A 43,106-nucleotide genomic window follows, 5' to 3' on the forward strand; every position below is an offset into this window, starting at 1 on the left:
TCCGGTCAGGACCGTCCGTCCCCGCCGTTCCCGGAACACAGGCGTCCGGCTGCGCACCGAAAGCGTCCGGATTCATCCGCACCGCGACACATTGCAGGCGATTGTCATTGTTGTAGCGGTATTGCGTCATCGCATGGGTCGCGCCGCCATAGGGCCTACTGTCTTGGCGCACCTTCCGACCGGCGGCGTCGTAACCGAAGGTCTGTTCTTCCACGGGCGTCATCGTATCGAGCGCCGCCTTGGTTAGGCCGGAGGCCGTGCCACGTTGGATCAGCGTCGGTCGGCCGTCATCATTGTAGAAAGTCCGGGTCGCCCTGTTCGCCGGAGAGGCTGCGGTGATTGTTCCCACCAGCTGTCGGCCGGCATCGTAGAAGTAGTAGGTTGTGTCGTCGGCGCCCGGCAGCGGACCATCGACCGATGCGAGATTGCCGACCGGATCATAGGTTTTGGTGACGATCGACACCAGCAGGCCGTCGCCAGAGGATTTGGTTTCCTTTACGGGCAACAGGTTGGCGTCGTACTCGTAAGTCGTCTTCAGCTCGTCGGCCTCTCCCGCGCAGGAGGTCTTGGTCCTGCAAGTTGAGGTTTCGACCAGCTTCCAGACAGAGGTGGTCGAGGCGACGGCTTGACCGGACGCATCCTTGAACACCGCCTGACGCTGCTCGTAGCGATAGCGGGTCTGCGGCCGGACGTTGTTCGCACCGGCCGGGCCTGTCGCGGTCTTCAGCAGGCCGGAGTCCTCGTAGTAGGTGTAGTCAGTGCGGTTGTTGCGGGCATCCAGGGTGTAGGTTGGTTCGGTGCACTTGAGCCAGCTGGCGCACTCGGGAAATTCCGTCGTGTCGAAGAACTTGGCTGAGGTCGAAATGACTTCGGTTCCATAGCCGGGCTTCTGCGATTGAACAGCGGAGGTCGGTCGCTCTCGTTCATCGAGATACGACATGGTCGTTTCCGATTGCTCAGGCGTCGTCACCTTGTAGATCTTGCTGTTAGCGAGCCACAGCGCCGATCCCGAGGTCCGGACTTGAGAAAACTGGTAGATCGTCTTGTGCTGGTTCTCGTCCGTCAGGATCGATTTATACGGCTTGTTCGTCGTCCAGGTATTGTTGCTGGCCGCCGCCAGAGCCGCGTCGTCCATGCTGAAGCGCGTAACGGCCCCAGACGATCTTGTGGCCGACGACTTAAGAACTTTCCAATCCCCGACCGAATTGAATTGATTAGATCCAATGCTGAATGCGTAATCGGTCCAACCTGTCGGATCTTCGAACCGGCGCACAAGCACCTTAGGCCCGTTCGCCGTCAGCGAGACCCGCCAGATCTTCCTGGCCACGCCCATCGGCGTGGTCAGCGTCACCAGTTGCTCGGTCGAACTGGTCTCAGCGGTCGAGAAGCTGGACACGCGGCTTAGCGCGTCTGTTATCTGATAGTTGTTGTAGGTTCCCGACAGCTGCGCCTTCGGCCAGTTCGCCACTTGGTTGGGACAGGTCGACGCGAACTTGTCGCAGTATTCGTATGCCAAGTTCGTCAGTTGGAACGACGCGACCGCCTGGCCCAGGTCTTGGTAGTTGATCTGATATCCAAGATTAGAGGTGATCGAGCGTACAGTCGTACCCTGATAGTTGTAGGTTAGTCTCTCGCCGTTCTTCGACCGGATCTCACGCAGCCAGCCCAAGGTGCGTGGCTGAGGGGCGGCGCCACCATCGACCACCGGGTTGTTGTCGAAAATCCACTGCTTGCCGGCATTGTCGGTCAAGACCCAATTGTTGGAGACCAGATCTAGTCGGACGTCGCAGTCGCCGCGGCAGTCGCCGCTAAATCCGACCACCAGCTCGCGAGCGCCGATTCGGACACTGACTTCTGGCTTGAAGCCGTAGCAATTCCCCGGCCCGATCGGACAGGCCTCCTGGCGAAGATAGCCGTAACGCGGCACTTCGCTGCTGTCATAATAGGTGGCCAGGATTTTCTGGGACAAGGCGGGCGCGTCCGCCAGCCCGATCGTCATCGTCCCACCATCGGTGATGATTGTCCCATTGCTGAGATCGACGCCGTTTCGGTCGCTCATCGTGACCTTGGGCACGACCACGCCGCTGATCGACTGCGCGGTGGCCGGAGAACCTAAGCAGATCGCCGCGAATACGGCCAGCACCGCTTGCCTTGTGGAGTAGCGAACCATGGGGCTCTTCGTTGTAAACTGTTTGAAGAAACGGCGTCGCGATCTGGTAGCGGCCCCTGCGGCATCAACCATCATCGCACGCCAACCTTGTCGACGCGGACATAGGCGCGCGCCCAACAGCAATCGCATCGGAATCCCCGCCCAGCCCTAGAGCCAAGCTTGTACCGAAGATCGGCAGGGTTGCACCAGGAAAATCCTCGTGCGAGCCGCGGCGGTCTTTAGTTCAGCGTCCCCCGGACGCGGTCACCATAAAGACGATCAGCGGCCCAGATGGTTGATCAAGGGACGCGCCAGAGACCGGATGGCGCCGTCCTGATCGCGCACGCGGCCAGCCAACGCCAGCGCACCTAGGCAGCGAAGGCTCTAGACGTTCTCGCTGCCCGGCAGCGCGTAGCCAAGATCGCCTTCGGAAAAACATGTCCCATCTCATTTCAGGTCCGCCCAAATAGGCGCCGGAAACCGATCGTGAACACGCCCGCCCGCTCCGAGAGCGTGCTCGCCCTCCACTGCCGGCGATGTCTGGTGCGACGACCAGAAACTTTGCCATGAGGCCACGTTCTTGTATGAAGCCGCGTGTCTCTCCCAAGATGCACATGGATGAAAAGGCGCTCATCAATGAGCAACAGCAGCCCAGTTTCCGCGACGGTTCGGCTGAAGCGAGCCTTAGCTGCCGCCTGTTTGGCGATCTGCGCGATTGCTTCGCCCGCCCTGGCGACGGACGCCGCGGAAGGTTACGTGGTTGGCGTGATGCCAATGCGCAACGGCGTGGTGATCTTCTCTCACACCGGCGTGCGTACGGGAACGCCCCCAGCCTGCCACGGCCCGGGTTATGGCTGGTCGCTAAACGCGGGCACAGTAGCCGGCCAAGCGCAACTCTCGGCCCTATTGAGTGCTCAAGCCCAGCACAAGAAGATCGTGATAGTCGGCATGGGAAGTTGCGCGGACTGGCCCGACACCGAAGCCATCAACTACTTCCGTATTGTGGACTAGGACGAATTCACATTCAGCGCAGCCATAGCAGGATGGCGGAGACGAGAGGGTCGCATGGTCGGCGCATGGGCGGAGTCTATGGCGGCGTCATAGCAACGACCGCCAACCGACATGAGAATGATCTGGCCCAGGCCAAGACGGTGCGCCTGAGGGCAAGATCGCGTTGCTGCTGGCGAACTAAATCCTGAGACCGTACCTTAACGCTGCCCCTTAGAACATATAGAACGAATTGATTTCACAAGTGGTCGTTTCATAATAGACGCCCATCTTCCGGCCCGTGGCGCGGGCGGTAAGCACCATCGAAAAGAAGCGATCTTTGTCTTGAATGGTCGCGCTCGTCGAGAACGACAGGCGTCCGTCCAGGCACGAGCTTCCCGTAAAAAAGGCCATGACCGTGTTTGGGACATAGTTCTGAAGACGCCACGTCGCCGGATCACTTTGCACCAATCCTTCGGCGGCGGCTGCGGGCGTCGCAACCAGCACTGTGGACGCGAGCGCGGCGAGGACGATTTTCATTAGAGTTCTCCAACAAAACGGTCAGGGAGCCATAATGAGCCCCACTTGCAAATCCTGGGTAATATTTACGAAATAACGCAAGAGCCGCATCGGGCGGAACGCACGGCTGGACCTTCGCGGAAGAAAGCCCGTCAGTCGGCGATATAGATATAGCTGACGCTTTCTGTGTCGCCCGCCACATCGCAGGCGCCTTTACCCGCAACGACCACGGACTTGCCGCTGGCGTTGGCCGACATCAGCAGGGCCAACATCGACTGCCCCGCCGGCGTGGTCGCATTGAACGCCCAGCGGCCGGGGAACGAGGCGCCGCACGCTGGCTGAGCGTTCCGAGTCCCGCGTTGCCAGAAGTACACCACCCCGGTGTCCGTGGTCGTGATCTGATACACGGTTCCCGCCTGGGCGAGCGACGCGTGCGCCGTCGACACGCTCGCCAGAGCGGACGCAATCGTAATGAGGAACAGCAGCTTCTTGGCCAACTGTATTTCCTTTCGTCCACCTCGGAGATGACCGCCCAGACGCTCTGCTGGGACGCAAGCGCAAGGCGTGGCGAGCCATAAAATCTCGGCGCCCTTAATCCTGTAAACGTCGCCTAAATACTGCTCATGCAGAGCTTGACCTTATGATCATGCTGCACGTCAAGAGGCGTGACGGAGATATTCGGCCGTTCAACACGACTGTGGGTCCGGGCGCGTCACTCCCAGGCCCAACGATCCAGATTTCAGTTCAGCGCCGCTTGCCCCAACTCAGTCACGCCCGACAGGAGTCCGGCCATCATCAGGCCGATCAGGCCGCCTAGCAGGACGATCAACGCCGGCCCAAGCAACCGGGCCGCCGCCTCGATATCGCGCACCGCGGCGTCCTCCTCCAGCTTGCCCGAGCGCCGTAGCATGCGGCCCAGAGCGCCCGTAGATTCCCCCACCGACACCAGCCGCACGATGGTCGGTGGAAAGTTCTTCACGCCCAGCAGGGCCTGCGAAAGCGATACACCTTGGCGCACCTGCTGCAATACGACCTGCAGGCGGCTCCTGGCCAGGTCCGAGCGCACGCCGCGGTTGGCCAATCTCAGGGCTTCGCTCATGGGCGCCCCGGCGCTCAGCATCACGCCCAGTGAGATCGCGAAGCCGCCGAACGCCAGGGCGCAGCTGGTGCGCCGCCAGGGTCCAGTGAGCCACAACCGGTCGAGGGGCCCGCGCAACAGGCCGGCTCGTCCGAGACCCGCCACCAGGACGGCCGCAACGCCCAGACCCCCGGCCAGCACCACGCCCTGCTCGCGCAGCAGGCGGCTGGCCGCCAGCAGGCCCGACAGGATCGGCGCGCTCGCCTCGCCGCCCTCGCTGACCAGCGGCTCCAGCGACGGCACGACCGCCAGCAAGATCACGCCCGCCGCCGCCAGGGTGCTGATCAGGACGAACAACGGATAGGCCAGGGCGGCGATCAGTTGCTGGCGCAGCTTGATGGCGGCCTCGAGCATCTCGCCGGCCCTGCGCAGCGCTTGGGGCAGGTCGCCGGCCGCCTCGCCCGCCGCCACCAGGGCGGCCACGAAGGCGTGGCGTGGCGCCAGCGTGCGGGCGAAGGCCGTATCCAGCGCCTCACCGGCGCTGATGTCCTGCAGCAATCGGCGACAGGCGTTGGCGACGCGCGAGCCTTGAGCGCGTGACAATAGCACGTTCAGCGCCGTACGCATGTCCGCGCCAGCGCTCAGGAGATCCGCCAGGCTGAGCAGGATCTCGGCGCTTTCGCGATCCTGAAGACCCTGGCCGCTGCCGCCGGCCCGGCTTCGCGCTGGCCGCAGCTTCAGCGGCGACAGGCCCTGCCGACGCAAGCGTTCGAAAGCGGCCTGTTCGCTGGGCGCCGGAACCTGGCCTCGGACACGCTTGCCGTCGGCCCCGCGCGCGACATAGGCGAAGTTTTGACCATCAGTCATGGACCGCGCCCATCACTTCCTCCAGCGTGGTATCGCCGCGCAGGGCCTTGTCCAGACCGTCGGCCGCCATGCTGGCCAAGCCCTGCGCATGGGCCAGGCGCGCGATCTCGGCGCCTGGCTGGCGATCGGCGACAGCCCTGAGCAGGACATCATTGGTCAGGAAGGCTTCGGCGATCGGCACGCGACCGCGAAAGCCGACGCCTTTGCACGCCGGGCAGCCCTGGGCGCGGAAGGTGCGCATGGGCGCCGGCAGGCCCCGGTCGACGACAAAGGCCAACTCCGCCTCGGTCGGCGCCCCGGCCTGCCGACAGTGGGGGCACAGCCGCCGGACCAGTCGCTGGGCCACCGCACCTCGAAACGCCGCCGCCAACTGGTAGGGCTCCACGCCCATGTCCAGCAGGCGCGGCACCACCGCCAGGGCGTCGTTGGCGTGGATCGAGGCCAGCACCAGGTGGCCGGTCATGGCAGCCTGGATGGCCACGGCCGCAGTTTCTGGATCGCGGATTTCACCGACCAGGATGACATCGGGGTCCTGGCGCAGGAACGAACGCAGAGCCGCGGCGAAGGTCAGGCCCAACTGGGGCGCGACCTGGGTCTGGGAGACGTGATCGAAGTGATATTCGACCGGGTCCTCGACGCTGAGCACCTTCTTGGGTGAGCCGGTGAACGTTTCTAGCAGAGCATAGAGCGTCGTGGTCTTGCCGCTGCCGGTGGGGCCGGTGATCAGGAAAATCCCGTGCGGCGCGCGTCCCGCCTTGCGAAGCACCTGGGTGACGGCCCCGGCCAATCCCAGGCCGTCCAGGTCGAGCGGCACCGCGCTGCGGTCGAGAATTCGCAGCACCGCGCCCTCACCGAACACCGTCGGGGCGGTGGCGACGCGAACATCGACCGACTTGCCGCCGATCACGAAGGAAGTGCGGCCATCCTGCGGCAGGCGACGCTCGCCGAGATTGAGGTTGGCGATCACCTTGATCCGAGACACCGCCGGCGCGGCCAGATCGGCGTCTACCACCCGATGGTCCAGCATCCGGCCATCGACCCTCAGGCGCACGCGAAGATCGTGGCGTCGCGGCTCAAAATGGATGTCGGAGGCTCCCAGAGCAATCGCCGCCTCGAAGGCCTCGGCCACCAGACGCGCACCGCCGCCTTCGACCGCGCCGTCGGATACCTGGTCGATCTCGCGGGCCAGGCGGCGCTCGTCGATTGCTTCAGCCGGCGCAGCCGTTTCGGCGCCGTAGCGGTCATCGAAGGCGCGGCGCCACTCACCCGGCCGCGCGGCCAGGACGCTGACTGGCCGGTTGGTGGCGAAGACCAGGCCGGCTAGCGCCTCGTCATCAAGCGGATCGCAGGCGGCGCAGGCCAGGACCGATCCGGTCTCGTCGAGCGGCAGCAGGCGAGCGCGGCGAAGGAAATCGGCGGTGACGCCCAGGTCAGCGATCTCGACGACGGCCGGACGTAGGCGCGGCTCCCAGATCTCGCAGCCCGTCGCCTGGGCGTACGCCTCGGCCAAATCCTCGTCCGACAGCACGCCCAATTGGTTGAGCACCTGCTCGACCGGCTGACCGGTGCGCAAGGCGACAAGCTCGGCGCGGGCGATGGCGGCCCCTTCGACCAGGCCGCGCTCGATCAAGGCCTCCACCAGGCGCGCGCGCGCAGCCGGCCGCGATGGTCTGCCCACGGCCGTCATGGCGCCATATCTCCCAAGAGGCCGGCCTGCAACGCCAGTCCGACCGACCAGCCGCTGGCCGCCAGGATCGGGCCAAAAGCGATCCTGCCATCGGCCGGCCTAAACAGACGCACTTGCGCCAGGCCGATCAATCCGGCCAGCGCCAGGGCCCAGGGGGTCGTCGCCCCTAGCCACAGGGCCAAGGCGGCGGCCAGTTTGACGTCCCCCAGGCCAAGGCCTGGATCGCCCCGCCGGGCCGCGAAGCTCCGGCGCAGCAGGAGGAGGATCGCGCCGGTCAGGGCGGCCGCCGCAAGTCCGGCCAGCAAGGCCGTCGGAGCTCGCACCAGCGCCAGGCCAAAGCCCAAAACGGCGGTCAGAACGCTCGCCAGGTCCGGCAGCCGGCGACTGGCGACATCGGCGGCGCCGGCGGCGATCAACACCAGGCCCAGAGCGGCGACGCCCAAGGCCGGCCCGATGGGCAACAGCGCCACGCTGGCCACGGCCAGGGTCGCACCGAGCGTTTCGCCGACGAAATGTCCCGGATGGATGGGAGCCCGGCAATGGGCGCAGGCCCCACCCAATCGGACATACGACAGGATCGGAATCGTGGCGCCAAACCCGAGCGGCGCCGCGCAGGCGTCACAGCGCGAGCGCCCGCTCAGCGCCTGCTCGCCGCGAACCCACCGCAGACCGGCCGTGGCGGCGAAACTGCCGATGACCGCCCCCAGCGGCAGCGCGGCGATGAACGCGCCAAAGTTCATTTGGGCGCGACCAGATCGCGCTTTGTGCCCGTGCCGCCGGCCTTGCGGTCGGAGCCGAAGCTGACGACCTCGAAGCCCTGGTCGTCGACAACCCGATAATGGATTGCGCCGGCCCAAGGATCCTTCAGGGCGCTGGCTGATTTGAGATAGGGGCCGGTCCATCCCTCGACGTCGGCGGGCTCGTCAACCAGCGCGCCGAGGCCTTCTTCGGCGGTCGGATAGCGCCCGACGTCTGAGCGAAACATCTCCACTGCGGCGGCGACCGACTCCAATTGAAGTTGGGCCGATTTGACGCGCGCCCGACCCAGCTGGCCCATGAGGCTGGGGGTCAGCACCGCGGCGATCAGGCCGATGATGGCGATGACCACGAGCATCTCGGTCAAGGTGTAGCCCGCATCCCGTCCGGACCGCCCACGCCGGCCGAAGCCTCGATGATCTTGTCGCATGTCACGCCCTTCCCTGCGGATCGCCCGAAGCGCCGCCATATCATCGCGCTGGGGCTTTGCGCCCGCCCGATCAATCTCACAATCCGCTCGTCCGTCCAGCCGTCCTGCGTGTTGGCCCGCACCCGCCAGATCTGCCCTACCCGGGCGCCGCCGGGGTCTTGGTCAGGTTCGTGCGTCGCGGCCAATCTGAGAACCTCAGATGCGCCCCACGGCGAAATAGCGCTGGTCGCACAGACCCGCCAGGCGTCCCCACCGTCGGCGGTTTCAATCTCGTTCGGGCTCGCGCTGGCCGCCGCCAACCCCGCCAGTCGTAGCCGCGCCGCGCTAGGGTCGCTCGCGCCCAAGGCCGTCAACGCCTTGTCATCGAGCCCTCCCGCCGCGGCCAGAGCCAGCTTGGGCGCCTCGGGCTCGGCTAACAGGCTGACACCTTGCGGATCCAGCCCGTCGACGCTCCAGGCCAATCGCCCTGAACGAGAGCTGCCGAGCAGCCGGGCCACCGCGAGAACATGCGCCCCAGAAAGCGCGTACTCGGCCTGGCTGCGCCGATAGTCGGCTCGCGCCAGCTTTAGGATCGCAATACCGCGCGCCACCAGGGCCGCCGCCAGGATGGCGATCGCCAGGCTGACGGTCAGGGCCGCGGCCGTGGCGTAGCCGGCGTCCCCGTGCTCCTTAGTGCGGCAGCAGGCCACGGCTCTCGATCTCGCGCATGTCGGCCAGCAGGTCGCGCGTCATCAGGCCGGAGGCGGCCGGATCGCGCATGATCCTGACGGTCAACAAAACCACCAACTCGGTGCGCGCGCCCTCCTTGGACTTGGACTTGAAGAGATTGCCCAGCAGCTTGACGTCCTTGAGGCCTGGAACGCCGCTATCGGAATCGCTGCGGCGATGACTGATCAAACCGCCCAGGGCGACGACCGCGCCGTCCTGCAGGACCAGGGTGCTGGAAAGCTTGCGCTGCTGGATGGTCGGGGAGTCGATGCCGGAGGTGACGGTCTTGGCCACCCCGCTGACCTCCTGGGCGATGTCGACCACCACCTTGTCGTCGCCACTGATGCGCGGCGTCACCTCGAGGATCACCCCGGTGTCGCGGTATTCCACCGTGTTGACGATGGCCGGCGAGGAGGTGGTGGTGTCCGTGGCCGTCTGTGTGACGATCGGCACCTGGTCGCCGATCTGCAAACGCGCCTTGTGGTTATCCAGGGTGATCAGCTTGGGCGCGGAGACCACGTCGATCGCCGTGCGCGAGCCCAGGGCGTTGATGGCCGCGTCGATGTCGCCGCCCAGATAGGTGATCGAAAAGCCTGGAAATTTGGGGCCGATCACGCCGTTGTCGGTGTAGACCGAATTGCCCCCGAGCTTGCCGTTGCCGCTCACCGCCGACCAGTCCACGCCGAACCGAAAATCATTGGTCAGGCTGACCTCGATGATCGAAGCTTCGATCATCACCTGGCTGGGCGGACGATCAATCTCCGCCAGGGTTTGTTGCAGGCTCATCCAGCGCGCGGCCGGCGCGCGGATGATCAGGGTGTTGCTGTCGCGGTCCACGCCGATGCGCACACCGTCTTCGAGTTTCTGCTCGCTCTGACCTTCGGAGCCGCCCTCGCCGCCGCTGGACGTCGCGCCATCGTCCTTGGTCACCGGGACGGCGTCGGTCCGGGATGTCTCGCGGCCGGACTGACGGTCGTTATATCCTCCCCCGCCTTGGCCGGTCGACAGGACCTGGGAGAGAGTGGCGGCCAGAGATCCGGCGGAGGCGCTACGCGGGCGGTAGACGTAGAGTTGGGTAGAAAGATCGCGCGAAGGGGTATCGAGCCGGACGATCCAACCGGCGACCTCGTTCATCGCCGTTTCGGTTCGCGCGGAGACGATCAAGCCGTTCAGCCGGCTGAGAGGCGAAACGGATACGCCCTGGACCCCGGCCGTCGACAGGATTTTGGCCAGGTCCGCCGACACCGTGCTGGCCGCAGCCTGGTGCAGGTCGAACCAGCGGATGCGCGCGCCTTCAAAGACGTTGCGATCCAGGATCTTGATGGTTTCGAGCAACGACTGCAGCTCCGAGCCCGATCCGCCCAGCACGATCAAGCCGAGCTTGTCGTTGGAATAGAGCACCGCCTTGGAACCGGTCATAGCCTCCAGCGCCTTGGCCACTTCGGTAGGCGTCGAGAATGACAGCGGAACGGCCACGACGTCGTAGCCGCCTCGCCGCCCTCCACTGATCGCGCCGGGATCGCGTAGCGCGGCTGATGAGCGCGCCTTGTCGCGCGGCGCCAGCACCAGGCTGTCGCCCTGGCGCAGCAGGGCCACATCATTGACCGCCAAGGCCGCCTCGAAGGCTTCAAGCAGTTGAGCCCGGGTCAACCGCCGATCGATCCGGAACGACACCTTGCCAGTCACGCCAGGATCGACGGTGTAGGGCACGCCCAAGGCGTTACCGAGAATCTCCTCGGCCACCTGGGCGATATCGGCGTCGCGAAAAGCGAAGGTGAAGGACTCAGGACGCTCGGCCTGCGGCGGCGGAGCCGGAGCAGCGGCAAGGACCGGTCCTGGCGACGCAAGAGACAAGCAGGCCCCGCTGAGGGCCAGGCAAAGTACGCGTTTGGGCGTCATGGAAAACTTTATGGAAGACACGGGTTCAGCCACCCAAGCCAGGCGCGCTGGCGGGCGGCGGGGGCGATCTGAAGCCGGGCGGGGGTATGTCGCTGGGCGGGGACGCCGACGTCGGATTCGCCGGACCAGGCCCCGTCGCCTCGCCGATCCGCAAGGTGCGCCCCCCCAGTGGCAGGTCGAGCGTTGCGCGACCGGAACCGACATCGCTCAACACCACCCCGTCGCGGCTTTCGCCCCGCGCCAGCCAGACGGGCGGCTTGCCATCGATGGCCACCAGGGCGGCGGCCCGCCCGGGCATGCGCGATATTCCCAGCACGCTCACGGCTGGATCGCGCACGGCGTTGAGGCCGCTCGACAGCGGGAACAACGGCTGGCCCAGCAGCAACGGCGCGCCGCCGTTCGGCGTGGGTCTCCCGTCGGACGACCGCAAGCTCGCCAGGCGCGCCTCGACGGGCGCCAGCACGTCCTGGCGCCCTGCCGCCAGCCATGCGGTCGCGCCTAGAACAAGACCGGTCGCGGCGCAGATCGGGATCAGAGGCGTGCGGAGGTCGAGCAATAGAAATGTCCAGAAAACGAAAGGGAAACGGCGGAGGTCTTGGAGACCAGGTCGACGGAATCGGCGAACAGGGTCGGGCGCGCGGTCTCCAGCTCGCGCAGCACGGCCATGGCGTCCTCGTAGGGGCCGACGGTCTCGAAGCGGAAGTTGACGGCCAGCAGGCTGTCGCCGATCGGCGTCGAGGGTTCGAATGCGATCGACGCCAGCTTGGCCTGGCCCAGCGCCGCGCGAAGCCTCTGCTCGACCGCGCCGGCGCCGAGACCGACGCCTTCACGACAGATCGCGCCGCGCGGGTAGTTCTGGCCGCCATCGCCGGCGCCGCGTTGCAGGATTTCGATGCGGTCGACCTTGCGCTCCACCTCGGCCAGTCGCGCGGCGCGATCGTCCGGCCGCGCCAAGGCGGACAGGCCGGTGGCGGCGACAATGGCCGCGGCCCCACCGATCGTCGCGGCCGCGACCGCCAGGCCGGGGCCGTTGGCCCGCCTCCCGCTCATCGTCCCGCCTCCTCGGCTTCGATCCGCCACACGGCCGCTCCTTCGCGGGTCACCGTCCGGTGGGCATCGGCGAACGGCGAGACTTCGCCGCGAGCCTCCACGCGGCTGACGCCATGATCCCAGCGCCAAGCCTGGATACGCGCGTCGGGCGCACGCGCCGCCATGGCCCAGGCCAGATCCGCCAGCGGCCCGGCGACCGTCTCGCCCGGCGAGGCCGCCACCAAGGCGGCAGATTGTCGCCGAACCGACTGGGCCGCCTCCGCCCGCTGCAGCTTCACCGCCGCGTCGTGCTCCAAGGCCGCCAGCTGTTCCTCGCCCTGAGTGCGGGCCAATAGGGCGCCGGCGACCGAGACGAACAGCAGGGCGGCGACGACCGCCGCCCCCGCCCCTACCAGCAGCGATCGCCTCGCCCGCCGGGCCAAGACTTCGGGCGGTTCGAACGCCACCAGTACGGACTGCCCCTCGACTTCGACCCGGGTCTCGAAACGCTCTCTGATCTCGGAGATACGCACATAGCAGGCGGCGAACCGCGCAGCCTGGGCCGGACGCCACGGCGCCAGACGCTTGAGCCGTAGATGCACCTGGTCGATCGGCAACGGGGCCTCGTGACGCGCGGCCAGTTGGGCCGCTCGCGCCTGCTCCCAGGGCCAACCGGCAGGCGCGTGCACCGCTCGGGCAAAAACGCGAGGCTGGATGACGTCGGCGCCCCCGTCACGGACGACCTCGTCATAGGAGAGCTCGCCGATCACAAGATCGTCGGGCTCAACCAATCGCAGGTCCAAGGGAGTTCTCATCGGCTTACAGCCCGGCAGGCGCCGACGATGGCGTCGAACTGACAGTCACGGGGTTCGCGCGGCCAGACCCGCGCCACGGCCAAGGGCGCCTTGTTCGCCGTGGCCAGCACGATCGCCTGCGGCGTGAGGGACTTGGCTTCGCCTTCATCACGAGTGGGGCGAGGCCAGACGGCGACTTGGCCAAGGCTGTCGCTATAGCCGAACCTCAGGCGCGGCTGGCGCAGGCGAAGCCGCCGCTCCGCCCCCGAACGCCCCTGCAGGATCAGCACCGTACGCGCCTTGTCGGCCTCCAACCGCGCAAAGCAGGTCGTCGAGCCACAGGCAGCTGAAACCTGCCGGTCATTGCCGTTTAGGGTCGCGAGATCCTGTTCGGCCAGCCAGAGACCCAGGGCGCGGTCTGCGGCGCGCTCCTCAACCAAGCGGATCGAAACGCGATGGGCCGCCAGTTGCTGGCGAGCAATCAGGCTGGTGACCAGACCAAGACCGCCCACCGCCATGCCCAGGATGGCCAGCGCCGCCAGCATCTCGGCCAAGGTATAGCCGTCGTCGGTCATCCGGCGGTCTCGGGCGAGCAGATGTCCACCGTGGCGATGCGATAGGTTCGGCCGCCGGCCTTGACCGAGGCGACACGCGTGCAAGGCGTCGCGAGGCGCGCCGGCGCGGCGCCCGAGACATGGGCCTCCACCCGCCAGTCCAGACCCCTTTCGCGACCACTCCAGACGCCAGTCTGGCCCGCCGTGCTTTCCAGGCGCTCGCGCAGCAGCATTTCGGCGTCGCGGGTTTGGCCGGCCGCGCGGCTGGCCCGTGCGCCGACCTGCGCGGCCATCAGAGACAGGGCCAAGCTCGAAGACAGGATCGTCACGGCGACAAGCGCATCGACGGCCGCAAAGCCGCCCTGGTCCCCGCATGGACCTGGTTCCTGACGCATACCGCCCCACTCCGCGCCTCAGCGCGCCTACCCCGGAAGCAAGGCTTCCATGTCCTTGATATCACGCCACGCAGGCAGATGAACAGTCGGTGTCTCCTTAGTTGTAGGGACAGATGGACCCAGGGCCCGCGGATCGCTACCGTTGGACGCACGCCCCTCCGAGAGCCGAACAAGTCGCCCGCGCCGCACCATGTCAGGATTGAGTTCCCGCACGCCTGACGAAGACAAGGTCAGCGCCACCGCCGCGCTCGCCGCCCTGGGCGGCCACGCTCTGATCATCTTAGCCGTATTGTTGTTGGGCGGACGGACCCACACTGTCGCCGTCGGCTCCGGGGTCGTCGGCGTCACCCTGGTGAGCGAGGCGCCCGGCGGAACCGCGACCTCGCCAACAGCCTCGCCGGCCGCGACATCCGCCGCCCCCGATCTCTCGGGGCGGCCATCTGCTTCCGATGCTTTGGCGGGCGAAGGTCTCGATCATCTGCTCGCCCTCCAAGCCGCCACGCCGCCGTCGGCATCGGCCGCCGCCCCCTCGTCGCCGTCGACAGCCGGTCACCCGGCTTCCGGCGGCCCGTCCGGCGCGACCCGTGTCGCCGCCGGTCGTGGGGGCGCCTCCGGCTCAAGCCAAGCGGACCAGGGACTGGCCCCAGGCGAAGGCGCTGAGGGTATCGACCTGTACGCCGCTGCCTCGCTGCCCATTGTAGGCCAGCGCCCCGCCTCGCCCCCCGCAGGCGACCTCTGGAACCGAGTGGCGCCCTGCTGGCGCGCGGCCGCCCCGCGCAAGGCGGTCCTGATGGTCGAGATTGGCAGCGACGGCGGCCTGGCCACGCCGCCCCAGGCGGTTCGCAAGATCTCCGCCCCTGCCGATCCCCAGACCTTGCTGGCCGAACGCGCCGCCGTCCGCGCCCTTCAGGCCTGCGCCCCCTATGCCGGTCTTGCCGCCCGAAGGTGGAGAGTGGCGTTTCCCTAGAACATCGTATGGAAACGAGGGAACCGGCTTGCCACAAGACCGTGCGAGACGAGAATTGGGGCAAGTTGGGCGGGCCCCATGTCGTTGGAGGTTAGAGATGACCCTGTTTGAAGTTTGCATTGTCAACTTTGCGAGACGGTCGCAGGAGGTGAGATTTCTCCGTTTCAGGCAAGCTCTCTTGTGACCAAGAGCGTTCGTCGTTGGCTTAACCTTAAGCCGAGGAAACCTGATGACAGACTCGAAGCCCGTGACGCCTCTGGAGCCGTTCCTGATGCGCTATCCGACGGATCGACTGGGCGAACCGACCATCCACGGCCGCTATTGCGAGGTTCATCAGGTCTGGCTGGTCGTGGTTGACGGCGTCGAACAGCCCATCATTAAGACGGATCGTGCCAACTCCGAGATTCAGACCAAAACCAAGGTTCAGGTCGAGGACGATGACGACGATTGGGGTCTGTCTTTAGAGCTCGCCACCAAGACTCGGGTTCGCGTCGAGGAGGATGACGAGGAGATCCACGGCCTTGGTCTTTTGGAGATCGCCACCAAAACTTTCGCCCAGATAGAGAGGGACGACGAGGAGGACATCCAGGGCTTGGAGGGCCGTTCGGCGCTCGACTTTGCCGCGTGATCCTAGTCGTCACCAACAGGCGCGACCTAACGAGTGACTTTGTCGTCCTGGAGCTTCAGCGACGCGGGCTTGCGCATTTCCGCTTGAACACCGAAGATCTTCCGAGCGCACGTATCCGTTTTTGGCGGCGGGACGCTGGAGTGGTCGCTGGAGGCCGGCCACCGGGCACTCGACGGCCGCGACGTGCGCGCCGTCTATTTCCGCCGGCCGGGATCGCCAATACCGGATCCAGACGTGCATGGCGGCCGGCGCGACTATTGCGCGGCCGAGTGGAGCGCCCTGCTCAAGAGCCTCTATACTCGGCTGGACGGGCGATGGCTGAATGCGCCATGGGCGATCTTGCGTGCCGAGGATAAACCTCATCAACTTCACCGCGCCGCTGTGCTCGGCTTTGACATTCCACCGACCGTTATCACCAACGACTTGCCAACGGCGCTCAAGCTGGCGCGCCAAGCTGCCTCGATTGTCAAACCGCTCCGCAAAGCATTGATCGAAGGGGCGAGGGAGCAAGTGGTCTTTACGAGTCGCTGGGATACGACCGCACCCGTGGATCCCCGCGCCATGGCGGCCGCGCCGATCATTGTACAGCACAAGATTCCCAAGTTGGCGGATGTTCGCGTGACGGTCGTCGGCGATCAAGTGTTCCCCGTCGCGATCGACTCCCAAGTTGCGGTAGACACCCAGGTCGATTGGCGACGTGGCGCGGATCCGACCCGACGCTTCACGCTCATCACACACTCCTCTCCAGCTCCGAAAAGCTAGCATGGGTGTCCACTGAAACGAGGGAGGATCACGATCAGCTTCGAGGAGCTACATGAGATAGATGATCGCCGCTCAGGTGGTGAGGAAACGTTGGGCGGAGGCCCGGGACTTGAAGCCTGCACCTTGCGCTCTCGTCGCCGGATCGGCAGACGCGAGTTTTCGGCTCGGTTGTGTTCGCGCAATCGACCGGGACGATCGAGATCAATCAACTCCAGTTCCTTCAGCGCGGCGGTGTAGGAACCGAGGCCGTCGGTCGTGATCGAAACCGGATCAGCGGGCTGGTGGCGCAGCAGGCGTCTCAAGAGTTTCAGCGCAGCGTTCGTATCGCGCCGGCGCTTCGGCACGAGGTCAAGCACCTCGCCCTCGTCATCAACGGCGCGCCAGAGATACGTCCGACGCCCGCCAACCGAACAGACCATCTCGTCCACGTGGAAGACGAACTTACTGGGCCCCGTTTCCATACTTTTCGGCATTCTCTCGAGGAATGCAACGCAAGTTCTGACGATTTATCGCCTCTGGGTTGATTGTCGCGGGCCGCCTCCGTAGGGTCGAGCTTAGTTGACTTGTGCTGGGGGTGAATCGCCATGATGTCTGGCTTGCTTCGAATGTTGTCATTCATGGCGGTCTTGGCCATGGCGGCGGTCTCCGCCGCGACAACGCCAGCCTTCGCGCAGCAGGCGGACACGGTCCAGGTCCCCGTGATCGACGTCCAGCCCGATAGGAACGGCGTCGATGTCGCCTCGGGCGCCTTTATCGCCAAGTCGCCCTTCTCGATGCGCGCCCCGGGGGCGAGCCGGCTGGACGTCGAGCATCTGTTCAATGGCCGGAACGGGTCCTTCAGCCTCAACATCTATGTCTGGGACAGCACCTACGCTCCGATCGGGGTCAATCCCGATGATCGCGAGATCTCGGTCAGCGTTGGCGGAATATCGCTTCTGTTCCGCTGCCAGGGCTTTGGCGATTGCACCCAGGTGGCGAAGGCCGATGGATCGAGGCTGACCCGGTCGGTGGACGAAAACTATACCTTCCGCGGCCGGGACGGCGTCGAGATCGTCTTCTACCAGATGATCAAGCAGATCATCTCACCCTGTAGCGACGACGATTGCAACAATGCGGGGTTCAGCGGCGTCGCGCCGGCGCAGGTCGTCAGATATCCCAATGGCGAGACGCTGACCTTCTCATCGACGGCAACTGGAGAGTCCGTTGACGGAACCTACAGCGCTACGTCGACCGTATCGAGCAATCTGGGCTACAGTCTCGCGATCTCCGAACCTTGGACCGCTGGCTGGCCGATACCCACGACGCCCGGCATCATGTGGACACGGTTCGCGCCGGGCTACGCCAGCGCGACGTTCAGGCTGTTCAAGCAGAGCACGTTCATCCGCAGCCTGAAGACGACCCAGACCGGATTGTTCAATGCTCCTGGGGCGTTGGTGACCGTGACCCAGAAGGACGATCTCAACCGCACGTTCCTGATGGAGTTCAAGTCGAAGCCGCCGCCGACCACCATCCACTGCAACGTAACGGACTACACGATTTCCACTGTGTCTCGGGTGGTGTCTCCAGGCGGCGTGCAGAGCACGATCACTGCCGATCCGACGTTCGACGCAGCGACTGGCAGTTGGCATGTGGGGGCGGTCACGCGGGGCGGCGTGACCTGGAACTACAGCTATAACTACGCCGCGAGCACGCCGCGCGAGATCACGGCGTCGACGCCGACCGGAGGGACGAGATTCAGCCGTAGCCTGCCAACGCAGAACCCCTTCCTGCAGCCGTACAGTGGTTGCGGCGGTTCGTTGTCGTCGGGCGACATCACGCTTCAGCGCGACGAGCTGTCGAAGGAGACGACCTTTCAGTACAACGCGATGCATTCGCCGACCCAGGGTCTGTATCCGGAGGACAACGGCTACATCTATACGCGGGACGGGCGTGACAACGTCACGGCGGTGACGGAGGTGGTCAAGCCGGGGCAAGGCTCCAACCGGATGGTTTACCAGGCGGACTATGACGTCAACTGCGCCAATCCCGTCACCTGCAACAAGCCCAATTGGGTGCGTGACGCGAACAATAATCAGACGGACTTCACCTACGATTCGGTGCACGGCGGGGTCTTGACGGAAACGCTCCCGGCGGACGCGAACAATGTGCGGCCGCAAAAACGCTACACTTACGCTTCGTACAACACCGGCGGCGGTACGATTTATCGCCTGAGCCAGATCTCGCAATGCATGACGGCGGCCAGCTGCACCGGTACGGCCGACGAGGTCGTGGTGTCGAAGGCGTACTGGAACGCGACCTTCCTGCCCGAAAGCGAAACCATCCAGTCGAATGGAACGTCCGCCACGACAAGCTACGTCTATAATGACGCGGGGCTGCTGATTCAGGTGACCAGCCCAACCGGGGGAACCACGCACTACGTCCATGACGCCGCCGGGCGTTTGACCGGCGAAATCAGCCCAGACCCAGGCACGGGCGCGCGGTTGGCTATGCGGGTCGCCTATGACGATGACGACCGTGTGCTGCTTGAAGAGAAGGGCACGGTGATTGGCACGACGGCCAGCGCCCTGGCCAGCCTGACAGTGCAGGAGGCAATCGCCAACAGCTACGATTCCACCGGCCGCAAGATCAGGACCGCCCGGTCGTCCAACGGGACGACTTTTCAACTAACGCAGTTCAGCTATGACGCGTCCGATCGCCTCGAATGCACGGCGGTGCGAATGAACCCAGCCGCCTTCTCCAGCTTGCCGGCGTCGGCTTGCTCCCTCGGGGTGGAAGGCAGCAACGGACCGGACCGGATCACACGTAACGTCTACAGCCTCGCCGGCCAGGTGACACAGGTGCGGCGCGGCGTGGGTACGCCGCTGGAGCAGGCCTATGCGACATACACCTATTCGGACAACGGCAAGCAAACCGCCGTGACGGACGCCAACGGCAACAAGACGTCGATGGCCTATGATGGGTTCGACCGGCTGGCCGCCTGGAACTTCCCGTCGCCGTCAACGCCGGGCCAGGTCAGCGCGACCGACTACGAGGCCTATGGCCATGATGCGAACGGCAATCGTATCAGCCTGAAGAAGCGTGACGGCCGCACCATTACCTATGGCTACGACGCACTGAGCCGGATGACCTCCAAGATCATCCCGGACGGCTCGGGCCTGCCGGCCTGGGCGACGCGGGATGTCCATTACGGTTACGACCTGCGCGGCCTGCAGACCTTCGCCCGCTTCGACGGCCCCTCGGGCGAGGGGGTGGTCAGCGCCTATGATGGGTTAGGCCGCCTGACTTCGTCGACCACCAATATGGGCGGGGTCATCCGCACCCTTAGCCATCTGTACAACGCCAGCGGCGTCCGGACCCGGATGACCTATCCCGACGGTCAGTTCATCACCTACAACCGCGACAGCCTGAACCGCGTCTACTACACTAGCCTCAATGATGTGACGCCGGGCTTCTATCCACAGTACGACGCGTTCGGTCGATCGAGCGTGCTGTCGCGCTGGAACGCCGTGATCGCGAACTGGAACGCGCCGACGACCTATGGCTACGACGGCGTGTCTCGCCTGACGTCCTTGGCGCATGATGTCGGCGGGACCGGTTACGACGTCACCTCGACCTTCGACTATAATCCGGCCAACCAGATGCTCAACCGAACCTTGAGCAACAGCGCGTATGATTTCACCGGCTCGATCGCCAGTCGCGGCTATTCGGTCAACGGACTAAACCAGTATATGTCCGTCGGCCCGGCCAGTTACACCTATGACGCCAATGGCAATCTGACCTCGGACGGTTCAGGGACCTACGTCTATGACGTGGAAAATCGCCTGATCAATGGTCCTAACGGCGCCACACTGGTCTGGGACCCGCTCGGCCGGCTGTTCCAGAGCTCCAGCAACAGCACCGCCGCCACCCGCTACCTCTACGACGGAGACCAGTTGACCGCCGAGTACGACGCGGCGGGCAATCTGGCGCGCCGCTATGTCCACGCCGATGGCGCCGACGATCCCTTGATCTGGTATGAGGGCGCCTCGACCGCGTCTCCAAGGTACCTCTACACGAACCATCAAGGCTCGATCGTCGCGATCGCCGACGCCGCCGGCGCCGTGAGTAACGTCAACACTTACGACGAATACGGCATCCCCGCCGCCGCGAACGTCGGGCGCTTCCAATACACCGGCCAGGCTTGGCTGCCCGAGCTAGGCATGTACCACTACAAGGCCCGCATCTACTCGCCGACTCTTGGCCGATTCCTCCAAACCGATCCCATCGGCTACGACGATGGGCTCAACTGGTACGCCTATGTTGGCAACGATCCGCTGAACCGGAGCGACCCGACGGGGACGCAGGTCGCGCAGGCGGCGCGGGCCGGCGCGGTGCTGGGATGCGTTGTGACATCCGAAGTCGGATGTGGCGGCGGAGCGCTTGTCGGCGGGGGTATAGGCGCCGCGGTTGGCCTGTGCGCGATGTCCAAAACCTGCCACGACGCCGCTGCGGCCGGCTTGGTTGTCGGCATGCGCGGAGTCATCACCTCTGCGTGTGTGCTGAATGGCATGTGCGCCAGCTCTGTCGTCGGAAATCTAATACATCGCAATGAAGAAGCTGGGCGTCCATCTGACGGCCTGCCCGTTCAGGACGGGGCGACCGTGGAGCGACCGGGCAAAGGGGCCACCGACCAGGTTTCCGGAAAACCCGGGGGCTTCGCCGAGGCCAACGAGGATTTTGACGCAAGCGTGGATCCCGATACGGTGAAAGATCGCGGAGACGGAATGCGGACCGGGCAGACGCCGAACGGTGCAAATATTACCGTGAGGCCGGACAGTGACGACGGTCGCCCGACCGTTGAGGTTACGCGCGGAAATGGCAGGAATCGCAATACAGACAAGTTCCGATATGGCGATAAGCAGCATTACTAGTGGGGGTTAGTTTTACAATGTCGACATTTTATCTGAACTCTTTTGTGTTTTCGGATGGAAAATGCGTAATTACATTGGAAAATACGCAGAAGGGAATTGAAAGAATAGAATTCACCTTCGTGAGGTCGTTCTTTTTTTACAAGGAGAGTGACTTTTTTGAAGAGATTTCCCGGTATGAAAAGGAGAGAATAGTTTCTGATGATGGGAAAACTTCGAGCGCATTTAGAATAAAAAAAAATCAAATATCAGAATTGGTCTTGAGAAGCCGTCTATCGGAAGATCCACCGATGTTTTTTGGCGTCTGGACGCCTGATGAATGTTTTGAGGTGGTCTGTTTTGAATATCCGAACATCGAATATGAGTCGTTTGGATTGGGATGATGCGTGTAGCGACCGGATGAGAATTCACCCCCGTGCCAGTTAGGCATGTCACCCTTCCAGCGTGGTGTCTGGAGGCCAGGGATGGCGGTTCGGAATCATGAGCGACAAGGAACGGGCGCGGCAGGAGGTGCTGCGAGTCCGTCACGATCCAAGGCGAACGGTTTTGTCGTCCGCATGTGCCGGTGATGGCGGATACCGGCTTGCAGCGAACTGTAGTCGGTCTACGTAGCGAGTTGGGCTCTGAGTTCATCCAGGGTCGGTAGCTTCTTCCCTCTGTGAAGCATGCGATGGCAATTGGCGCAGACGAGAGGACGGCTCTAAGTTGGAAAGCGCGGCGAGGGGACGGCGCTAAGTTTTGTCCCTGAATTGCGCGATTTGGCCGCTCTCCAAAATTCAACAGTTTAGCCGACCACTTTCAACCTGCGCCAACACCCCAAGCGTCTCGGCGGTTGGCTTGAGAGCATCGTCAAGGCCTTCTCGCGGGGCGATCCAGCAATGTCGAGCGTAAGGGTCCTTCAAAGCTAAATCGCTCTAAGCTATACCGCGAGCACACCCTACGAGGCTCTCATGTCCAGGCTCCGCTCGATCTTGATCACCGCCTTGATGCTGGCGGCCGCCGCCGAAACGCCGGCTCACGCCGCCGCGGTGTCGGTGAACGCCACGCGCGTGACGCTAATCGAACCCAGCTATATGCCAGACTCCGTGGCCTTCTGGATCGACAAGCCCGTCGGGGCCTGCCCGGCGAGCACGTTTCTGAGGTGGTATGCGCGAGGCCCTGACGCGGTCGCCAAAACCGCCAATGTGAACGCGATATATTCTCTGCTCGTCACGGCCTTGGCGAGCGGCAAGACCCTGAACGTGAGCGTCGACGACAGCAATTGCAGCGTCGCCGTCGTCCAGATCAACAATAACTAGCAGCGAAACCGGGCCACCACCATCATGACGGCCGCGTCCCGGCCGTAGCGTCGCGGATCACCGCGCCGCCCGTCTGATGGACGGGCTTGGTCGTCGAGGCCTGATTGCGGGTCGCCTTCCAGACTGTGTCCAAGGCGTAGCCTCCGACCGCCCCGCCGGCCAAGGCGGTCTGCGGTTGCGGATAGACCGCGTCGGCTGCGGGCGATGCGGCTGAGAGCGATCTTGAGGACGAGTTCGTCGATAATGTCAGGGTCCTAGCCGTCGAACCAGTCGGCTGTCTCGGCATGGTGAGGGTGCTTGGGATCGGCGAGGATTTCGAGAGCGCCGTAGAATGCCGCCGCAGTCTTCCGGCGGGGCCCCGCGCTCATCCGCGATGTAGCGCGGATACTCACCGTCCGGGTTGCCTGGGCGGATGTCGGTGAGGGTGACCTGGTGCTCCCAGCTCTAGCGCAGGCGCTGTCCGGATCGGCTCATCGCAGAGCCTTGGTTGGATTGTCGGGTTTCGAGGCGCGGCGGCGGCGTTGCATCCCATGATTGAAGTGTGTGACAAGCTTAGCAATATGACCCGACGGAACGGCTGGGGGATAGGCCTTTGATGAATTGTCTGAATGCTTGCGATGCGCGAGGCTCTAAGCGTGCCGAAATCCGTCTGGGCGGAGGAGACCGTAGCTCGAAGCCAGAGCGCGGCACGTTCCAGAGAGGAGGACGGCTGGGGCTCATGCTTGCCGCCCTTTGCTTGACTGCAGCACTGCCCTCCATGGCGCACGCCAATGATCTGTTGGTGATCCCGGACGCCTCCGTCGTGAAATACCTGGTCACTCCAGACGGCTATGTTTACCTGCGCAATCTGAACGAGGTGGATCCAACCTGGGCCGGCTGTTGCACCAACTTTTGGATGAACACCACCACCGACGGTGGCCGGACCCAGTTCGCGGCGTTTCTATCGGCTCGGGTCAGCCGCCAGAGAATCGTCATCTACGCCTCATCCAAGACCGGCTCGCCCAATCAGGCCCTACTTCACGTCGGCGATTTCTGAGCACGGCGAGACCATCCGGAAACCTCGTTCCAGAGCCGCAAGGACCCGGGCCAGCTTTTTGCGCCGATGATCCTCCGTCCCTATTCCAGGTACATGCCCACGAAATCAAAACGCGCGACCTGGACGGAGCAAGAAACGCTGTCGGCGCTGAACCGAAGCGTCACGTTGCGTCCTGTGGCTTGGGCGCTCATGGCCGCCGCCAGCGCGCCTTCACGATTGGGATCGTTCGCAGAGAGCGCCGCGGCAGGCCCGCTCTGGAGGAAAATCCACACCGAGCCGCTGTCCCCGATCCAGATACGCTGAACCTTGCCGGAACACTCACTATAGGCGAAGGCGGACGCGGGAGCCGCGCAAGCGATCAGGACCGCCAGGATGCCGCGCCGCAAGTGTTTGCCCAATTCCATTGTTGTCCTCGAGGTCTTGGAGGGGGATCGTCCGCCCTCTTTCCGTTTTGAAAGGATGCGCTTTCGTGCAAGCCACCTGGAGTCTGCGAGAGCTTGTTGGGGCGTCGTTTCGCGGCGCTGACCTTGCCTAGTTGGCAAGGAAAACCTGATCGAACGCACTGTATGTCGGCAGGGCGGCGCAGGCTCCCGACGCGGTGGGCCAATTGAAGCTGACCAGGGCGTTGGTCGTCTTGGCGGTCAGCAACAGGGAATAGACGCGGTTGCGGGCGTCGGCGGACCAGTTGGTCGGAACCTGGCACCAGCTCGCACACGTCTTGTTCGTGGTGAAATAGACATTGTCCCCGACTAAGACCAGTTGGCCGATTTTCTCATTGAAGCAGTATTCGGCGTGCGCCGGCTGACAGAAAACGAGGGACGCTAGCACCCCGCTGATGGTCGCCAAAGCACGCATCGTCCTATTCGCCAAGGAGCTGTTCCTTTGAACTCACGATTGGGCGCGCCCGACGCAATAAGAGCGGCTCAGCCATGCTCGTATGATTATTATTGTCGCCGACTCTGTCAGCTAAGGTCGACCAGCCCGCGCGGAATGGAGCTGCCAAGGCAGGGCGGCGAGGCAGGCGAACGCACTCTAGCGAATGGGAAGGACCAGCCCGCCAAGCAGGGGCAACACGACGACCTTCCCGGATGATCCCCCAGTCGAGGTCACCTGCGTGCGGTTGTTGGCCGCGTCATAGGCGTATTCCGTCACACGGCCGTTGGTTGATTGCACCTTCGTCAGGCGTCCCAGCGCGTCGTAGGTGTAGGTCTGGGTTTCAGCCGCGGTCGCCGCGGACGCCCCTCCCAAGAAACACAGCACCGCCAAGCCGACGAAAAACCCCGCACGCGCCATCTGCCATCCCCGTTTCCCGATAGACGAAGTCTAAGCGGGACCGTGGATCAACGCCAGCAATTTACGACTCCGCGATGATGTTTTGAAAGGTGCTCGCCAGGCGTGCTCGACCCAGTGCGACCGCGCCACGATGATCTGCGCAAAACAGAGCGACGCCTCAAGGCCCCTACGGATTGGCGATCAAGGAGATAAAGGTGATCTTCGGCTCTGGTCCGCAGCCGGTTGTTATAGCGGGGTCATAGGTGACGTCGACGTTGAGGTGAGCGGTCAGGGCCGTAATGGTGATGGACAGGATGCTATTGTCCGCGCCGGTGTCGGGAATCCGGAAGTACATCAAGGCGCCGTTGTCGTTGCGCTTAAGCGTGACGGTTCGGCACGCTGGAGCCTCATGCCCCTGGGTCACGACGATCTTGCCTTGCACCGTCGTCGGCGCAGCGAAGGCTTGCGACGCAAATAGAGCCGCGATCGTCTCGATCAGGAACAGAATCTTCGAACTTTTCACCTTGCCTCCACGGCCTTCAGCGGAAGGGCCAACGCTTGATCTCGCTTCCGATCATGGCATGGAAGCTTGAGCACACAAGCAACGAATGCTCCGCTTGACCGTTGCTCAAGCCCCTCGGTCGGCGGCTTAGCCGGACCGCGGGCGCGCGAACATTGCGATGAAGCAGGCCCTGCGCGGGATGATCAACCTGATCGTCTCGCGGTATTCGCTGACCCGGGTGCAGGCCTACCAGTTCTGCTCGCTGGCCGTGGCTTGCGCGTGACCCAGACGGTCAACAGCGAGCAGAGCGTGCACGGCACGCTGGAGAAGGGGGTGCTGTTTTAGGCCCTAGGGCGCGCGCCGACGCACCGACACATAGCCCAGCGACTCGGTGTTGCTGTACTCGGTGCACACCGAAGCTCCAATGATGTCGACAGGTAGATCGGCGGCGAGCGCCGTAATGAGCGTCGACAGAATCGCCCGTCCGCCATCCGTGTTGGTGGGAAGCGAATAGGTTACGGAGGACAGGGCGCAAGCCGGTTTGACGGTCCGCGCGGTGTCAATAAAGACGAGCGCTTTACCGTCTCTGTCCGGCGAAATCTGGGTGATTTTCACATTGATCGCGTCGCCGGCCTGGGCCGGGGCGGCCCAAAGCAGAGGCAGGGCGCAGCAGGCCGCCATTAGGCGCTTCATGGTGGGCTTCATGACACTCTCCGATTGTGGGGCGTTCAGACGATCAGGGTTTGCGGACCACGATGAAGCCTGCAGATTCCGCGCCGGCTGACACGTCGCAGGCGCCGCTGACATCCACGGGCAGGCCGGTCGACAAGGTAGGGAACAGAGCCGACGCCATAACCTGTCCGGCCATCGTATGACATGGCTTGGCCGCGCCTACCGGTGAATGGCGATGAAGTTGACGGATTCCATGCCGGCGTATTCGCAAACGCCGGTTCCGCCGATGTCCAGCGTCAGGCCCGAAGCCATGGCGGTGATCAGGGACGCCAACAGGCCCTGGCCTGCCAGGGTGGTCGAGTTGACGGTCCAGACGATCCCGTTTTCGTTGCAGGCCGGTGCGTTGGTTCGCGACACGCTGACGTAGAAGGCCACCATGCCGTTGGCGTGGGGAATGATGTTGGTGACTTGCACGCCCGACGAGCTGCCGGCGGCGTGGGCCGGCGCACCAAAACTGGCCAGCAGCAGCGACAAGGCCGCGATCCGCGATCCAATCTTCATGTCTTCCCCCGAAAAGTTACGCGGCCAAGCTTGACCTTGACTGAATCGCATAGAGATTGCGGCGGATCAACCTTGGGGAGGGGAAGTTCAACACTTGGCAGTCAAGTAGCCTTCCAGCAGCTCCAGCGCATGCGCCAGCCGCGCGCGTCGCCATTCCGGCTTGCTCATGTCGGTGTTCACCGTCATCGACAGCGAGTAGCCGGCCAGGTGGAACCGGCTCATGGCCGCGATGGTCACGTAGATCTGGGCCCAGTCCAGGCCCTCGCGGAACCGCCCTGCTTCTGGCCGCTTTCGCCCGGAGGCTTGCACATGACACCGGCCACCCGACCGTCGACTTGACGACGCCGTCGCATGCGCCAAGCGCCAGTTCGTGGTCGAGATGCTGGACACCGTGCTGGCCCAACAAGGCGCCTGACGCCGTCGCCACACCGTAGCGCCGCCCCCCCAGGATCGGCTCTCAGCCGCTCCTTAGAGCCCCTGGTTGTCTATCTCTCAGACCATTTCCAACAACGCCGGCCAGCACCCGGCGACGGCTTCGGTTTCCGATCCACCGTGCCGATCGGCCTTCGACGCCCAGAAAGCCCGCCCAGGAGTGGGGCCTCCGGCAAACCCGGGGCGGTTCAAACCCCACTGCCGTGGGTCGAGAAGCAGGTCGTCTGCCTCGATCAATTCGTCTTCAGCGAGTTGTTCAAGCTGCAAGCCGGGCGGCGCAAGCCTTCCGCATCTCATGCAGATTTTCTGGGCCGAACTTCTGCCCGCCTCAACGAGCCGAGTCCAGCGCAAGCTCCGGGACGGGGCGGCGTCAACCTGACAGCACCCGGACGATGCCTGTGTCAGACTCAGTTATATTGACTGATAGTCCTCCACACCTCCACAAGCACACCATTAACAGAAACTTCATAAAGATCTATGGATCTTATTTCTTCGGAACCATTTCGGCAAATAAATCTACTATATTTGCCATTTTTCACCTCAAAAATAAACACATCATCAAATGGAGAAATGTTCGGCGTTATATCGAAATTACCAGCATCTGCGATTTCGTCGGATTCCATGTAAATAGATCTATATATAGCATAAAATGCTTCATTCGGCCCCATGTCCCAAAGTTGTTGGCTGAAATTGTCACCGCACAACCTTGACGCATCGGAAGAAGCGGTTATGAAATCAGTCAACAACGTCTTCTCTTCGAAACAGCCCCATTGAGTGTTTCCGATTACATAGCAAACTTGTCCAGAGACAAACTCTCCATCTCGAACCTCTAGTTTGAGACGGACCGCGAATTTCTTCACATCTCCAATGATGACTTCAGTCATTGGCATCCCGCGCATTAATGGCCCTGATCGTGGCCGGATTTACGGCATTGGAGTTCAGAGTCCCTGAGAAGTGCACGCCACCGGCATTGTCGGAGAAGTATCTATAATACCCGCCAATTCCACGCGCGACCCAGGTGCCCATACCGGCACGAACGCCATTCTGCATATACGCGAAATTGGCATCCAACGGTTCAGGCGTCTTTGCACGATCGACCAGAGGGCTGCGGGGGTCGTGAGCAGGGTTTGCGCGATAGTCGGGACGAATACGCTGCGCCACCGACTCCGGACTGTAAGGATCAGTTTCTACAAAAGGCCGACTTGCTGACCTGCTTGTTGGCCTATTTGCGGATTTCGGTGCGTTCGGATCTGGCTCGGCCTCGGTCTCGGCCGGCAAGCGTGACGGTTGATAGGGGGCTCCTCGCGCCGCCGCCGCAGCTCGACCCAGGTTGGCAAGCTCGGCCGCCTGGGCCTGGTCTTCGCGCTGCTGGTCCCTGATTGGCCTATTGCGGATCTCAAGCTCACGCTCATTTTCGTTTTCTTGCGTTCCAGTGGGATCCGCCTTGTTGAGCGGATCATTCCCCACATAGGCATACCAGTTGAGGCCGTCGTCGTACCCGATGGGGTCGGTTTGGAGAAACCGTCCCAGCGTCGGCGAGTAGATGCGGGCCTTGTAGTAATACATCCCCAGCTCGGACAACCACGCCTGGCCGGTATATTGGAACCGCCCGGCGTTGCCCGCGCCCGGAACGCCGTATTCGTCATAGCTGTTGACCCCGAGCGACGTACCCGCGGCGTCGGCGCGGGCGACGATGCTGCCCTGCCAATCGGTGAATAGATGGCGGCGATCGGCCAGCGATGGGCCCTCGTACCAGACGATCGGATCGTCGACCGCACTGCCATGGACGTAGCGGCGCAGCAGGGCGCCGGCGCCGTCATATTCGGCGACCAGTTCATCGCCGTCATACAGGAACCGGGTGGTCCCGGCGCCGCTCGCGCCGGCCGTCTGATATAGCCGCCCCAGCGGGTCGTAGCTGAGTGTCGCGGTCGTCGCGCCGCTGGCGCTCGTCAGCCGGTTCTCGACGTCATAGATGAAGCTGGTCGAGCCATCCGAGGTCAGATTGCCATTGGCGTCGTAGCCGAAGGTGGCCGGGCCGACGATGCTGTACTGGTTCAGGCCGTTCGTCGTGTAGCCGCGATTGATCGCCCCCGCCCCGTACCAGGCATAGGCGTCATTGCTGCGGCCGTTGGTGATCAGCTGCGACGCCGGATTATAGCCGAAGATCCAGGTCACGTCCGAACCGGCCCAGGCCAGATCATGGCCGAGCGACGTCAGGCGGCCTATCTCGTCGAAGCCATAGGTGGAGACGGCCGCGCCATTGGTGCGCGATGCCGGCAGGGCCAGCGCATTATAGGTGTAGGTCGCCAGCGTGGTCGCATCCGACTCCTTGACCTTGGACATCCGGTTAAGCCCGTCATAGTCGAACGTCACATATTGCGCGTCGGGCCAGGTCAGGCGTTTGCGGTTGCCATAGTCGTCGTAGAGATAGCTCAGGGTCCGCGTCGTGCCCCCCATGGTGTTGGTGCTCGAGGTCAGTTGGCCGAGCGCATTATAGGCGTTGGTGATCCCCTGGCCGCCGGTCGAATAGGTCGCGGTCAGTCGATGGCCCATCAGGTCGTAGGTGTAATCCACGCCGGCCACCGCCGGGCCGCTCTTCTGAGTCACGCGGTTCAGCGCATCATAGCTGTAGCTGATGACATTGTTGTCGCGCTTGCGCAGGCTCGTGCGGTTGCTGGCGAGATCATAGCCATATTGCTCATAATCGCCGGTGTTGACGCTGCCCGCGGTCGCCAGCGCCGTGTCGGGCGTGCTGGCGTCGAACGCGGATGGCCGGGCCGTGCTCGGAAACTGCCACTGGTACAGCCGGTCATATTTGTCATAGACGAACTTGGCGTGATTGCCGTTGCCGTCGATCGCGTCGACCTTTCCCCCAGCGCGCGTATAGGTCCAGGTCGCGTCCGCCGCCTCGATCGGCGTGCCGACTCCTTTGCGAACCTGCAGCAGGTGGCCAGCAGGGTCATAGACATTCTTCGTGATCCGATCGGGCCCGTTGCTGCCTTCCACGCCCAGCGTGCAGGCGGAGGCGGGAAGCGATCCGAAGGCGGCCGGATTCATGCGTAGGGCGACGCACTCCAGGCGCCGCCGAATGTCATAGCTCATCTGCTTGACGCTGACCGGGCTGGCCCCCGTCGCATAGTGGCGTTCGACCGTCGGCAGGCCGGTGGCGGTGCTATATTCGGTGTCGACCCTTTCAATGGGCGTCATCGCCTGCAAGACCGCAAGGGTGGTGTCGGTGACCGTGCCTTTCGCGACGGACTCGACCTGGCCGTCCGCGCCATACACCGTTCGGAACGCCGCCCGGGGCAGCGGGCCCGAACCGTCAGGGTCCCCGCCGATCGACCCGATCTTGCGCCTTTTCAGATCGTAGAAGGTGTAAACGGCGTCGTCGGCGCCGGGCCGGGGTCCATCCTCGACGATGACATTGCCAAAGCGGTCATAGGTAAAATTGACCGTCGTCGCGAGCGAGCCGTCGCCGCGACTGACCGTCTTCGACAAAGGCAGGAGATTGCGGGCGCCGTACGCGCTGCTCGACGGATCGTAGGCGAGGGTCGTCTTCAGCTCGTCGGTCGTCCCGGCGCAGGTCGCCAGGGTCATGGTCTGGCAGGTGGCGGTCGACACCAGCCTCCACACCACAGGCTGGGCCTGCGCCCCCCCCGTGCTGGTCTTCAGATAGGGCGTGAACGGCTGATAGGCGTAGCGGGTCTGGGCCTGCACGCCGTTCACCGCCGGCTTGGTCGCCGTCAGCACGCCGCCGTGATCGGGATCATAGGTGTAGGTGGTGGTGTTGCTGCGCGCGTCGGTGATGCTCGCCGGCTTGTTGCAGGTTTTGGAGTTGGTGCAGGTCGCCGGATAGATCGCCGTGGCGCCGACGATGTCCTCGCTGCCGTTGGAGGCTCCATTGAGCGGCCTGATGGTCGCCGAAGTGATGTTGTTGCGGCTGTCGCGCGCGTAGGTGGTGGTGATTCCGCTCAGCGCTGTGACCGAATTGACCTGATCGTTGAGGTAGGTCTGGGTCGTCCCATGTCCCAATTCGTTTACGTGCAGAAGCACCTGTGAAAAGTTGGGGTTGAACTCAAGCAGCTGTATCCTGCCGTCTACGCTTGGGGGCCTGACCAGCATGCGCCACGCATAAAGGGGCGCCCTCCAATCGCAGCAAGGCGTTTGCAAATAGCTTGTCGTATAGGTCGAGGTCTGCCCGGCGCGCGTGACGCTTGTGACCCGTTTCGCAAGCCACGCTGGCATCTCGCCCGCCCCCCCGGAAGCACCTGACCCCTGCCTCCACACCGTCTCGACCCCTCGCGGGTCGATGAGCTTCATGACGCCGACCGTCCAGCCGTCCGGCCTAGTTTCCGTTCCGAGCCCAGAAAGAGACCAATGGCTCCCCAAGACGTCGAAAATTTTGTTGAACGCAGGGTAGGCGGTCAGGGCGTCGCAATTAGCGGCCGCGGGATCGCAATAGTCGGCTGCGCTGTTGATCATCCGGTATTGCTGGCCGTTCTGGGTCGTCCTGATCATCCAGCCGAGCGAACTCGAAATCGCCCCTCCGTTGACCACCTCTCCGTTGAACGTGATGATTTCGCCGTCCGGCTTGATGATCCTGAGCGCCGCGCCGCCTTGTATCGCACCGTCGGGGCCAAGCACCTTGTTGAACTCGACGATCGTGCCATCGATGTCGGTATAGGTGCACAGACTTGCGCCGCAGGAGAAGCTGCCCCTGCCGCCCTTGTAAGAGACAAAGGCGCCGTTCACCAATTGAAAGCGATTGATGACACCCCCGTATTTGACGTCGAAATGGTCCGCACCCAGCAGATTTGAAAAATTACGTCTAAACGTAAAGTAAGTTATGTAATTATGATAAGAGTATTCGGTATCGTTTGTTTTGGCCGAATCATTCTGCCAGAACAGGTGCAAGCCGCTCTCGGACGTGCCGATGCTCTGATCCATGCCAGGCCAAGTGAGGCCGCCGCCTACCAGATCGACGCCATTCTCATCGATCGCCTTGATGGTCGCCGGGTCTGGAATCGCTTCCGGAGTCTGCGCGAGCGCTGGCGAGGCGAATATCGTCATCGCTGCAAGGAAGACGCCGATCGCCAAAGAGCGGCAAAGACCTGTCAGCCGGCCCTTGCTTGTAGCGAAACCTGAAACCGCGCAGGTGGAAACAGGAGAACCGAACCGACCCGCACGAACAGACCTTCGCATGCACCCACCCATTTCAAGTATTTCCGTTGGGCCGCTGTCGTCGTCCGGAACAGACAAAAACCACCCTGCCCCCATTGCGAAGCTTGGACCGTAAAGCTGTACCTTAAGGGACGCAACCGGCGGGTGAAGGGATAATTCGCTTCGCCTCGGACTGAGGCGCCCTCGACTTAATGGCGCCGCATGCCAGGTACTCACCAACCTCCAACCACGCCGATGTCGGCCTTGGTATTGAGCGCGCCAAGGCCGAGGGGCTCTACCTCTGCCTGGCGGCCAAGATAAAGAGTGGCAGAAACCCAACCTCCGGACGTCGGCAAAAGTCACGTCCGGCTTAAACCCTGCGACCGGGCGATCATATGCGTCACGAGGACTTCCTCGAAAGGCACACCCAGCTGGGCCCCACGTGAGGCCAAGCGTAAAGGCCTCTCAGCCCGTCACTCGTCAATTTCCTAGTGGAAGTGGTGGTGCCGCTTACAGGACTCGAACCTGTGACCCCCTCATTACGAATGAGGTGCTCTACCAGCTGAGCTAAAGCGGCGCGCTTCGTCTCCGGAAGCCCGTGATACGGACACAGGAGACACTGGTGTTCCAGGCACCAAATCACCGACCCAGTGCGAGGAGGGCCTATTTAGCGGCGCGCGGGCCGCTTGCCAAGCGTCGGCGTGAACCGGCGTTGCGGCGAGGCGCTGGACTGCCCGTTTCAGGCTCTGCTGGCGGGGCCGCGTCAAAGCCGCCGGGTCCGATTCCTGGATCGTCCGGAATAGGCATCAGGGCGCCGCCCGCCTCGGCCGCCCGGACGAACGGGGTCGATTCGGCATAGGCCGAAGGCAACTGCGGCAGCTCGCTCATCGTGCGCTCCCGGCGCTCGAAGCGTGGATGGATCAACTCGCCGGTCTCGACATAGCTGACGGTCAGCCGCGCCCAGTCTTCCCTGGCGTAGGCGAAAGCGCGCCCCTCGGGATCGAGATCCGACCAGTCGGGCTCCTGCGGCGCGGCCACGCCCCGAGCGACCCAGGCCCGGGCCTCGTCGGCCTCGCCGTTGGCGTAGGCGACTCTGGCCATCAGGCCGGCTACCCGGGCGGTCAGGGCTTCCTCGGGAAGCAGCCGAGCCGCGGCTCGCGCCGCAATCGGATCGCCGCCGATCAGCGCGCTCTCCACCTTCAGCAGTCGACTTTCCCGGGCCTCGGGCTTCAGGTTCGCCAGAGCGGCCAGGCGAACCGCCCGCAGCTTGGGAGTCTCGCTGGTCTTGAGATCGCGATAGGCTAGCCAAAGCGCCGGGTGCGGCGCCCGCTTCCAGGCGGCCTCGATCAATGCCCCGGCCTTGGCCGTCTTGCCGTCGGCGGCCAGCAGGCGCGCGGCCATCACCACGCCCGGGGCGAACTCGGGCTTGAGCTTGGCGGCCTGGGTCGCGAAGTCCAGCGCCTGGGCCAGGATCTTGGGATCGTCGGAATCCTCCACGCCGGCGGCCGAGGCGGCCAGCAGGGCGGCCCTGGCCCGTTCGGCGATCAGCGGCGGCACGATCTTGCGCTCCAGAGCCCCCTGAACCAAGGCTAGAGCCGCCTGCCAGTCGCCAGCCTCCAGCCGCGCTTCGAGCAGGGCGCGCCAGGCCCAGCGGGCGGTGCGGGCCAGACCATAGGCCGTTTCAGCGTGCCGCAGGGCCAGGGTCTTGTCCCCCTCGGCCACGGCGGTCTGCATCAGGCCCCGCAAGCCCGCCAAGCGCATTTCCGGAAAGCCCAGCATGGCGTTGTAGGCCTGGCGAGCCGCGACATGGTCGCCGGCGGCCTCGGCGGCCTGAGCGGCCAGGACTCGGACCAGGGCCGGGGCGTCCTCGGCCAGTTCGGAGGCCTTCTGGGCCAGGCGCCGGGCTTCGGAGCCGTCACCGGCGGCCGCGGCCAGGAAGCCCCGCGACAGGGCTTCGACACCTTGCTTGCGCTTGGCCTCGATCCGCGCCCTCGCGGCGCGACGCGGCGCCTCGACCACCCACAGCAGGCCGCGCCACAGGATGGTGGCCAGAAGAGCGGTGAACAAAGTCAGCAGGGCGGCGGCGGCGGCCGTCATCTCGACCCGCCATCCCATCCAATCAAGGCTGGCCGCGCCGGGCTCGCCGGTCAGGGCGACCACCGCCACGGCCAGGGCGGCGACCAGGAAGAAGATGATCGCCGCGCGGATCACGGGACCACCGGTTGGGCGGGACCGGCAGGCGCCGGCGCGCTCGGTTGGGGATGGGTCACCTGGATCAGTCCCGCCAGGGCGTCGGCGCGGATGGCGGCGATGTGACGGTCGATCTCGACCCGACGCTCGGCCGCGCCGCGCCAGGGGGCCAGGACGGCCTGGGCAGGTGGCGGCAAGGTCTCGACCGCCGCCAGCGCCCCTTCGATATCGCCTTCGTTCAAAAGTTTCTGCGCCCGCCCCAGCACCGCGTCGGGGGTGGAGCCCTGGGTCGAGCCAACCTGGCGGATCGACACGATGCTCGACAGGGTGTGCCGCAGGCGCGCCAGGAAGTCGGCGTTGCGGCCGGGATCCCGGGCGGCGACCGCGGCGCGCCCGGCCAGGGTCTCGAACTCGTCGGCCAGGCCCGCACGGGTGGGCGCGCCGTCCTGTGCAAGGCGCGCCAGGGCCCGCAGGTCTGGCGACAGGGGCAGCACCCGCTCCAGGCTGGCCAGCTCCTCGGCGAACGGTCTCGCCGTACGGGCGGCGTCGGCCAGGGTGGCGGCGGCCAGGGCGACGCCGGCGGCGTCCAGGGCCCGCTGCTGGCCGGTCTCCAGAACCGCGACTCGGCCTTCCAACTGGGCCACGCCATCGGACCCCGAGGGCGAGAGGACGGCGGCGCTGGGCGTCCTGTAGAGCGGCCGGTCAGCCACCGAGGGCGACGGGGGCGGATCGCCGGCACGCTGGTGAATCTCGGGCGGCGTCTTGGCGCGGGAGAACCAGACCGGACCGAATCGCGCCAGGGCCGCGCCGGCCGCCACGCAGACGATCCCGAAGGCGATCAGCGCCCAGAAGCCCGGCCCCAGCAGGCGGCGACGGCCGTACAGCGCCGGGTCGCGCGGCGCGTCGGAGTCAACGGGATCGGGAGCGAGCGTCATGCGCCATTCGTGCCCCACACGGCCGCGCCGCGCAATGTTCAGCTAGAGCGTGAGCAGCGTCAGCAGCGCGGTTTCATCCGGGTGCGGCGCGGACGTCACGCCCCCCAGCCCCCCGGCCTGCAACAGCCCTTCAAGCGGTCGCGCCACGGCCGCCGACAGGCACAAGGCCCGCAACGCCGGCGCGGGACGTTCCGCAAGACAGCACGACAGCGCCCGCGCCGCGCGCGGCGAATGCAGCAGCACCGCCTCCAGCTGATCGAGCCCGGACAGGGTGGAAGACGAGGGATCGCGCTCGACCGCCTCATAGACCGCCAATCGCCGGGCGTTCAGCCCCGTGGAAACCAGGGGCGTGACCAGGTCGCCCGCCGGCTCCAGCGCCGACGGATGCAGCACCGCGCCATCCAACCGCCCTGCGTGGTCCAGGATCAGGGCCGTCAGGGCTTCGACGTCGCCCGCGGCCGAGGTGACGGACGAGAACCCCGCCTCGCGCGCCGCCCGCGCGGTCCGGTCGCCGACCGCAAACACCGGCCGATCCCGGCCGGCGTCGAGGCGGGCGAAGGCGGCGACGCCGTTGACGCTGGTGAAGGCCAGGGCCGCGACGCCGGCCAGGTCGACGGGTGGAGAAAGATCGCGGACTTCCAGCAAGGGATCGATCAGCGGCGCCAGACCCATGGCCTCCAGGCGGGCGGCGGTGGCCTCCGCGCCCGGCAAGGCCCGGGTGACCCAGATCCGCCGCGCGCCGACCGTCATCGCCTAGTCCGTCAGGATCAGGGCCGGACCGCCCTCGGCGCGGACGGCGCCGCCGAGCTCCAGTCCCAGGGCCCGGGCCTCGTCGGCGGCGTTCGGGCTGGACAGAGTGACCGAGCCCTCGCGGCGGAAGCGCTGGGCGCCGTCGGGAGTCAGGGCCTCGACGATCATCGTCAGCGCCAGGCCGTCCAGCCGGGCATGGGCGCCGACCGCCGTGCGGCACGAACCCTCCAGGGCATAGAGCGCGCCCCTTTCGGCGGCGACCGCCAGGGTGGTCGCCTGGCAGCGCACGGCCTGCAGCCAGGGCCGATCGACGTCCTCGGCGCGGGTCTCGATGACCAGGGCGCCTTGGCCCGGCGCCGGCGGCGCGGCCAGCGGGTCGAGCCAGCTGCGGGTCAGGTGGCCCAGGCCCAGGCGATTGAGGCCCGACTGGGCCAGCAGGATGGCGTCGGCCTCGCCGCGCTCCAGCTTGGCCAGGCGCGTGTCGACATTGCCGCGCAGCATGACGATCTCGAGATCGGGACGCACGTGCAGCGCCTGGGCCTGGCGGCGCAGCGAGGCGGTGCCCAGGCGGGCGCCCTCGGGCAGGTCCTCCAGGCGCTCGGCCACGGGACTGATGAAGGCGTCGCGCGGATCCTCGCGCTCGGGCGTCGCCGCCAGCACCAGGCCGGGCGGCAATTCGGCGGGCATGTCCTTGAGGGAATGCACCGCGCAGTCGATGCGGCCGTCCAGCAGGGCCTCCTCGATCTCCTTGGTGAACAGCCCCTTGCCGCCGATCTCCATCAGCCGGCGATCCTGGATGCGGTCGCCGCTGGTGACGATCGGGACCAACTGGGCGAAGGCGTCGAGATCGTCGCCGGGCGTCCAGCCGAGCGCGGCCGCGATGCGGGCCTGCATCAGGCCGGACTGGGCCAGCGACAGCTTCGAGCCGCGCGCGCCGATGCGGATGGGTTGCCGGGACACGGTGGGGGCGTTACCTGCAGAGCGAATAAGAGCCTTCGCTGCTACAGGAGCGGCGGGACCCCGGCAACCGAATGACGCCCCTTACGGAATCGACGCTCACCATCCTCGGCCTGGAGACCAGCTGCGACGAGACCGCCGCGTCCGTCGTGCGCCGGGCTGCGGACGGCCGTGTCGAGGTGCTGTCGTCGATCGTCGGCACGCAGTTCGAGCAGCACGCCCCGTTCGGCGGCGTGGTGCCGGAGATCGCCGCCCGCGCCCATGTCGAAGCCATCGACGCCGTGGCGGCCCAAGCCATGCGCGCGGCGGGGCTGGATTTCGACGCCCTGGACGGGGTGGCCGCCACCGCCGGCCCGGGCCTGGTGGGCGGGGTGATGGTCGGCCTGGCGTTCGGCAAGGCCGTGGCCGTGGCCCGCGACCTGCCGCTGGTGGCTGTCAACCACCTGGAGGGTCACGCGGTGTCGGCTCGGTTGGGGGCGTCGATCGATTATCCCTTCCTGCTGCTGCTGGTGTCGGGCGGTCACTGCCAACTGCTGGAGGTGGCCGGGGTGGGGGCCTGCACCCGGCTGGGCACCACGATCGACGACGCGGCCGGCGAGGCCTTCGACAAGATCGCCAAGAGCCTGGGCCTGCCCTATCCCGGCGGTCCGGCCTTGGAAAAACTGGCGGCGTCCGGCGACCCGACGAAGTTCGACCTGCCGCGCGCCCTGCTGGGCCGCAAGGACTGCGACTTCTCGTTCTCGGGCCTGAAGACCGCCGCCGCCCGGCTGGCCGAGAAGATTACTGATGACCCGCAGCGCGCCGACCTGGCCGCCGCCGTACAGTTCGCCATCGCCCGCCAGCTGTCCGAACGCACGGACCGGGCCATGAAGCTGTATGCCGCCGCCCACCCGCGCCAGGACCTGCGCTTCGTGGTGGCCGGAGGCGTGGCGGCCAACAGCGCAGTGCGCGCGGCCCTGCAAAGGAACTGCGCCGACAACGGCTTTTCGTTCGACGCCCCGCCCCTGGCCTATTGCACCGACAACGCCGCCATGATCGCCCTGGCCGGGGCCGAGCGGTTGGCGCTGGGAATTTCCGATGATCTGGACGCCGTGGCGCGTCCGCGTTGGCCCCTGGACGAGGCGGCGGCGTTATCCAATCCGAGCAACAGTTTCGGCCGCAAGGGAGCCAAGGCGTGAACTTCAATCATGCGGGCGTCATCGGCGCAGGCGCCTGGGGCACGGCCCTGGCCCAGGTCGCGGCCCGGGCGGGCCTCCAGGTCACTCTGCAGGCCCGCGAGCCCGAGGTCGTCGCCTCGATCGCCGCCGAGCGCGAGAATGCGATGTTCCTGCCCGGGGTGAAGCTGGAGGACGCCGTCACGGCCGCGCCCGGCCTCGACGCCTTGGCGTCCTGCGACCTGATCCTGGCCGTGCCGCCCGCCCAGCACCTGCGCTCGGCCCTCATGGCGTTGAAGCCGCACCTGAAAGCCGGCGCGCCGGTGGTGCTGTGCTCCAAGGGCGTCGAGCAGGGCACGCTGAAACTGATGAGCGACGTCGCCTTCGAGGTGCTGCCCGACGCGCCGATCGCCGTGCTTTCGGGACCCAGCTTCGCCGGAGAGGTGGCGCGCGGCCTGCCGACCGCGGTCACGCTGGCTTGCGAGGACGAGGACCTGGGCCGCCGCATCGGCGAGGCGATCGCCATCCCGACCTTCCGTCCCTACTGGGCCGCCGACGTGATCGGCGCCGAGGCCGGCGCGGCGGTCAAGAACGTCCTGGCCATCGCCTGCGGCATCTCCGAAGGCAAGGGCCTGGGCCGCAGCGCCCACGCCGCCCTGATCACCCGCGGCTTCGCCGAGCTGACCCGCCTGGCCGTGGCGCTCGGCGGCAAGGCCGAGACCCTGGCTGGCCTATGCGGTCTGGGCGACCTGGTCCTGACCTGCTCGAGCCCTCAATCGCGCAACATGAGCGTCGGCCTGGCCCTGGGGGGCGGCCAGACCCTGGAACAGGCCCTGGCCGGCAAGGTCTCGGTGGCCGAGGGCGTCGCCTCCGCGCCTGCCGTCCGCGCCCTGGCCCGCTCGCTGGGGGTCGAAACCCCGATCTGCGAGGCCGTCGCCGCCATCCTGGCCGGCGAGGTCGATGTCGACAGCGCCATCCTGGGCCTGCTGTCGCGGCCTCTGAAGGCCGAGGCCTGACTACGATTGGGGACAGGCGCATGCGCCTGTCCCGTCCGCATCCTGAAAGGAACCGCCCCATGCCGCTCTACGCCATCATCTGCAAGGACAAGCCCGGCGCGCTCGAGACCCGCCTGGCGACTCGCCCTACGCACCTGGACTATCTGAACAACAGCCCGAACCTGAAGCTGGCCGGCGCGCTGCTGGACGACGACGGCAATCCGATCGGCTCGATCATCGTGGTCGAAGCCGAGGACAAGGCCACCGCCCAGGCGCAGGCCGACAACGACCCGTTCACCGCCGCCGGCGTGTTCGAGAGTGTCGAGGTGCATTTCTGGCGACTAGCGATCGGCGGCCTTTGAGCCGAACCGATCCTTCCAACCCCGCCCGACCCGCCGCCGGCGCGATCCTGTGTCCGCTGGACGAGATCGCCTCGCCCGGCGCGCGAGGTTTCCGTTTCCGGGTCGAGGACGCGGTGTTCGCCGGCTTCGTCGTCCGACGGGGCGAGGCCGTGGTCGGCTATGTCGACAGCTGCCCGCACGCCGGCTGGCCCCTGGCCGGGCCAAATGGCCGGTTCCTGACCCGCGAGAACGACTTGATCCTCTGCGCCGGGCATGCGGCCCTGTTCAGGATCGAGGACGGCGCGATGGTCGCTGGCCCCTGCCAGGACGTCGCCCTGACGCCATGGCCGGTGCGTATCCAAGGTTCGGACATCGTCGTCGCCTAGAACCTCGTCTTAACCCGTTCGACCTAGGCTTGCGCCCGACACAAACCGGGAAACCGCGCCATGGCCGACGGGTCCACGACCAATTTCGACGCCGAACTGACCGACGCCCAGGACGCTCGCGGGTTGGGCGCCAAGCTGCGTTCGTTCGCCAAGGTCAACCCGCGGTTCGCCCCCGACCTGGCCCGCACCATGCTGGCCAGGCGCGATCATTCGGTGGTCAACGCCTTCAACGCCCACAGTGAAAAGACCGGCTACGAGTTCACCTCGGGTTGGGCCTCGAACAACATCCCGTTCGTCACCCCGCTGCTGCGCGACTTCGCCGGCAAGCGCGGCGATACGAGCATCCGGTACCTCGAGATCGGGGCCTACGAAGGCCGCAACCTGGCGTTCATGGACTGGCTGATGCCGGACCGCCTGGAGGTGACCGTCATCGACCCCTGGTTCGACGAGGCCCTGAACCCGGAAGAGAAGTACCACGCCGTCGAGCCGCGCTTTCACCGCAACATGGCCCGCACCTCGTTCCGCTCGATGACCGCGCGCAAAGGGTTCTCCACCTACGAACTGCCCAAGATGCTGGCGGCGGGCGAACAGTTCGACCTGATCTATGTCGACGGCAGCCACACGGCCCTGGCCGTGCTGATCGACCTGTGCTTCTGCGCCAGCCTGCTGAGCGTGGGCGGCATGATGGTGCTGGACGACTACTGGCACGACATCAGCGAGATCGGCGGCCCGGGCGTCAAGCAGGCCACCGACCAGTTCTACGGCGCCTTCGGCCGCTATTTCGAGATCACGGCGGTGTACCGTCAGGTGGCCCTGACCAAGATCGCCGAAATCCCGCGGTAGGCTCCACGATTGGGGACAGGCGCATGCGCCTGTCCCCGTTCGAGGTCTAGATCCGCGCTTCCGCCGAAAAGTCCGCCAGATCCTCGATCAGCGACCTGGCCGCCTGAGCCACCAGCGCGCCGCCCTTCTCGGGCGTGGCCTGGGCCGGGTCCGAGCCCATGCGGCCGTCCGCGTAGCGGGCCCGGAAGTCCAGCGCCTCGCGGATCGGGCCGGTCGGGGCGATCTTCGGTTCGTAGGCGGCGGTCTTGACGCTGTCCGGATAGGCCCATTGCGTCACCGCGATCTCGGACGGGGTCGCATGGCTGCCGTGGCCAACCGGGAACTGCTGGTTGGCCAGGCTCATCACGCCCTTCAGGTCCCACCAGTTCTTCAGCTTCAGGGCGAACGGCGCGCGCTCCTGGCGGAAGCTGTACTCGGCGTAGATCTCGGAGAAAGCCGCCTCGATCGAGGCGACGTTGCCGCCGTGGCCGTTCAGGAAATAGATCTTCTCGAAGCCGTGCGCGCCCAGCGATCGCACCCAGTCGCCGATCGCGGCGATGAAGGTCGAGGGCCGCAGGAAGATCGTCCCCGGAAACGCCAGGTGGTGCTGGGCCATGCCGACGTTGAAGGTGGGGGCCACCAGTACGCTGTCCGACAGTTTCGCGGCCTCGTGCGAGATGATTTCCGGGCATAGCCAGTCGGTGCCCAGCAGCCCCGTGGGGCCATGCTGCTCGTTCGAGCCGATCGGCACGACCACCGTCTTCGACGTCCGCAGATAGGCCTCGATCTCGGGCCAGGTCGAAAGGGCGAGCAGCATGGCTGGAAACTCCGCGAGAAATCCTGGGCGGCGTCAGGAAGGGCGCACGCCTACAACTTGGGCACCGCTTTACGCCCATCCTAGGGGCAAGCCGACCCTTTGCGGACAGGAGAACCATCCATGGCGCTGCAGCTCGGCGACATCGTTCCGGACTTCACCCAGGCCTCGACCGAGGGCCCGATCCACTTTCACGACTGGGCGCAGGGCGCGTGGGTGGTGCTGTTCTCGCATCCCAAGGACTACACCCCCGTCTGCACCACTGAACTGGGAACCGTGGCCAAACTGAAGCCCGAATTCGACAAGCGGAACGTCAAGGTGATCGGCCTGTCGGTGGACGGGCTGGAGAACCACGGCGGCTGGGCGGCCGACATCGAGGAAACCCAGGGCGCGAAGTTGAACTTCCCGCTGATCGCCGACACCGACCGCTCGGTGTCCAACCTCTACGGCATGATCCATCCCAACGCCTCGGACACCCTGACCGTGCGCTCGGTGTTCATCATCGACCCCAACAAGAAACTGCGGCTGTCCCTGACCTATCCGGCCTCGACCGGGCGGAACTTCGACGAGATCCTGCGGGTGATCGACAGCCTGCAACTGACCGACGGCCACAAGGTGGCCACCCCGGCCAACTGGACCCAAGGCGGGGACGTGATCATCGTCCCGTCGGTCGACAACGAGACGGCGAAAACGCTGTTCCCGGGCGGCTGGGAAGAGCAGAAGCCATATCTGCGGGTGGTCAAACAGCCGGCCTGATCCGCGAGCCTTGAACGGCGCACGTCAAACGCGTTAGGCGAGGCCTGCGCCGTTCAAAGCCGAGGCCTCCATGACATCGATCCTGCTCGCCCTCGTCCTTGGAGCGGCGACCATGGCGCCAGCAGCCCAGGACCAGGCCGGCAACCGGCTCGAGGCCTTCGCCGCGACGCCGCCGCAAGCGCCCGAAGGTGCGCCGCCGCTGCATTGCACCGCCGACCGCGACTGGTGCGCAGAGATCAGCCGCGACGTCGACCAGAACACCTCGGCGTTGCACGTGTTCGCCGGAACGCCGACCGGCCAGCCGCCGGCCGCGACCCTGGACCTGGGCAGCGACGACAATGACGACCTGGCGCTGTGGCCGTCGATCGTCCGCATCGCCGGACCCGAGTCGGGCGTGATCGTCGGGGTCGAGCGCCATGTCAGCACCAGCTATTCCGGCGGCGGCGGCGCGGCCACCCAGCTCCAGCTGATCCGGGTGCGGGGCGATCACGCCAAGCCGGTGCTGAACGCGCCGGTCTTTGGTTCGCTGCTGATCCGCGCCTGTTTCGGTGAACGTGACTTCTGGCTGCGACGCGGCGCCTGCCACGACGAGTATAATTTCGCCGGCGACCTGACGCTGGATCCGACCACCGCCGTGGGTCCGCCGCGCCTGGTGTTCGCGACCAAGGCCACGACCTTCCCCGCCGGCGCCCTGCGGGCCGGGGACGCCGCGCGTGGCCGGCTGCGGGCCCGCGACCTGATCACCGTCCCCGATCCCGCCTGCAGCTACCGGCGGATCTTTGCCTTCGACCCGGCCTCGGACGCCTACGCGCCCGACAGGCCGCTGCCCGAGTGCGAAGCCTATACCGTGCCCTGAACGATGGGGTGGACGCCCCCCGACGGCATCGATGTGCCAAAGTGGAGGTGTTGAGAACACCACTGCAAAGGAGGCGTCCGTGGAAGAAGTTATCACAATCG

The 43,106-nt window shown here is 65.4% G+C and carries 41 protein-coding genes, 1 tRNA gene and 4 pseudogenes; 15 read left to right on the plus strand and 31 right to left on the minus strand.

What is annotated here, in order from left to right; translation table 11 throughout:
* Positions 1-2,170 (minus strand): annotated as a pseudogene (locus ASD47_RS18135) (hypothetical protein); the annotation flags it as partial.
* 615 nt (positions 2,171-2,785) lie between these two features.
* Between ASD47_RS18135 and ASD47_RS26215 the strand changes: the two are divergent.
* The gene (locus ASD47_RS26215) at positions 2,786-3,160 is read left to right on the plus strand and encodes a hypothetical protein (protein WP_156402309.1); all 375 of its coding nucleotides are present in this window, start codon (positions 2,786-2,788) and stop codon (positions 3,158-3,160) included.
* A gap of 210 nt (positions 3,161-3,370) precedes the next feature.
* On the opposite strand, the gene ASD47_RS18140 is transcribed toward ASD47_RS26215, so the two are convergent.
* The 13 genes from ASD47_RS18140 to ASD47_RS27060 all read right to left on the minus strand — a co-directional run bounded on the left by ASD47_RS18140 (position 3,371) and on the right by ASD47_RS27060 (position 13,852).
* Positions 3,371-3,676, minus strand: a complete 306-nt coding sequence (locus tag ASD47_RS18140; RefSeq protein WP_056759535.1) for a hypothetical protein — start codon at positions 3,674-3,676, stop codon at positions 3,371-3,373.
* A 131-nt stretch (positions 3,677-3,807) separates the two neighbouring features.
* On the minus strand, positions 3,808-4,152 hold the full coding sequence (locus ASD47_RS18145) for a hypothetical protein (RefSeq protein WP_056759537.1): 345 nt from the start codon (positions 4,150-4,152) through the stop codon (positions 3,808-3,810).
* A gap of 242 nt (positions 4,153-4,394) precedes the next feature.
* A complete protein-coding gene (locus ASD47_RS18150; RefSeq protein ID WP_056759540.1) occupies positions 4,395-5,600 on the minus strand; it encodes a type II secretion system F family protein in 1,206 nt (401 codons plus the stop codon).
* Positions 5,593-7,287, minus strand: coding sequence for a GspE/PulE family protein (locus ASD47_RS18155; RefSeq protein WP_056759542.1), 1,695 nt, complete (start codon positions 7,285-7,287; stop codon positions 5,593-5,595). The genes ASD47_RS18150 and ASD47_RS18155 overlap by 8 nt, the downstream gene beginning before the upstream one ends.
* Positions 7,284-8,027, minus strand: a complete 744-nt coding sequence (locus tag ASD47_RS18160) for an A24 family peptidase (protein ID WP_056759544.1) — start codon at positions 8,025-8,027, stop codon at positions 7,284-7,286. The genes ASD47_RS18155 and ASD47_RS18160 overlap by 4 nt, the downstream gene beginning before the upstream one ends.
* The gene (gene gspG, locus ASD47_RS18165; protein ID WP_235525950.1) at positions 8,024-8,401 is read right to left on the minus strand and encodes a type II secretion system major pseudopilin GspG; all 378 of its coding nucleotides are present in this window, start codon (positions 8,399-8,401) and stop codon (positions 8,024-8,026) included. The genes ASD47_RS18160 and gspG overlap by 4 nt, the downstream gene beginning before the upstream one ends.
* A gap of 5 nt (positions 8,402-8,406) precedes the next feature.
* Positions 8,407-9,162 (minus strand): hypothetical protein, encoded by a 756-nt coding sequence (locus ASD47_RS18170; protein ID WP_056759548.1) that lies wholly within the window; start codon positions 9,160-9,162, stop codon positions 8,407-8,409.
* Positions 9,143-11,080 carry a type II secretion system secretin GspD gene (gspD, locus tag ASD47_RS18175; protein ID WP_162251671.1) on the minus strand — a complete coding sequence of 646 codons (1,938 nt, stop codon included), beginning with the start codon at positions 11,078-11,080 and terminating at the stop codon, positions 9,143-9,145. The genes ASD47_RS18170 and gspD overlap by 20 nt, the downstream gene beginning before the upstream one ends.
* Before the next feature lie 25 nt (positions 11,081-11,105).
* Positions 11,106-11,636 (minus strand): hypothetical protein, encoded by a 531-nt coding sequence (locus tag ASD47_RS27050; RefSeq protein ID WP_056759552.1) that lies wholly within the window; start codon positions 11,634-11,636, stop codon positions 11,106-11,108.
* Positions 11,612-12,130 (minus strand): hypothetical protein, encoded by a 519-nt coding sequence (locus ASD47_RS18185; protein WP_056759554.1) that lies wholly within the window; start codon positions 12,128-12,130, stop codon positions 11,612-11,614. The genes ASD47_RS27050 and ASD47_RS18185 overlap by 25 nt, the downstream gene beginning before the upstream one ends.
* Positions 12,127-12,912: a hypothetical protein gene (locus ASD47_RS18190; protein WP_056759556.1), complete on the minus strand. Its 786-nt coding sequence runs from the start codon at positions 12,910-12,912 to the stop codon at positions 12,127-12,129. Before ASD47_RS18190 ends, ASD47_RS18185 begins: the two co-directional genes overlap by 4 nt.
* A gap of 8 nt (positions 12,913-12,920) precedes the next feature.
* Positions 12,921-13,478, minus strand: a complete 558-nt coding sequence (locus ASD47_RS27055) for a type II secretion system protein (protein ID WP_056759558.1) — start codon at positions 13,476-13,478, stop codon at positions 12,921-12,923.
* Positions 13,475-13,852 (minus strand): hypothetical protein, encoded by a 378-nt coding sequence (locus ASD47_RS27060; RefSeq protein ID WP_162251673.1) that lies wholly within the window; start codon positions 13,850-13,852, stop codon positions 13,475-13,477. The genes ASD47_RS27055 and ASD47_RS27060 overlap by 4 nt, the downstream gene beginning before the upstream one ends.
* A gap of 790 nt (positions 13,853-14,642) precedes the next feature.
* Here ASD47_RS27060 and ASD47_RS18205 point away from each other — a divergent pair.
* The 3 genes from ASD47_RS18205 (at position 14,643) to ASD47_RS26715 (ending at position 16,209) form a co-directional block, all read left to right on the plus strand.
* Entirely contained in the window at positions 14,643-14,819 is a 177-nt protein-coding gene (locus tag ASD47_RS18205) for a hypothetical protein (RefSeq protein WP_156402310.1), read from the plus strand.
* Between the two features lie 229 nt (positions 14,820-15,048).
* Positions 15,049-15,447, plus strand: a complete 399-nt coding sequence (locus ASD47_RS18210) for a hypothetical protein (protein ID WP_056759568.1) — start codon at positions 15,049-15,051, stop codon at positions 15,445-15,447.
* Between the two features lie 183 nt (positions 15,448-15,630).
* Complete coding sequence (locus ASD47_RS26715) at positions 15,631-16,209, plus strand: hypothetical protein (protein ID WP_156402311.1); 579 nt, start codon at positions 15,631-15,633, stop codon at positions 16,207-16,209.
* On the opposite strand, the gene ASD47_RS26230 is transcribed toward ASD47_RS26715, so the two are convergent.
* Positions 16,206-16,670 carry a DDE-type integrase/transposase/recombinase gene (locus ASD47_RS26230; RefSeq protein WP_235525949.1) on the minus strand — a complete coding sequence of 155 codons (465 nt, stop codon included), beginning with the start codon at positions 16,668-16,670 and terminating at the stop codon, positions 16,206-16,208. The genes ASD47_RS26715 and ASD47_RS26230 overlap by 4 nt on opposite strands.
* Positions 16,671-16,826: 156 nt before the next feature.
* Between ASD47_RS26230 and ASD47_RS18220 the strand changes: the two genes are divergently transcribed.
* Together ASD47_RS18220 and ASD47_RS18225 are read left to right on the plus strand one after the other, a co-directional pair.
* Positions 16,827-21,119, plus strand: a complete 4,293-nt coding sequence (locus tag ASD47_RS18220; RefSeq protein ID WP_056759573.1) for an RHS repeat domain-containing protein — start codon at positions 16,827-16,829, stop codon at positions 21,117-21,119.
* A 947-nt stretch (positions 21,120-22,066) separates the two neighbouring features.
* The gene (locus ASD47_RS18225; protein ID WP_056759575.1) at positions 22,067-22,414 is read left to right on the plus strand and encodes a hypothetical protein; all 348 of its coding nucleotides are present in this window, start codon (positions 22,067-22,069) and stop codon (positions 22,412-22,414) included.
* A 246-nt stretch (positions 22,415-22,660) separates the two neighbouring features.
* Here ASD47_RS18225 and ASD47_RS28295 read toward each other — a convergent pair.
* A pseudogene (locus ASD47_RS28295) lies at positions 22,661-22,846 on the minus strand (hypothetical protein); the annotation flags it as partial.
* Between the two features lie 286 nt (positions 22,847-23,132).
* Here ASD47_RS28295 and ASD47_RS18230 point away from each other — a divergent pair.
* On the plus strand, positions 23,133-23,450 hold the full coding sequence (locus ASD47_RS18230; RefSeq protein WP_156402312.1) for a hypothetical protein: 318 nt from the start codon (positions 23,133-23,135) through the stop codon (positions 23,448-23,450).
* An 80-nt stretch (positions 23,451-23,530) separates the two neighbouring features.
* Here the strand turns inward: ASD47_RS18230 and ASD47_RS18235 are convergent, their stop codons facing one another.
* The 4 genes from ASD47_RS18235 to ASD47_RS18250 all read right to left on the minus strand — a co-directional run bounded on the left by ASD47_RS18235 (position 23,531) and on the right by ASD47_RS18250 (position 25,245).
* A complete protein-coding gene (locus ASD47_RS18235; protein ID WP_056759579.1) occupies positions 23,531-23,854 on the minus strand; it encodes a hypothetical protein in 324 nt (107 codons plus the stop codon).
* A 127-nt stretch (positions 23,855-23,981) separates the two neighbouring features.
* The gene (locus tag ASD47_RS18240) at positions 23,982-24,296 is read right to left on the minus strand and encodes a hypothetical protein (RefSeq protein ID WP_056759581.1); all 315 of its coding nucleotides are present in this window, start codon (positions 24,294-24,296) and stop codon (positions 23,982-23,984) included.
* Positions 24,297-24,482: 186 nt separating this feature from the next.
* Entirely contained in the window at positions 24,483-24,743 is a 261-nt protein-coding gene (locus tag ASD47_RS18245; RefSeq protein ID WP_056759583.1) for an RHS repeat domain-containing protein, read from the minus strand.
* A gap of 166 nt (positions 24,744-24,909) precedes the next feature.
* Positions 24,910-25,245: a hypothetical protein gene (locus tag ASD47_RS18250; protein ID WP_056759586.1), complete on the minus strand. Its 336-nt coding sequence runs from the start codon at positions 25,243-25,245 to the stop codon at positions 24,910-24,912.
* Positions 25,246-25,393: 148 nt separating this feature from the next.
* Between ASD47_RS18250 and ASD47_RS28300 the strand changes: the two are divergent.
* Positions 25,394-25,569: pseudogene (locus ASD47_RS28300) on the plus strand (amidase); the annotation flags it as partial.
* Between the two features lie 3 nt (positions 25,570-25,572).
* Here the strand turns inward: ASD47_RS28300 and ASD47_RS18255 are convergent.
* The 10 genes and pseudogenes from ASD47_RS18255 to hemC all read right to left on the minus strand — a co-directional run bounded on the left by ASD47_RS18255 (position 25,573) and on the right by hemC (position 36,884).
* Positions 25,573-25,929: a hypothetical protein gene (locus ASD47_RS18255; RefSeq protein WP_056759587.1), complete on the minus strand. Its 357-nt coding sequence runs from the start codon at positions 25,927-25,929 to the stop codon at positions 25,573-25,575.
* Positions 25,930-26,115: 186 nt separating this feature from the next.
* On the minus strand, positions 26,116-26,457 hold the full coding sequence (locus tag ASD47_RS18260; protein WP_056759590.1) for a hypothetical protein: 342 nt from the start codon (positions 26,455-26,457) through the stop codon (positions 26,116-26,118).
* 87 nt (positions 26,458-26,544) lie between these two features.
* A pseudogene (locus ASD47_RS18265) lies at positions 26,545-26,750 on the minus strand (TetR/AcrR family transcriptional regulator); the annotation flags it as partial.
* A gap of 546 nt (positions 26,751-27,296) precedes the next feature.
* Positions 27,297-27,773 carry an Imm42 family immunity protein gene (locus ASD47_RS26245; protein WP_162251675.1) on the minus strand — a complete coding sequence of 159 codons (477 nt, stop codon included), beginning with the start codon at positions 27,771-27,773 and terminating at the stop codon, positions 27,297-27,299.
* Complete coding sequence (locus tag ASD47_RS26250) at positions 27,766-31,986, minus strand: RHS repeat domain-containing protein (RefSeq protein ID WP_162251676.1); 4,221 nt, start codon at positions 31,984-31,986, stop codon at positions 27,766-27,768. The genes ASD47_RS26245 and ASD47_RS26250 overlap by 8 nt, the downstream gene beginning before the upstream one ends.
* A 564-nt stretch (positions 31,987-32,550) precedes the next feature.
* Positions 32,551-32,626: transfer RNA gene (locus ASD47_RS18280), tRNA-Thr, on the minus strand.
* An 86-nt stretch (positions 32,627-32,712) separates the two neighbouring features.
* Positions 32,713-34,260, minus strand: a complete 1,548-nt coding sequence (locus tag ASD47_RS18285; protein WP_056759602.1) for a heme biosynthesis protein HemY — start codon at positions 34,258-34,260, stop codon at positions 32,713-32,715.
* Positions 34,257-35,174: a COG4223 family protein gene (locus ASD47_RS18290; protein WP_156402313.1), complete on the minus strand. Its 918-nt coding sequence runs from the start codon at positions 35,172-35,174 to the stop codon at positions 34,257-34,259. The genes ASD47_RS18285 and ASD47_RS18290 overlap by 4 nt, the downstream gene beginning before the upstream one ends.
* 42 nt (positions 35,175-35,216) lie before the next feature.
* Positions 35,217-35,924, minus strand: a complete 708-nt coding sequence (locus tag ASD47_RS18295; protein WP_056759606.1) for a uroporphyrinogen-III synthase — start codon at positions 35,922-35,924, stop codon at positions 35,217-35,219.
* A gap of 3 nt (positions 35,925-35,927) precedes the next feature.
* Positions 35,928-36,884 (minus strand): hydroxymethylbilane synthase, encoded by a 957-nt coding sequence (gene hemC / locus ASD47_RS18300; RefSeq protein ID WP_056759608.1) that lies wholly within the window; start codon positions 36,882-36,884, stop codon positions 35,928-35,930.
* Positions 36,885-36,955: 71 nt separating this feature from the next.
* Here hemC and tsaD point away from each other — a divergent pair, with 71 nt between their 5' ends.
* The 5 genes from tsaD to ASD47_RS18325 are packed head-to-tail and all read left to right on the plus strand — an operon-like array spanning position 36,956 to position 40,600.
* The gene (gene tsaD / locus ASD47_RS18305; protein WP_056759610.1) at positions 36,956-38,059 is read left to right on the plus strand and encodes a tRNA (adenosine(37)-N6)-threonylcarbamoyltransferase complex transferase subunit TsaD; all 1,104 of its coding nucleotides are present in this window, start codon (positions 36,956-36,958) and stop codon (positions 38,057-38,059) included.
* Positions 38,056-39,051 carry an NAD(P)H-dependent glycerol-3-phosphate dehydrogenase gene (locus ASD47_RS18310; RefSeq protein ID WP_056759611.1) on the plus strand — a complete coding sequence of 332 codons (996 nt, stop codon included), beginning with the start codon at positions 38,056-38,058 and terminating at the stop codon, positions 39,049-39,051. Before tsaD ends, ASD47_RS18310 begins: the two co-directional genes overlap by 4 nt.
* Positions 39,052-39,110: 59 nt before the next feature.
* A complete protein-coding gene (locus tag ASD47_RS18315) occupies positions 39,111-39,392 on the plus strand; it encodes a YciI family protein (protein WP_056759612.1) in 282 nt (93 codons plus the stop codon).
* On the plus strand, positions 39,389-39,757 hold the full coding sequence (locus ASD47_RS18320; protein ID WP_056759613.1) for a Rieske (2Fe-2S) protein: 369 nt from the start codon (positions 39,389-39,391) through the stop codon (positions 39,755-39,757). Before ASD47_RS18315 ends, ASD47_RS18320 begins: the two co-directional genes overlap by 4 nt.
* 60 nt (positions 39,758-39,817) lie before the next feature.
* Positions 39,818-40,600: a class I SAM-dependent methyltransferase gene (locus ASD47_RS18325; protein WP_056759615.1), complete on the plus strand. Its 783-nt coding sequence runs from the start codon at positions 39,818-39,820 to the stop codon at positions 40,598-40,600.
* A 46-nt stretch (positions 40,601-40,646) separates the two neighbouring features.
* Here ASD47_RS18325 and ASD47_RS18330 read toward each other — a convergent pair whose 3' ends face one another.
* A complete protein-coding gene (locus ASD47_RS18330; protein WP_056759617.1) occupies positions 40,647-41,396 on the minus strand; it encodes a creatininase family protein in 750 nt (249 codons plus the stop codon).
* Between the two features lie 120 nt (positions 41,397-41,516).
* Between ASD47_RS18330 and ASD47_RS18335 the strand changes: the two genes are divergently transcribed.
* Together ASD47_RS18335 and ASD47_RS18340 are read left to right on the plus strand one after the other, a co-directional pair.
* Positions 41,517-42,149 carry a peroxiredoxin gene (locus tag ASD47_RS18335; RefSeq protein WP_056759619.1) on the plus strand — a complete coding sequence of 211 codons (633 nt, stop codon included), beginning with the start codon at positions 41,517-41,519 and terminating at the stop codon, positions 42,147-42,149.
* 112 nt (positions 42,150-42,261) lie between these two features.
* Positions 42,262-43,005, plus strand: a complete 744-nt coding sequence (locus tag ASD47_RS18340; protein ID WP_056759622.1) for a hypothetical protein — start codon at positions 42,262-42,264, stop codon at positions 43,003-43,005.
* Positions 43,006-43,106 lie beyond the last annotated feature (101 nt).

The organism is Caulobacter sp. Root1472, from assembly GCF_001426985.1.
Taxonomy (GTDB): domain Bacteria; phylum Pseudomonadota; class Alphaproteobacteria; order Caulobacterales; family Caulobacteraceae; genus Caulobacter; species Caulobacter rhizosphaerae.

Excerpts from the sequence above, each read along its gene's own strand:
- ASD47_RS26215 (WP_156402309.1), top strand. The coding sequence starts at position 2,786 with ATGAGCAACAGCAGCCCAGTTTCCGCGACGGTTCGGCTGAAGCGAGCC.
- ASD47_RS18140 (WP_056759535.1), bottom strand. The coding sequence starts at position 3,676 with ATGAAAATCGTCCTCGCCGCGCTCGCGTCCACAGTGCTGGTTGCGACG.
- ASD47_RS18150 (WP_056759540.1), bottom strand. The coding sequence starts at position 5,600 with ATGACTGATGGTCAAAACTTCGCCTATGTCGCGCGCGGGGCCGACGGC.
- ASD47_RS18155 (WP_056759542.1), bottom strand. The coding sequence starts at position 7,287 with ATGACGGCCGTGGGCAGACCATCGCGGCCGGCTGCGCGCGCGCGCCTG.
- ASD47_RS18160 (WP_056759544.1), bottom strand. The coding sequence starts at position 8,027 with ATGAACTTTGGCGCGTTCATCGCCGCGCTGCCGCTGGGGGCGGTCATC.
- gspG (WP_235525950.1), bottom strand. The coding sequence starts at position 8,401 with ATGCTCGTGGTCATCGCCATCATCGGCCTGATCGCCGCGGTGCTGACC.
- gspD (WP_162251671.1), bottom strand. The coding sequence starts at position 11,080 with ATGACGCCCAAACGCGTACTTTGCCTGGCCCTCAGCGGGGCCTGCTTG.
- ASD47_RS18185 (WP_056759554.1), bottom strand. The coding sequence starts at position 12,130 with ATGAGCGGGAGGCGGGCCAACGGCCCCGGCCTGGCGGTCGCGGCCGCG.
- ASD47_RS27055 (WP_056759558.1), bottom strand. The coding sequence starts at position 13,478 with ATGACCGACGACGGCTATACCTTGGCCGAGATGCTGGCGGCGCTGGCC.
- ASD47_RS27060 (WP_162251673.1), bottom strand. The coding sequence starts at position 13,852 with ATGCGTCAGGAACCAGGTCCATGCGGGGACCAGGGCGGCTTTGCGGCC.
- ASD47_RS18205 (WP_156402310.1), top strand. The coding sequence starts at position 14,643 with ATGGTCGAGATTGGCAGCGACGGCGGCCTGGCCACGCCGCCCCAGGCG.
- ASD47_RS18210 (WP_056759568.1), top strand. The coding sequence starts at position 15,049 with ATGACAGACTCGAAGCCCGTGACGCCTCTGGAGCCGTTCCTGATGCGC.
- ASD47_RS26230 (WP_235525949.1), bottom strand. The coding sequence starts at position 16,670 with ATGGAAACGGGGCCCAGTAAGTTCGTCTTCCACGTGGACGAGATGGTC.
- ASD47_RS18220 (WP_056759573.1), top strand. The coding sequence starts at position 16,827 with ATGGCGGTCTTGGCCATGGCGGCGGTCTCCGCCGCGACAACGCCAGCC.
- ASD47_RS18225 (WP_056759575.1), top strand. The coding sequence starts at position 22,067 with ATGTCCAGGCTCCGCTCGATCTTGATCACCGCCTTGATGCTGGCGGCC.
- ASD47_RS18230 (WP_156402312.1), top strand. The coding sequence starts at position 23,133 with ATGCTTGCCGCCCTTTGCTTGACTGCAGCACTGCCCTCCATGGCGCAC.
- ASD47_RS18235 (WP_056759579.1), bottom strand. The coding sequence starts at position 23,854 with ATGGAATTGGGCAAACACTTGCGGCGCGGCATCCTGGCGGTCCTGATC.
- ASD47_RS18245 (WP_056759583.1), bottom strand. The coding sequence starts at position 24,743 with ATGGCGCGTGCGGGGTTTTTCGTCGGCTTGGCGGTGCTGTGTTTCTTG.
- ASD47_RS18255 (WP_056759587.1), bottom strand. The coding sequence starts at position 25,929 with ATGAAGCCCACCATGAAGCGCCTAATGGCGGCCTGCTGCGCCCTGCCT.
- ASD47_RS18260 (WP_056759590.1), bottom strand. The coding sequence starts at position 26,457 with ATGAAGATTGGATCGCGGATCGCGGCCTTGTCGCTGCTGCTGGCCAGT.
- ASD47_RS26245 (WP_162251675.1), bottom strand. The coding sequence starts at position 27,773 with ATGACTGAAGTCATCATTGGAGATGTGAAGAAATTCGCGGTCCGTCTC.
- ASD47_RS18290 (WP_156402313.1), bottom strand. The coding sequence starts at position 35,174 with ATGACGCTCGCTCCCGATCCCGTTGACTCCGACGCGCCGCGCGACCCG.
- ASD47_RS18295 (WP_056759606.1), bottom strand. The coding sequence starts at position 35,924 with ATGACGGTCGGCGCGCGGCGGATCTGGGTCACCCGGGCCTTGCCGGGC.
- tsaD (WP_056759610.1), top strand. The coding sequence starts at position 36,956 with ATGACGCCCCTTACGGAATCGACGCTCACCATCCTCGGCCTGGAGACC.
- ASD47_RS18315 (WP_056759612.1), top strand. The coding sequence starts at position 39,111 with ATGCCGCTCTACGCCATCATCTGCAAGGACAAGCCCGGCGCGCTCGAG.
- ASD47_RS18325 (WP_056759615.1), top strand. The coding sequence starts at position 39,818 with ATGGCCGACGGGTCCACGACCAATTTCGACGCCGAACTGACCGACGCC.
- ASD47_RS18330 (WP_056759617.1), bottom strand. The coding sequence starts at position 41,396 with ATGCTGCTCGCCCTTTCGACCTGGCCCGAGATCGAGGCCTATCTGCGG.
- ASD47_RS18335 (WP_056759619.1), top strand. The coding sequence starts at position 41,517 with ATGGCGCTGCAGCTCGGCGACATCGTTCCGGACTTCACCCAGGCCTCG.
- ASD47_RS18340 (WP_056759622.1), top strand. The coding sequence starts at position 42,262 with ATGGCGCCAGCAGCCCAGGACCAGGCCGGCAACCGGCTCGAGGCCTTC.